Raw genomic sequence first — 57,671 nt, 5'->3', positions numbered from 1 at the left:
GGTGCCGGTGTGCCGGCCGCCGGTCGCCTCTTGGACCTCCGCCTGGTGGCGCGCGTGGCAAGGTGCGGAAACCGGGTGTCGTCATGATCGACGAGGCAGTCGCCGGTGCCGGGCTCATCGGGCCGAATCCTCGATCCGCCGCGGCGGACAACGGTGGTGCTCCGCGACCGGCGGAGCTGCGGCCCGTGCGGGCAGGCCCCGGTGCCCCCGCGCGTCCACCCGGTGCACGACGTCCCGGAAAGCGGGTGTGCCTCGCCACGCCCGCCGCGCACGACCCGGCCGGCCCGCACAGGGCCGCCTTGACACCACGAACCACGAGCACCGGTTCCCGGGCGCGCGCCGGCCTCGCCGTTGCGCCATGAGCCGGTTGCCTCCCATCTGGCATCCACCGATGGGGAGCAGTACCTGGGCCTCTGGCCGTGGAAGGCCGGTCGCAGGCCGCGGGCCCCGCGTGGCGCAACGACGAGGGAGGTCTCTCCCATGAAGACCTTCATGGGGAACGCGGCCGTGGCCATGGCCGTGGTCTCGGCGATCCTTGCCCTCGCGACGTGCGGGACGAACGGCGGGAACACCTCCGACAGCCGGAGCGCGCCGAAGATCGGGCTGTTGCTGCCGGACACCATCACCGCACGCTGGGAGACGCAGGACGGGCCCCAGCTGGAGAAGAGGATCAAGGAACTGTGCAGCGACTGCACGGTCGAGCGCACCACTGCCAAGAACGACGTGGCCTTCCAGCAGGAACAGATGGAGTCGATGATCACCGAGGGGGTCGATGCCATCGTGCTCGTGGCCGTGGACGCCAGGTCGCTCCGGCCCACGGTCCGCAAGGCGCATGAAGCAGGGATCCCTGTCATCGCCTACGACCGTCTCGCCGAGGGCCCCATCTCGGGGTATGTCTCCTTCGACGGCGAGGAGGTCGGCAAGCTGCAGGGCAGGGCGCTGTTGCGGGCCATGGGAGACAAGGCGCGCAGCGGCCAGATCGTCATGATGAACGGCGATCCCATCGACCCCAACGCGGTGTCGTTCAAGCAGGGCGCACTGTCCGTGCTCAAAGGGAAAGTGAAGATCGCCAAGTCGTACGACACGCTCCAGTGGCGGCCGGAGGCGGCGAACGCGAACATGTCCGCGGCCATCTCCGCCCTCGGCGCCGGCAACATCCAAGGGGTCTATGCCGCCAACGACGGCCTCGCCGGCGGCAGTATCACGGCCCTCAAGGCGAACAAGGTCGACCCGCTGCCCCCCGTCACCGGGCAGGACGCCGAACTTGCGGCCGTACGACGTATCGTCGCCGGCGATCAGTACATGACGGTCTACAAGCCGTTCGGGCCCGAGGCTTCCGCCGGCGCCGCCATGGCCGTGGCCGCGGCCCGCGGTGACAGCCTCAACCGGATCGCACGGGACAAGGTGACGACCCGCGACGGGACGGAGGTCCCGGCCGTGATGCTCACCCCGATCTCCGTGACCGCCGCCGACATCAAGAACACCCTGGTGAAGGACGGCATGTACACGGTCCGGCAGATCTGCACGCCCCAGCTCCGGGCCGCCTGCAAGAAGGAGGGGCTGACCTGAGGGCCCGGTTACCGAGGATGCCCGGGTCCAGGGAAGGAGATGGTTTCCGGTGCCGACTCCCCCCTTGCTGGCGCTGCACGGCGTGTGCAAGCGCTTCGGCATCGTCGACGTCCTGACGGACATCGAGCTGGAGATCCACGCCGGCCAGGTCCTCGCGCTGCTGGGCGACAACGGGGCCGGCAAGTCCACCCTGGTCAAGGTGATCTCCGGCGTGGCCCCCGCGGACAAGGGCGCCATCGAGTGGGAGGGCCGGCCCGTCCACATCAAGCGCCCTCACGACGCCCGCGACCTCGGCATCGCCACCGTCTACCAGGACCTCGCGCTGTGCGGGAATCTCGACGTCGTCGGCAATCTCTTCCTCGGTCGGGAGATCCGCAGGTTCGGGTTCCTCGACGAGGTGGAGATGGAACGTCGCAGCAGGCATCTGCTGGAACGCCTGACCAGGGGCGTCCCCGCCCTGCGCGGCCCTGTCGTCTCTCTGTCCAGCGGCCAGCGGCAGACCGTCGCCATCGCTCGCTCCCTCCTCGGTGAGCCGCGGGTGCTGCTCCTGGACGAACCGACCGCGGCTCTGGGATTCGAGCAGACCACCGAGGTCCTGGACCTCGTCGACCGGCTCCGGGATCGCGGCCTGGGCGTACTCCTCATCAGCCACAACCTGGGCGATGTGAAAGCCCTCGCGGACCGGGCCGCCGTCCTTCGGCTCGGTCGCAACAACGGCTTCTTCGACGTGAGCACCGCGTCTCAGGAACAGATCATGTCCTCCATCACCGGTGCCACGGAAAGCGCGCCCCGCCGGGTGACGCACGAGGAGTCGGGGTGGTGAAACGGATGCATGACATGGCGGACAACACGCGGGCCGAATCCGCCGGACCCACCGACGAGGCCCGTCGGCCGCGCCCGGTGCGGGCGGCCGCCGCTGCCGTGCAGGGCTGGGCAGCCCTCCTCCGGCTCAAACTGCGCGCCGGCGAACTGGGCTCGCTCCCCGTCATCCTCGTCCTCGCCGTGGTCTGGATCGTCTTCCAGTGCCTCAACGACAACTTCCTCTCGCCTCGGAACCTGTCCAATCTCAGCGTGGACATCGTGGGCACGGGTCTGATCGCGGTCGGCATCGTCTTCGTGCTGCTTCTCGGCGAGCTCGACCTGTCGGTCGGCTCGGTCAGCGGTCTCGCGGCGGCGGTCTTCGCCGTTCTGAGCGTGAACAACGGCGTGCCGGAATGGCTCGCCTTCGTCCTCGCCGTCCTCACGGGCACCATGGCGGGAACCGTCCAGGGTTTCTCCTTCGCCAAGACCCGGGTTCCGGCGTTCGTCGTCACCCTCGCCGGGCTGCTGACCTGGAACGGCGTCATGCTCGCCATCCTCGGGTCAAGCGGCACCGTCAACATCGACGAGAACGGGCTCGTCGCCAAGCTGACCAGCTACTACTTCGCCGACCAGGGCGCCGCCTACGGACTTGCGGCACTCGGCACGGGCATGTTCTTCCTGTCGTCCTACCTGGACCGACGGCGCCGCAAGGCTGTCGGCATGCCGCACCGCTCGCTCCGGGGAATCGGGGCGCGCACGGCCGTACTTGCGCTGATCACCTTCGCCGCCGCATTTCTGCTGAACAGGTTCCAGGGTCTGCCGCTCGCCCTCCTGATCTTCCTCGTCGTGGTGGCCGGTCTGGACATCCTTCTGCGGCGCACGCACTACGGACGGCAGGTCTACGCGCTCGGCGGCGGTGTCGAGGCGGCCCGTCGCGCCAGCCTCAGCGTGACGCGGGTCCGGACCGCGGTGCTCGCGGTCTCGGGCACCATGGCCGCGCTCGGCGGCCTGTTCCTGGCCTCGCGCATCACCTCGGTGAGCCAGAACTCCGGCTCGGGCGTCCTGCTGCTCAACGCGATCGCGGCGGCTCTCATCGGTGGCACCAGCCTGTTCGGAGGGCGCGGTACGACCTGGACGGCGGTCCTCGGCATTCTGGTCATCCAGTCGATCGCGTCGGGCATGGCGCTCACGGACACCCCCACTGCCGTCCAGCTCGTGATCACGGGCGGGGTGCTCTTCGCCGCGGTGGTCATCGACTCACTCGCGCGCCGCTCGCAGGAGGCCCATGGACGGGCTTGACGCGTCCGCTCCATGGCGCAGCCTTCGCAGCTCACCACGGCCGGCAAGCGGACCGGCCCTTCCGCGGGCCGTGCGCACTCCGGAGGCGTCCGGACGTACGAGGCGTCCGGACCTACGGCTGTCCCCTCGCTCCCCGGCCGGCAGTGGCAACGGCAGCCCGCGGCCGGCGCGGGCTGCCGTGATCGATCTCAGGTGCCGGCAGGCTTGCCCGGACCGGGGACGTGGCGGAACCGGAACGGCTCCGGTTCGCGGCCGGGCTGGATGAACCAGCACTCCCCGGTGCCGTCGCCGGTGACGATCCGCAGCACCGTGTCCGCCACGACCTGGGCCGGGATGACCGGGAGTCCCTGCTCGGAGAGCATGTCGCGCAGCGGATCGATGATCCGCGACTCGGCGAACCCGGGGCATACGGCGTTGAAGCGCACGTTCTCCGGCGCGAGAGCCGGCCCCAGGGAGCGCGCGAGTCCTACGACCGCGTGCTTGTTGGCCGCGTACAGGGGATCGAGCGGTACCGCCGCCAGGCCTGCCAGCGAGGCGGTCGCCACGATCGCCCCGCCGCCGCGGGCCCGCAGCGCCGGCAGCACCGCATGGGTGCCGAAGACCACGCCGTCGAGGTTGGCCCCCATGGCGCGACGGTAGCGTGCCAGGTCGAAGTCCTCGCCGAGGCCGCATCCGGTCGCCACCCCCGCGTTGAGCAACGCGATGTCGACACCGCCGTACTGCTCCTGGGTGAAGTCCACCAGTGCACGGTTGGCGTCGGGGTCGGAGACGTCGCAGGCGCGGAACTGGCCGCCGACCAGGTCGGCCACCTCATGGCCGCCCCGGGCGTCGAGGTCCGCGACGACCACGCGCGCCCCCGCCTTCCCCAGCGCCAGTGCCGTTGCCCGGCCCAGTCCGCCGGCACCGCCGGTCACGATCGCCACCTTGCCCTGGAGCGCGGCGTCGTACGTCCGTTCCGGCCCGGGGACGGCAACCCGGGGCCCGACGGCGGTCATGTCAGCTCCAGGACGAGCTTGCCGACGTTCTCGCCACGGAAGAGCATCCCGAACGTCTCGGGGAAGTCGTCCACGCTTCCCTTCACGACATGTTCCTTGACCTTGATGCGGCCGGCACCGATCCAGGCCGAGATGTCCTGCGCGGCCTGCGGGTAGCGCTTGGCGTAGTCGAAGACGACGAAGCCCTCCATGCGGGCGCGCCGCACCAGCAGCGACAGGTAGTTCGACGGGCCCTGGACCGGGGTGGCGTTGTTGTACTGACTGATCGCACCGCAGACCACGACGCGTGCGTGCATCGCCAGCCGGGTCAGGGCGGCGTCGAGGATGTCGCCTCCCACGTTGTCGAAGTAGACGTCGATGCCGTCGGGGGCATGCCGGCGCAGCGCCTTCCTGACGTCGTCGGTGCGATAGTCGATCGCCGCGTCGAATCCCAGTTCGTCGGTGAGCAGCGCGCACTTCTCCGGCCCGCCGGCGATTCCCACGACGCGGCAGCCCTTGGCCTTCGCGATCTGCCCCGCGATGGTGCCGACCGCGCCGGCCGCCCCCGACACGACGACGGTCTCGCCTTCCTTCAGCGCCCCGACGTCCAGCAGGCCGAAGTAGGCGGTCATGCCGGGCATGCCCAGCGCGCCGAGATAGGTCGAGGGCGGGGCGAGGGAGGTGTCCATCTTCATGACGCCCCGGCCGTCGGAGACCGCGTACTCCTGGACACCGAACGTGCCGACCACGTGATCACCCGGCTGGAAGTCGGGGTGCTCGGACGCGGTGACCTCGATGACCGATCCAGCACGCATCACCTCACCGATGCCCACCGGCGGCAGATAGGAAGGACGGTCGTCCAGCCAGCCCCGCATCGCCGGGTCCAGGGAGATCACGCGCGTCCGGCCCACGAACCGACCCGGCCCCGGCTCGTCGACGGGCTCTGAACAGTGCTCCCAGTCCTCGGGTTTGACGTCGCCCACGGGGCGGGCTGCCAGACGGATCTGCCGGTTGGTCGCGGTCATCGCGTCTCCTGTCGTTCGCGGCTCAGCAGCACGATACCGACCAGTAGGTATGTCGCAACGCGTGATGTTCACCACACCCTCCCCGAAACCCTGCTCTCGGCGGCCGGAGGCGCCTCCGGCACCGTATCCCCGGCTGCGTGTGTCACCCGGAGCGCTCCTGCCCCGACGGGTTCCGGCAGCGCACCGCGAGGGCCGCGATGTCGTCTTCGAGCCTTCCGCCGCTGTAGTGGAGCAGGTCCCGGTGAAGCCGGTCCAGCAGCTCACGGGGCGGCGCCGGGCCGAGCTGCCGCATCCACTCCGGCAGCGGAAAGAACGCGCCGTCACGGCTCCGGGTCTCCGTTACGCCATCTGTGTAGAGCAGCAGCTGGTCGCCCTCGCCGAAAGGCACGGTGTCGACGATGTAGTGGTCTCCGAGGAGCGTCGCGAGATTGAGGGGCGGCGAAGGCATGGTGGACTCGAGAACTCGGAGGTCGCCGTGCCGCACCAGCAGGGGCGGGGGGTGGCCGCAGTTGAGAATTCTGATCTGCCCACCGCCGCACGGGATCTCGGCGATCAGTGCGGTGGCGAAGTGCTCCGGCTGGTCCAGGGAAGGAGTCCCGACGCTGTAACGGGCGATGCTGGCCTCCAGGCGACGGATGATCCCCCTCAGGTCGGGCTGGTCGTACGCGTTCTCCCTGAAGCAGTTGATCACCGCCGACGCCGCTCCCACCGCCGGGAGCCCTTTGCCGCGCACGTCGCCGATGAGCAGCCGGACCCCGTACGGCGTGTCGGCCGCCTCATAGAAGTCGCCTCCGATCCGGGCCTGCTCCTGGGCCGCCAAGTACAGCGACTCGATTTCGACGTCCTGGATCCGGCGTGGCAGCGGGCGCAGCAACACCTTCTGGGCGGCGTCGGCGACAAGCCGGACCTGGAGGAGCATCTCCTCCCGCTGGAGTCTGAGATGGCTGGCGTATGCCGCCGCCAAGGTGACCGCGACGATCGCAGCAGCCGTGTACGGCGTCCCCAGGTCGGAGTAGACGAGGCTCAGCCCGATCATCACCAGCAGGCAGAACATCCCCAGCAGGATCGTCGGCACGACGGGCCACATCGCGGCCGCGAGGGCGGGCGCCGCGGGCAGGAGACGGCTGAAGGCGATCTCTCTCGGGGTGGCGAAGGCCAGACCGGTGATGAGGAGGGTAAGGATCACCGGTGACAGCAGTACGGCGTCCCGTAGACCACTGTATGGAGGGCGCCGGCGGCGCCGGAGCCGTCCTGACCTGATCACAAACTGCATCTTATCGGGACAAAGCAGACACCGTACGGCAGGAGCACGCGCTCAGGTGCGGCGATCGGCCCCTTGAAGGGCGACTACGGCACGGCGGTGGTCACGCGTAGTGCAGCGTGCCGGCCCGAACCGAGCGGACTCGACCGACTCGGGCCCCGCACTCGAACAGGTCACGCGGCCCGACGGGCCGCGGCGATGAAGGCCTTCATCTTCTCCCGGCTCTTGACCCCCGGAGCGGTCTCCACGCTGCTGGAGACATCCACCCCGTGGGGCGTGAAGGTGCCGATCACGCTCTTGACGTTGTGTTCGTCGAGGCCGCCGGCGATCACCACCCGGCCGGGAACGCAGCTGACCCAGGCGGGGATGTCCTCGAACACGCCGCTGCCCGCGCTGGCGTCGTAGAAGAAGTACCGCAGGGCGTCCGGCTGCTCGGGCGGTGTTCCGGACGCGAGCGCGAGGTTCGGGATGTTCGCCATCTCGTAGAGCTGGACGGTGTCGAAGTGCTCGGCGACACCGGTCGTTTCGGCGTGCGTCAGGGCGACGGCGAAGGAGGGAATCCGACCGCGGGCGTAGTGGGCGAGCGCCTCCGCCCGCTCGGGCGGGCAGTACCGCTTGCTCCTGGGCGTCACCACGATGCCGATGGCGTCGAATCCCAGCTCGACCGCCCAGTCGATCTGCTCCTCCTGCGTGAGCCCGCAGACCTTCACGAACCCGCCCCAGCTCGGCTCGGGCCGCTCACCGCTCATTCTGTCTCCCTCATCAGCACGCTACGAACACCTTCCACCGGCCCGGCCTCGGACGCGGCCCGTTCCGGAGGCCACCTTCGCATTGACGGCCCTCGGTCGCCCTGCCTCACACAGTTGTCCGCAATGTCACCGACTGGCTCGTGAAGCCGTTCCGCTCATAGAAGGGGAGCGCATCGGCGTTGCTGGAATACGCGGTCACCTCGGCCAGTTCAGCACCCGCTTCCTTCGCCCAGGCCGAGAACCCCGCGACGAGACGTGCCCCCAGACCGCCACTGCGACGGGCCGGCCGCACATACATGCTCACGAGTGTCGCGACCTTGGCCGGCCTCATCGCAGATCCCTCAGCCACGGCCCCGGTGAGGTGACCGACGACCTGTCCGTCGCACTCGGCAACGAGAAGCAGCCTGGCCGGATCGTCCATGGCGGCGGCGAAGCGCTCAGGTCCGAACTCCCGCGGCCAAGCCACGTCGACGCTCGGATCCCTGGTCCCGGCGTCCTCAGCGAACAGCGCACTACTGCACGCGACCAGTCCCTCCACATCAGAGGGCTGTGCACGGCGTATGACGATCCCGATCCGTTGACCACTCATACCGCGCGACGCTATCTCGTCCCACTGACAACCACTCATCCGCCCGGGAGGCCAGGGGGCTCCGCGTCGCGCCGGCAACTGAGGCGTCCTGGACACGTCCTTCACCCGTATGGCCGCCGACGCTCCGGCACGGTGCCCCCGGCTTCGGCTTCCGGGGCAACGCCCGGCCCGAGAACCCGGTCTGAAAGTTCGTCGCCCGGTCGGCCTCGGCACACCGGTGGAGGCGTTCACTGCGAGTGGCGGCAGCTGACGGTCTGTACGAACTGCCCATAAATATCCCGCGCTTGGCATCATATGTGGGGCAACTCTCGTCTCCCACACATAATCGCAGGTCAGCGACGTCCGGATGATCTCCCGGACACCCCCGGACGGCCGTACCGAGTGGCTCGGGCGTGGGGACGCGGATAGCGTCGTACTAATATATCCGGCTTGTTACGGAGCTGGAGCCGGACAACCCCAGGCAGACCTGCGGGCCCGCCAGCGCCCCGGAGGCTTCCGGGAACGAGACGCGAGGACCGGATGGCAGCCATACACGAGGGCAGCGCTCTCGGCCTGCTCGACGAGGAGATCCTCGAGCAGTTCGGCGATACGGCACGTTTCTCCGCGGGGCCCGCCGCCTCGCCGCGCACGCTGGTCGACATCTTCGAAGCGTCCGTGCGCTCGTACCCGGACGAGCCGGCACTGGACGACGGCAGCACACGCCTCAGCTACCGCGCGCTCGCGGTCGAGGTGGAGCGGCTGCGCCGACGGCTGGCCGAGGCCGGCGCCGAGCTCGGAGACCGGGTCGGCGTGCGGGTTCCCTCGGGGACCAATGATCTGTACGTCGCCATTCTGGCCGTGCTCGCGGCCGGTGCCGCCTATGTTCCCGTCGACGCCGAGGACCCGGACGAGCGGGCCGAGCTGGTGTTCGGAGAGGCGGACGTGCGGGCCGTCATCGGGGCGGGGCACCGGATCGACGTCAGCGCCTCGTCCGAGGTGCCCGGCTCGCCGCACGCGGCCGCCGGGCGGCCCGGTGTCGAGCACGACGCCTGGATCATCTTCACCTCCGGGTCCACCGGGAAGCCCAAGGGCGTCGCCGTCACGCACCGCAGCGCCGCCGCCTTCGTGGACGCCGAGGCCGCGCTGTTCCTGACCGAGGAGCCGATCGGGCCCGGGGACCGGGTCATGGCGGGGCTGTCCGTCGCCTTCGACGCCTCCTGCGAGGAGATGTGGCTGGCCTGGCGGTACGGTGCGTGTCTGGTGCCCGTTCCCCGGTCGCAGGTCAGGAGCGGTGCCGATCTCGGGCCCTGGCTGGTCGAGCAGGAGATCACGGTCGTGTCCACGGTGCCGACGCTGGCCGCTCTGTGGGAGCCGGACACCCTCAACGACGTACGCCTGCTGATCTTCGGCGGTGAGGCCTGCCCGCCCGAGCTGGCGCAGCGGCTGGTCACGGAGGGGCGCGAGGTGTGGAACACCTACGGGCCCACCGAGGCGACCGTCGTGGCCTGCGCCTCGCTGATGACCGGCGAGGGGCCGGTGCGGATCGGGCTGCCGCTGAACGGCTGGGAGCTGGCCGTCGTGGACGAGGGCGGGGAACCCGTGGCCATGGGGGGCAGCGGACAGCTCGTGATCGGCGGGGTCGGGCTCGCCCGGTATCTCGACGCCGAGAAGGACGCGGAGAAGTACGCGCCGCTGGAGTCGCTGGGCTGGGAGCGGGCGTACCGCAGCGGTGACCTGGTCAAGGCCGAGCCGGAAGGGCTGGTCTTCCTGGGGCGGGCCGACGAGCAGATCAAGCTCGGCGGGCGGCGGATCGAGCTGGGCGAGGTCGACGCCGCCCTGCAGGCGCTGCCCGGGGTCGCCGGTGCGGCGGCCGCCGTGCGCACCGCCCGCAGCGGCAACCAGCTGCTCGTCGGGTACGTCGTCACGCAGGAGGGCTGGGATCAGGCGGCGGCGGTGGAGAAGCTGCGCGCCGAGCTGCCGGCCGCCCTGGTGCCGCTGCTCGCCCGCGTCGAGGAGCTGCCCACGCGAACCTCCGGCAAGGTCGACCGCAACGCCCTGCCATGGCCCCTGGAGGGCCTGGAGACCGGCGGAAAGGCCGAGCAGCTCTACGGCACCGAGGCCTGGCTCGCCGAGCAGTGGGCGGAAGTCCTGGGTATCCCGGTGAAGCGCGCCTCCGACGACTTCTTCGCGATCGGCGGCGGCAGCCTCGCCGCCGCCCAGCTCACCACCCGGCTGCGCACCCGTTACCCGAGCGCGGCCGTCCTCGACATCTACCAGCAGCCGGTGCTGCGCAAGCTGGCCCGGCACCTCGAAGCCTCGAAGCAGGACGACGGCAAGACCCGCACGGTCGCGCCGGTTCCGGTCCGTGCCCAGATCGTGCAGAGCCTGCTGCTGGTGCCGCTGTTCACGCTGCTCGGGCTGCGCTGGACGGTCGCGCTGGCCGCGCTGGGCAATCTGCTGCCCGGCTACGCATGGCTGCCGACCGCGTCCTGGTGGCTGATCGCCGCCGGAGCGCTGCTGCTGTTCAGCCCGCCCGGGCGGATCGCGGTGGCGGCGGGCGGTGCCCGGCTGCTGCTGCGGGGTGTGCGGTCCGGCCGGTATCCCCGTGGCGGCAGCGTCCATCTGCGGCTGTGGACGGCGGAGCGGCTGGCCGAGTTCAGCGGGGCGACCGCGCTGACCGGTTCATGGCTGGAGCGGTACGCGCGGGCGCTGGGCGGCAAGGTCGCCACCGATGTGGACCTGCACTCGCTGCCGCCGGTCACCGGCATGCTCAAGCTGGGGCGCGGGGCCGCGGTGGAGTCCGAGGTGGACCTGTCCGGCTACTGGCTGGACGGCGACAGACTGGTGATCGGCACGGTGAAGGTCGGCGCGCACGCCGTCGTGGGAACGCGCAGCATCCTTTTCCCGGGCGCCCGCGTCGGCAAGCGGGCCGAGGTGGCACCGGGGTCGGCGGTCACCGGGCAGATCCCCACCGGGCAGCGCTGGGCCGGCGCACCCGCGGCCAAGCTCGGCAAGGCCAAGCGGAACTGGCCCAAGGAGCGGCCGCAGCGAGGCACGTACTGGCGGATCATGTACGGCGTGACCGGCGTCGCGCTGAACGCCCTGCCGCTGGTCGCCGGAGTGGCCGCGGTGCTGGTGGCCGGGCTGTTCGTGGCGCCCGGCGACGGGCTCGGCGAGGCCCTGCGCGGAGCGGCCCTGGCCCTGGTCCCGGCCACGCTGGCGTTCGGCCTTGCCTACGCGCTGCTGATCCTCGTCGCGGTGCGGCTGCTCAGCGTGAGGCTGCGCGAGGGCACCCATCCGACGCACAGCCGGATCGGCTGGCAGGCGTGGACCGTGACACAGCTGATGGATCGCTCCCGGGAGACGCTGTTCCCGCTGTACGCCGGGCTGGTCACGCCGGTGTGGCTGCGGCTGCTCGGGATGCGCATCGGGCGGGGCGCCGAGGTGTCCACCGTGCTCGCGCTGCCGAGCCTGACCACCGTCGGTGACGGCGCGTTCCTTGCGGACGACACGCTGACCGCGCCGTACGAGCTGGGCGGCGGCTGGGTACGGATCGGACGCGCGGAGATCGGCCGGCGGGCGTTCCTGGGGAACTCGGGGATGACCGCGCCGGGCCGGAGCGTGCCGGAGGGCGGTCTGGTCGGCGTGCTGTCCGCGACGCCGAAGAAGGCGAAGAAGGGCACCTCGTACCTGGGCCTGCCGCCGGTGAAACTGCCGCGCAGCGCGAGCGACGGCGACCAGAGTCGTACATACGACCCGCCCGCTCGGCTGCTGTGGGCGCGTGGTCTTGTGGAGCTGTGCCGGATCGTGCCGGTGCTGTGTTCGACGGCGCTGGCCGGGCTGGCGGTTGCCGCGCTGTGCGCGCTCGGGGTGTGGGCGCCGCTGCTGTCGGGGCTGGTGCTGCTCGCTGCGGGTGCCGTGGCAGGCGTGATGTCGATCGTCGCGAAGTGGCTGCTGGTGGGTCGGCACCACGACGGAGAACATCCGCTGTGGAGCTCCTTCGTGTGGCGCAACGAGCTGGCGGACACGTTCGTCGAGGTGCTGGCGGTGCCGTGGCTGGCCGGTTCGGTGCCGGGCACGCCGGTGATGACGGCGTGGCTGCGGGGCCTCGGCGCGCGCATCGGCAAGGGCGTCTGGGTGGAGAGCTACTGGCTTCCGGAGACGGATCTGGTGACCCTGGAGGACGCCGCGACCGTGAACCGCGGCTGTGTACTCCAGACGCACCTCTTCCACGACCGGATCTTGAGGACGGATACTGTAGTTCTCCGTGAGGGCGCCACGCTGGGTCCTGGCGGGATCGTGCTGCCCGGCAGCACGATCGGGGCCCGTACGACACTGGGTCCCGCGTCGCTCGTCATGGCCGCGGAGTCCGTCCCGGACGACACTCGCTGGCTCGGCAACCCGATCGAGGCATGGCGCCGCTGAGCAGGGGCCGCCCGGTGCCGGCGGGCGGTGCACCGGCGGCACGGAGTGGCGGCACAGCGCAGGGAGCAGACGCGGCAGTGGCAGTTCAGCAGTCAATGGGTCCGGACCCGTACTTCCCGGCCAACGGCGATCCCCGTTACCGGGTGCACCGCTACGAGCTCACGATGGACTACCGGCCCGGCCCGAACCGGTTGTCCGGCGCGGCACGGATCAATGCGATCGCGGGCCGGGCGCCGCTCACCGAATTCCAGCTGAACCTGGCCGACTTCAAGATCGGCCGGGTCCGGGTGGACGGCCGGCAGTCGCACTACACGCACCGGGGCGGCCGGCTGCGCATCCGGCCCGCGAAGCCGCTGCGGGCCGGGGCCGCCTTCACGGTCGAGGTGCACTGGTCGGGCAACCCACGGCCGGTGGCCAGCCCCTGGGGCGAGCTCGGCTGGGAGGAGCTGCACGACGGGGCGCTGGTGGCCAGCCAGCCGATCGGCGCGCCGTCCTGGTACCCGTGCAACGACCGGCCGGCCGACAAGGCGTCGTACCTGCTCTCGATCACCACGCCGTCGGCGTACTCGGTGGTCGCGGGTGGCCGCCTGCTGACCCGTACGACGAAGGCCTCGACGACCACCTGGGTCTACGAGCAGGCGGCGCCCACGTCCAGCTATCTGGTCGGGCTGGCGATCGGCAAGTACCAGACCGTGCTGCTGGGCGACCCGGGACCGGGAGGCGTGCCGCAGCACGGGCACATTCCGGCGCATCTGCTCCCGCAGTTCTCCCGGGACTTCGCCCGGCAGCCCGCGATGATGGAGCTGTTCCAGGAACTGTTCGGCCCGTATCCGTTCGACGAGTACGCCGTCGTCGTGACGGACGAGGAACTCGATGTCCCGGTCGAGGCGCAGGGGTTGTCGCTGTTCGGCGCCAACCACGTCGACGGGGCCCGGGGATCGGAGCGGCTGGTCGCGCACGAGCTGGCGCACCAGTGGTTCGGCAACAGCGTGTCCATCGCCGACTGGCGGCACATCTGGCTGAACGAGGGCCTCGCCAAGTACGCGGAGTGGCTGTGGTCGGAGCGCTCGGGCGGCCGTACCGCCCAGCAACTGGCCACCATCGCTCACCGGTTGCTCTCCACACTGCCGCAGGACCTGCGGTTGTCCGACCCGGGCCGCAAGCTGATGTTCGACGACCGGCTCTACCAGCGGGGCGGGCTCACCGTGCACGCGCTGCGTGCTGCCCTGGGCGACGAGGCGTTCTTCCGCATGCTGCACGGCTGGGCCGCGTTGCACCGGGGTGCGGCCGTGACGACCGCGTCGTTCGCCGCGCACGTGGCCCGGTACACGGACGAGCCGCTGGACGGGCTGTTCGCGGCATGGGTGGACGGGACGCGGCTGCCGCCACTGCCCGTGGACGGCTCACGGCTGGCCGTCTAGCGGAACCGTGTCCGTGAAGCCGCGCTCCCGGCCGTGCAGGGTGCCCGAGCCGTACGGGGAGTGCGGCGGCCGGGCGTTCAGGGGGTGGGGATGCCGGCCGGTGTGCGGGGTGGGCGTCCGAAGCGGACCGGGACTCCTGGGGAGTAGAGCACGCTGACGGGTGCCCCGACGGGTGCGGGCAGGCCCGCCGTGGCCACGAGGTTCTCGTCGCAGTGGAGCAGCTCGGCGCGGTGCAGCGGCCAGCGGGGGTGGGTGTTCGGGAGGTACAGGGCACGGCCGAAGAAGGCGCTGTGCATGCCCCAGCGGGCGGTCAGGAAGTGTTCGAGCTGGGTCGGTTCCTCGACGCGTTCGCCGATCTGTATCGCAAGGCTGCTGCGCGCGCTGCGGGGTCCGGGCCACCGTCGGCTGCTGGTGTACGAGACCGTGCTGCCCTCCTGGCGGATCTCCATCCGCGACCAGATGTACGGGAGGCGGAAGGCGGCCCGTCCGACGGCGACGGGGATCAGACGCGACGCGTCCAGGGAGCGGAAGACCACGCCACGCCGGCCGTGGGCATCCACGGAGTACAGGCGGACGTTGGTCTCCGGGAAGGAACCGAGGTACGGGACGCCGGGCAGACGGAACCATCCGACGCGATGCATCCGGAAAGCGACGAGACCGACGTACGTGACCCCGTCCAGCGTGTCCGGCCGGGTGCCCGCCGGCAGCAGCGTGGCGACGTCCGCGGGGTCGGCGGCCCAGTGGAGGAAGGCCAGATCCAGCCAGGACTGGGTGAGCAGCGGGCGGTCCTCGGAATGAGGCGGGTCGGCCGATATGGGCTCGGGTTCGACGACGAGCGGTGGCTGCGACATCGCGCCAGTATCCCGGAGCGTCCCGCGAGGCCGAACCTCGGCCCTGGTCTGTGCGCCCGGGGGAATCCGGGCGACTCGCCGATGACCACTCGGGGCCCCGGCCCGCGTGTGGGCCAGGGTGTCGACCAGGGTGCTCACGGACCGGAGACGGGCTGTTCGGGGCTGCCCGTCGAAGACCTGCCGACAGCGTGCGAGAGGAGCGACGGTCATGGACTACAAGCTTGAGGTCCTGGTGATCCCGGTCGGTGATGTGGACCGGGCCAAGGACTTCTACAAGGGGCTGAGCTGGCGCGAGGACGCGGACTTCGCCACGGGTGAGGAGTTCCGGGTGGTGCAGATGACGCCGCCCGGATCGCCGGCCGCCGTCATCTTCGGCAAGGGCATCACCTCGGCCGCACCGGGATCGGCGCAGGGCATGATGCTGGTCGTCGACGACATCGAGGCGGCGCGCGCCGACCTGGCCGGCCGCGGTGTGCCGGTGAGCGCGGTGTTCCACGACGCCGGCGGAATCTTCCACCATGCGGGAACGGAGGCACGGGTCGACGGGCCGGCCCCGGACCGCCAGACCTACGGCTCGTTCCTCTCCTTCGACGACCCGGACGGCAACGGCTGGTTCGTGCAGGAGGTCACCACCCGCCTGCCCGGACGCTGACGCGGACGAGAGCGCGAGACTCCCGGCCGGCCGTGCGATCGCCGGCCGGGAGTCCTGGTCCGTCGGTGTCGTTGTGCGTGGCCGCCGGGACACCGCCGACGAAGTGGCAGAAGCCGTCGCTCGGGTTGCCGAAGGTGAATGTCCCGCCGGTGCGCCCGCCGGATTCACTCAGCGGGGCGAGCGGGCGAAGTACAATTCGGTTTCCATACACGCCGGGGGCAACGCCAGGAAGCCACGCCGCCCGTGGAATCACGCTGCCGCACACCCGCTCGCGGCCTTTGCAGCTTTGCGGGTGGCGTCGGCGGTCAGGGCGAGATGGACGGCGAGGCCCTCGCTCGTGGCCTTGGCGCCGGTGGCCCGCACGCCGGAGGGGAGGGCGGTGAGGGGGACCTCGCGTGGCTTCAGGCGCTGGGCCGTGGATTTGTCCATCGCTTCGCCGGGCAGGGCGTCGACGGGAACAGTGCGGCCGAGAACGGTGACCTCGGTGGGCGTGACGATGAGTGTGTTTGCGCCGAGGGTGATGTCGGCGTGGACGGTGACCGGTATGCCCAGGGTTCCGGTGGTGCCGGTGAAGGTCAGGCCGGTCCCGTCGGTGCCGGCTGTCCACGGGGTGCCACTGCCGACGGTAGGAAGGCGCTTGACGAGCTGGGCGTACGGGATGGTCACAGTGGCGTCGCCGCCCTGGCTGGCCCCGCTGGTCGTGACCTGACGCAAGTGGGCGTCGAGGTCCATGGACGTGCCCTGGCGCTCGAGTTGGCCGGCGTGGATGTCGACGTCGCCGATGCTCCCGCCGAGCAGCTTCACCGGTGCCAGAGAGCTGTCGAGAGTGGCGCTGACGTGACCGACGGGAGCGAGGCGGCACGCCGCGACCCGGCTGATGCGCTGTTCGGCGTGGTGCGTGACCACCACGCCGGCGAAGAGCGGTGCGATGACCGCGAGGGCTGCCGTGGCGGCGAGCAGGAGGCGTCGGCGGCTCATGGAGCGGGGTGTCCGATCTGTCGCAGGAACTGGAAGGCCTGAGGGAGCAGGACAGCCGGCTCGTACGTGCCGGCGGCGCGGCGGCCGCGCTGGGTGCGCAGGATGGCGCGGACGGTTCCCAGTGCGGCGCCGGCGACCACCGCGGCGTACAGGTCGGCGTCCGGGGTCTCGGGGGGCAGGCGGTCGTGGACCAGGCGCGTGAGTCGTTCCTCGAACTCGGTGAAGGCCTGGATCATCCGCGCGGCGATCAGCTGTTCCGTGCCGTCCAGGGGGTGGGTGAGGGCGGCCAGGCTGGTGTTCCTGAACGGTGCGGCTGCGGTCAGCAGGGCGTGGTAGACGGCGTCCAGGGGCGGTTCGTCCAACGGGCGTTGTGCGAGGGCCTGTTCGACAGCGGCGAAGATCTCCATTCCGTCGGGCAGCAGCAGGTCTTCTTTGCTGTCGAAGTAGCGGAAGAACGTGCGCGTGGACACGTTCGCGCAGGCGGCGATGTCGGCGACGGTGGTGTCGGCGAAGCCCTGCTCGGCGAAGAGGCGGGCGGCACAGGCACGCAGATTCTGCCGGGTCTGGTCCTTCTTGCGCTCCCGCAGCCCTGGAGTGGGCGATGGGTCTTGAGGGGACATGCCCCCAGCATAACTTGTCACTCATGACAAATGACAGTCATGACACTTTTGGTCTACTGTCGCCTCCACCGATCCCGTCCACCGACGCTGGAGCCCGCCGTGCCCGCACGATCCACCATCGAGACACCGACATCGCCCGCTCCCCACCAACGCCTCGGCGGACTCTCCCGGTTGGGCCTGTGGTGCGCCCGCCGCCCCGTCTTGGTGATCGCCCTGTGGCTGGTGACCCTGGCAGCCGCGCTGGCCGGCCGGCACGTCGCGGCACCTGTCTTCAGCGACCAGGTGACCTTGTCGGGCACGCAGTCCAGTACCGGCGCAGATCTTCTCGCCGCCCACTCCCCCGGCGCGGGCGGCTCCAGCGGCCGGGTCGTCTTCCACACCGACAGCGGGAGCGTCACGTCCGGTCCGTCGATGAGCCGTTCGGTGACCGCACTCGGGCAGCTGCCCCACGTGACGTCCGCCTCCACCCCGGTGGTCAGCACGGACGGGCGTACCGCGTACACCACGGTGCGGTTCGACGTACAGGCCAAGACGCTCGGCCACGACTACACCGGACAGCTCGACCGTGCGACGGAGCCGGCCCGTGACGCGCACCTGGAGGTCGCCTACGGCGGTGACCTCGACCAGGTCACCCGGCAGCCCGCCAACGACCGTGCCAGCGAACTGGTCGGCATCGCCGCCGCACTTCTCGTGCTGATCATCGCCTTCGGCAGCATCCTCGCCGCGCTGCTGCCCCTGGTCTCCGCGCTGATCGCGGTGGGCACCGGTATCGGCGTCGTCGGCATCGTCGCCGGCACCGTGTCCCTCGCCACCGCCGCACCCACTCTGGCCACCATGATCGGTCTCGGTGTCGGCATCGACTACGCGCTCTTCCTGACCACCCGATACCGCCAGGACCTGATCGACGGTCAGGACCCGGTCACCGCCGCCGCCCGTACGACCGCCGGCAGCGGCCGCGCCGTCCTGGTCGCCGGTGTCACCGTCGTCGTGGCCATGCTCAGCCTCTACGCCTGCGGCCTGACCTTCATAGGCAAACTCGGCCTCGCCGCCTCCATCGCCGTCGCGATCACCGCGACCGCCGCCGTCACCCTCGTTCCGGCCGCTCTCAGCCTGACCGGCCGCCGCATCGACCGGCTGGCCCTGCGCCGGCCGATCGCCGAAACCTCCGGCGACCGCGACGGTTGGCACCGCTATGCGGCCCGGATCGCCCGCCACCCCTGGCGCTACCTCACTGCCGGCACCGCGGTTCTGGCCCTCCTCACCATCCCGGCCCTGTCCATGCGCCTGGGCCACGTCGACGCGAGCGCCGACCCCGCCGGCACCACCAGCCGCACCGCCTACGACCTGATCACCCATACGCGCGGGCCGGAGTTCGGCCCGGGCGCCAACGCCCCCCTGACCGTCGTGATCGACCTGGGCGCCGACCGGGATCGGGCAGCGAGTCTGACCCCGACCGTCCAGCACGCCCTGAACAGCACGCCGGACGTCGCCGACGTGACCACGCCCCGGCCCAGCCGGGACGGAAAGCTCCTGACAGCCACCGTCACCCCTGCCCACAGCCCTCAGGACGAGAGCACCAGCACCCTGGTGACCACCCTGGTCGACCACACCCTTCCCGACGCCCTGCACGGCACGACCGCCCATGGCTACGTGACCGGCACCACCGCAGCCCAGGTGGACTTCCGCGACACCGTCCAGCAGCGCCTGCCCGTCATCATCGCCACCGTCCTCGCCGCGGCCTTCCTGCTGCTGACGACCGTCTTCCGCAGCCTGGTCATCCCGGTCAAGGCGGTCCTGCTGAACCTGGCCACCACCGCCGCCTCCTACGGCATCCTGACCGCCGTCTTCCAGTGGGGCTGGGGCAGCAGCCTGCTCGGCCTGCACGAACCGGTGCCCATCGAGTCCTATGTCCCGATGATGATGTTCGCCATCGTCTTCGGGCTCTCCATGGACTACGAGATCTTCCTGCTCTCCCGCATCGCGGACGTCTGGCGCACCACCGCCGACAACACACGCTCCGTCGGCACCGGGCTGGCCGCCACCGGCCGCGTCATCTCCAGCGCCGCGCTCATCATGACCGCGGTCTTCCTCTCCTTCACCAGCTCGCCCACGGTCGTGGTGAAGATGCTCGCTCTCGGCCTCGCCGTCAGCGTGATCCTCGACGCCACCCTCGTCCGCCTCGTGCTTGTCCCGTCCAGCATGTTCCTCCTCGGCCGGGCCAACTGGTGGCTCCCCGCCTGGCTCGACCGCCGTCTGCCCCATCTGCACGCCTGACCCACGGGGAGGGACAGCCGGGGCTCTGGCGGAGGAAGGACCGCCCCCGGTCCACAGCCACCGTGGCCCCGGTGAACGTATCCACTCACAGCACCAGACGGCCTCGCCCGGATCTCCGGACAGTGGATCGTGACCGCGCCCTCGGTCGCCCAACTCCCCGGCTGTGCGACGCAGATCCAGTCGAGGCCGTCGTACCCAGCTGTGTCGAGATGCTGCACTCGGCTGAGTCCTGCGCGTGCCGCCACCCGCTGGGAGGCAACGTTTGCCGGTCGGACGCGCGCGATCAGCGGGAGATCGGGCACGTGCCGGGAAGCCCAGGTGGTCACGGTGGCGGCGGCTTCACCGGCGAAGCCCTGGCCCCAGGCCGAGGCGGCGAAGCGGTAGAAGAGGTTCAGGACCCGCGTCCCGTGGAGTTCCATGGGCTTGATCCCGCAGAATCCGAGCTGCTGAGCATCGCCGAGGCGCCGGACCACCCAGTACCCGTATCCGTGCCGCTGCCACTGATCGTCCCAGCGCCGGTAGAGCGCTTCCGCCTCCTCGAACCGGGTGAGCGCGTCAGAGGGGTTGTGGGAGCAGGTCTCGGGATCATGGTGGACGGCGAAGATCGCGTCGACATCTGCTTCGACTGGGCGCCGCAGCGACAGCCGGGCGGACTGCAGCTCCTCGGCTGCCGGGCTCCGGTCACTCATATCAAGATCGTAGAACGCGGTCGGGACCGGTCTGAGTGGGATGCTCGCACCGTGCGGCGAGACGATCACCCGAGGACGAGCGGGACTCTCGCCACCAGGTCGGCCAGTTCTCCCAGTTCGGCCTTCTCCATGGCGGTCGGGGCGCGTCGACCCGTGCCGACCTGCAGCGCGTCCTTGTCCGACCACGAGGCGGGGAAGGCCGCGCCGGCGATCTCCTCCAGCATCTCGCGTGACCGGGCGAGGCCCTCGGCCGGCGGTTCCGCCGCGCCCGGGAGGTGTGCGATCAGGTCGAGGTGGTGCAAGGTCCACTCCAGGACGTACGCGGAGAGGTAATCGCCCGCGGTGAGCACCTGGTCGCGGGTGCTGACCCGCAGGCCCTGGTCGGCCAGTTCGGCCGCGCGCCCGGCGGCGGAGCCGACATCGTCTAGGTGGAACTTCAGCAGCCACGGCTCCTCGTACGCGGCGGCCAGCCGAACGGTCAGGGCGTCGAGCGGGTCACCGCCGGTCGGCGGGGTTTCGGCGACCTCCCAGTAGGTCACCGCGTTCCGCGTCGGTTGTGCGTCGGCGGGCGTCACCAGGGTGATCAGGACGTCCTGGGCGTCGATGATCAGGTGGCACACCAGGTCCCGTACGAGCCAGCCGGCACAGCCGGACGGCCGTGCGAAGTCCTCGTCCGAGAGCTCGGCGACCGCGGTGCGCAATGCCGTCCATGAGCCGGAGAAGTGATCCACGGCCGCAAGCTAGCAGCACGCCGACCGCTCTGCGACCCGGATTCCGCCCCCTGCACACCTGCTGAACTCGGGCCGCCACCATGCTCGGTCGGGCATGTCGTCGGGAACGTCGTCGGGCACCCAGCGCAGCACATCGCCCGTCCCATCAGTCCGCCGCAGCCGTCGCGGCCGCCGCCTCAGGTGTCGTTCCGGATGGCGGAGAGGATGCGGGCGCATCGAGCGCTCATGTCCTGCGCGGACAGCCCGGGATGAGAGATCCACCAGCCGACCAGTGCGCTGACCGTGCCCGTCCACACCTGCTTGAGCGCGTCGGCGTCGAGGGGGTCGTGGTTTCCGTGGACCCGCAGGACAGATGCGGTGCCGTAGGCCGCCAGGTCGTCGATCGCCTCGCGGTGGCGCCGGGCCGCATGCCATGGTTCGGAGCCGGGCCGCAGGGTCCGGTCGTACAGCACGAACCAGGCGTGCCGCTGGTCCTCCAGGGTCCGGAAGACGGCGGTGAGGACCGTGTGCGGCAGCTGATCGTCCGGTGGGTTCGCCGCCATGGCGTGATCGATCGCCGCGAGCAGGCGGGGGCCGATGTGGTCGACGCAGGCTGCGTAGAGGCCGTCCTTGGAGCCGAAGTAGGTGTAGAGCATCGGCTTGGTGACGCCCACGCGTCGGGCGATCTCGGCCATCGACGCGGAGGCATGTCCGTGTCTGCCGAACTCCTCGAGAGCCGCGGCGAGGATCTGCTGCTCCCGCCGGGCACGCGGAACGCCCTTGGTTCCGGCGACGCGGTTCCCGCTGGGCGTTCCTCGCGGATCGCCGTCGGCCGGATCCGGTGCGGTCGAGGCTCTTGCGATCGTCATGGTGGAACTATACGTTGCAGTAACTTACCAAGCGGTAAATTACTGGAAGGTCAAATCTCGTGGCCGACAGCACCACGCCGTGTCCGTCTCCCTCCGGCCCCTCCGCGGGCCGCTCCTGGTGGGGCTGGGGTGCCGTGGACAAGGCGCTGTCCGAGGCCGAGTGCACCGCACTCGGGCAGCTGCTCCCCGGGGCGGCGGACACTCCGCTGCCCGTACCGGACATCTCCGCGCTCGCGTTGCCGAAGGTGCGCGTCGAGCCGCCCTCCGCACTCGCCCCTCTGATGTCGACGGCACCCGGCGACCGGGCCTCGCACACCTACGGCAAGGCCTATCGGGACGTGATCCGCGCCCTCCGCGGAGATCTCACGGCAGCGCCCGACCAAGTCGCCCGCCCTCGTAGCGAGCGGCACGTGGTCGACATCCTCGACTGGGCGGCGGACGCCGGAGTGGCCGTCGTACCGTACGGCGCGGGCAGTTCGGTCGTCGGCGGCGTCGAATACCGCGCGGACGCGCATCGCGGGGTGGTGTCGCTGGATCTCTCCGCCCTGGACCGGGTGCTGGAGATCGACCGGGTGAGCCGGGCCGCGCGGATCCAGGCGGGTGTCCTCGGCCCTGCCCTGGAGGATCAGCTGCGGCCGCACGGGCTGACCCTGCGTCACTTCCCGCAGAGCTTCGAGTTCTCCACTCTCGGCGGCTGGCTGGCCACCCGCGCCGGAGGCCACTACGCCACGCTGTACACCCATGTCGACGACCTCGTGGAGTCGTTGCGCGTGGTGACGCCCGTGGGGGTCAACGAGTCGATGCGGCTTCCCGGTTCGGGCGCCGGCCCCTCCCCCGACCGTCTGTTCCTGGGCTCCGAAGGGACGCTCGGCGTCATCACCGAGGCCTGGATGCGGCTCCAGGAACGCCCGCGTCACAAGGCATCCGCCACCGTGCTGTTCGAGGACGTCCACACCGCCATGGAAGCCGTGCGCGCCATCGCGCAGTCGGGTCTGCACCCGGCCAACTGCCGGCTTCTGGACCCCGGGGAGGCCGGTCTGGCGGGAGTCGCGCGGAACGGCGAGAGCGTGCTCGTCCTCGGCGTGGAATCGGCGCACTTCCCGGTCGACGGACGCCTGGCCGAACTCGTCGCCCTGGCCCGTGACCATGGCGGCTCCCCCGCGTCGGCGGAGCCCGGTGCCGCGGACGGCGCGGCGGACACCTGGCGCTCGGCGTTCCTGAGAATGCCGTACCTCCGTGATGCGCTGGTCCGGATGAGCGTGGTCACCGAGACGTTCGAGACAGCCTGCACCTGGGACCGTGCCCCGGAGCTGTACGAGACCGTCCGCGGACGGCTGGCCGAGGTCGTGAAGGACGTGACGGGCGCGGCGGGCACGATCAACTGCCGCTTCACCCACGTCTATCCGGACGGACCCGCGCCGTACTTCACCGTCATCGCACCGGGCCGGCGCGGCTCGGAAGTGGCGATGTGGGACGAGATCAAGTCCGCGGCGATGGACATCCTGCACGATCTCGGTGCGACCGTCACCCATCATCACGCGGTCGGTCGCGACCACCGGCCGGGCTACGACCGCCAGCGTCCGGAGCCCTTCGCCCTCGCACTGCGTGCCACGAAGCGGGCACTCGATCCGGCCGGGATCCTGAATCCCGGTGTGCTCATCGAACCGGCCACTGCAGGCTGACGTTGCGGGCCCGGAATCGGCGCCGAACCGGGGCGGCGGTCAGACGCCGGACGGGGCGGGCGGGAACGCCGGGACCCGCCGGGCACCCGGGGCGCCGACCCGGGCCATCGCGCGCGGCGCGCCGCTCCTCGGGAGCAGCGCGCCGCGGTCGGATCGACGGGTGCCACGGCAGGGGCCGTCGGCACGCCTGGGCGGTCAGCGGCGGTGATCTCCCCGGCGGTTGTGGTCATCGCCGCGAGGGTGAAGGTCGCCGCCACCACGGTGGTCACCATGGCGGTCGTCCCCACGGTGGTCACCGTGACGGTCGTCTCCACGGTGGTCACCATGGCGGTCGTCCCCACGGTGGTCACCATGGCGGTCGTCCCCACGGTGGTCACCGTGACGGTCGTCGCCCCAGGCCGCGGCGTCGATGAAGCGCCCGCGGGCGTTGCGCAGGGTCGCGGTGTCGGCGTTCCGGTCCCACACGGAGTTGCGGCGGTCCTGGTAGACGTCGGTCTTGCTGTCGCGTCCGACACCGGTGTGGACACGTACGGTTGCGCGGCCGTCAAGCCGGTAGTCGCGGAAGGTGTAGGTGTTGCCGTCCCGGTCGGAGAGCGTCCAGCCGTTCAGATTCACGTCGCGACGCCCGTTGTTGGTGATCTCCACCCATTCGCGGTTGAGGAACCGGTTGGACCGGTCGTGACGGCCTTGGGCGTCGTACTGCACTGCGCCGATGGCCACCTGGGCTCGGTCCGGGCGTGCGCTCGGACGGTCCGCGGCGGAGGCGGGCAGTGCCACCGCGCCCACCACGAAAGTCGCCACGGCAGCAGCTGCGACAAGTCGGCGCGGGGTCACGGAAAGGGAAGCGGACACAGGGTCCCCCTTGCAGGGTGCGGGCACGCCCCAGGGGTTCACGGCATCGGGCCGTGGGCCGGGGGTGCGGTGTGTGAGGAGCGGCCACGCTGGCCGCACACCCACACCCTCCAATCCGGAGAGGGAGAACTGCGCCACACACGACGCATGTTACGTATTGCGCATATATTGGTGACACTCGCATGCATAGTCCATCTATGTAACGAATATGCCGTTTTGGCGCCCTGTCAGGCCCTAACTGACGTGAACGCACATCGACCCGCCACCCGATAGTGAGCAACAATCGACGGCCACAAAGTGGCCAATTTGGGTCTTACTTCAGGTTGGACTTGCGGTGTGGGTACGATTATATGATCAAATCTATCGATGCGTACCCCCCACACACCGACGCATCATCCTGCTCAGTCCGACGGGCCTTCCACCGAAAGGGTTCCGCCCAGCCGCAATCCATACGACGAACTGGCCGCGCTGGCAGACCATCCGCTGGAGGACTTCCTCACCGCGGACAGCACACAGACCCCGCAGGACGACGACGTCGAGGCGCCCTGGACCCCGCCCAACCACAGGCGCGGCAGCCGCCGTCGCAACCGCGCCACCGGCCTGCCCACCGTGGTCAGAATCCTCGCCTGGGCGCTCACCCTCGCCTGTCTCGTCACCCTCGCCGACCGCTGGGCGCTGCTGTACGCGGAGCACAAGGCCTCCGAACGGCTCAAGGACGAGATGCATCTCGCCGCCGCCCCCGAGGTACGGATCGGCGGCTTTCCCTTCCTCACGCAGCTGGCCGAACGGCGGCTGGACTCGGTCCGGGTCACCGTTCCGGACATCCCGGCCCACCGGGTCACCCTCACCCAGGTCACCGCCACCGCTGACGACATACGCATCGACGGCGACGGACCCACCGCGGTGCGCGGGGCACTCGTTCAGCAGATGCGGGGCCGGGTCCTGCTGTCCTTCGCCGACATGAACCGCGAACTCGGCGCCTCGCAGGTGGCCTTCACCGCCCATGGCCCCGGCCGCGTCCGTGCGCACGGCGCCCTGCACCTGGCGGGCCACGACCTGCGAGTACAGGCCGACGTGGGGATCCGGCGCGACGGGGAGCGCGGCATCGCCACCTCCGTGGACGGCATACGGCTCGACATCGGCGACGTCGCGACGTACCGGCCCGGCGCCGGGCCCACCGAGGGCCTCCACCTCACCCACGCCTCGGCGCGGCGGCTCACCCGGGAGGCGGAGAAGATCAAGGCCATGCTGGCCGTCCCGGCGATCGTGCACCGCCTGGGCGTTCCCGACAGTGCGGTGCGCGCCGCGCTGCACGACGAGGACAAACTCCATCGGCTCACCGGCGCGCCGCGCTTCCTGCACGGCCTGACCCGCGTGAACCTCGTGGACGTGGCGCTCGCCCACCCGAGGCTCCTCGAACGGCTCGGCCTCGACCTGTCATTGCTCACCGCGCTGACCAGACTCACCCGCCCGCAGATCGCCGACCGCTTCTCCTTCGCCTTCCAGCTCCCGAAACCACCTGCCGGCGCACTGCAGTTGCGGCGCGTGACGGTGGCCAAGGACGGCATCCGCGCCGATGTCTCGGGGACGGGGCTGCTGCTGGGCCGGTGAACGTGCCCGGCCGAGGCGTGTGGCAGTGCGGGGCTCCCGGCGGAGCCCCGCACGATTGATCACCAGGGGTGAAATCAGCGCAGTCCGAAGGCCCGGGTGATCGTCTGGGACACCGTGTTGCCGGCGTTGTCCCGGGCGATGACCCTGAGGGTCGCGAAGTCCGCCGACTTCGGCGCACTCAGGCTGGTCCGCCATCCGTCACCTGAGCGGGTCAGGTCGCTCGGCTGCCAGCTCTTGCCGTCGTCGTAGGAGACCTCCAGCGAGGGCTTTCCGATGGCGGCGGTGGTGCCGGGCAGGTGCGAGGCCGTCACCGTCAGCCGGGCACGCCGGTCGGCCCGGCCGGCGGTGTCGGTGTCCACGCCGTAGTCGAGCTGGATCAGCGGCAGGGATTCGGCCGACTCGGCCCCGGTGGCCGCGGAGGTGAAGTTCCACTCGGTCAGGGTGTGCGTCGAGTACGGGTCGGCCCAGGTCCCCCGGTCGTTGTCCAGCACCAGGCGATAGGGCAGCCGTCCCGGGGCGAGGGCGGGGACCTGCAGCCACTCGGCGTTGCCCCAGTCGAGCTGCTGGTCGCCCTGGTAGAGCGCCATCCAGTCCTTGACGTCGAAGTTGGCGCCGGCTTCGCCCACGTGTCCGGCTCCGGAGTCACCCCAGCCGGGAGCGGTGATGTACATGGTGTCGAGGTAGCGCACGGGCTGGTAGCCCATCGGGCCCATCCGGGGCCGTTGGATCGGCCCGAACCAGCTGGCCTTGCCGGTCTTCCGCGCCGGGTAGTGGAGGACGTCGATGGCGTGCTGTCCGGTCTCGCCCTGGATGAAGGCGTCGTCCAGCCAGGTGGCGCCGGAGGTGACCCAGTCGGTCCGTTCTCCCTGGGCGGGAGCGGTGAGCTGGTTGCCGACGGCCCAGCCCCGCCAGACGTCCGGGCGGAACTCCATCGCCTTGCCTTGCCGGTAGTTGCGGAACGAGACGTCCACCTTGCCCAGGTCCTTCGGCTCCTCTCGCCAGGTCGGGTCCGCCGGGACGGCACCGGACCAGTGGTGCACCACGTCGTAGAGGTAGTCGGTGGTGGGGTGGGAGGTGACCTTCAGCTTGACGGCTCCGTGCCTGAGGGAGCCGATCAGGTCGGCGCCCTGGTCGGCGTCGAGGGTCGCCACGGTGAGCGGTGCCGGGCTCTCGGGGCTCCATGGAGTCTCGTCCCAGGGCTGCAGCCGGCCGATGCCCTTGTTGACGACCAGGAGCAGCTGGGCGCCCGCGCTCGCGGCGGCCTCCGCCTGTGCCGTGATCCCGGCCGGGTCGCCACCCCGGACCAGCACAGCCTTGCCGCGAACGTCCAGGTGGGCCAGCTCCTGCGCCGTGCCCTCGCCGGCGTCGACCGCCGTCAGCGTACGGGTGCCGGCCGGCAACGGCTTGGCCGCGCGCTTGACCAGCGGGTCGGCATAGTTCTTCGACCTCGTGCCCACGGTGAGCGCCGGCTGCTCCAGACGGAAACGGGCACCGAACTCGAACTCGCCGGAGGTGACCTTCTTGCCCGTCGGCAGCGCCCAGATGCTGTCGTAGGACTCGTTGGGCAGCATGGACGACTCGACCAGGCTGTCGGTGAACGACCGGTGGACGTCCAGGCGCGGTGCGACCGCTGTGGTCTGCTTCGGAACGCGTGCCAGGATCCGGTGGGTCCTGCGGCCGTCCAGGGTGACGGTGCGGTCCTGGTCCAGCTGCACGTCGTTGAAGGCGAGCAGTGCCATGCCCCGTGAGTGCGGCCCGTCCGCGCCCTGCACGTCGGCTATGAGCCATCCGCTGTAGGTGCCGACCGGCAGCCGCGCCGTTCCGGTTCCGGACTCGTCGAGGTCGAGAACTGTGAAGAGGTGCTCGGCGGTGAGGACGACCCGGCCGGTCAGTGGCCGGCCGGACCGGTCCTTCGCGACGACGGTCAGGTTCTGCCGCTGCCCCTCCCTTGCACCGCCGATCAGGGTTCGTGCGCGGACCGTACCGGAGCTGTCGGTACCGGTGACCATGGCGCTGACGGACTGGTCGCCCGGCAGGCGGTCCAGCTGCGCGGTCAGGTCGACCGAGGACGTGCCGTGCGCGGGAACGGTGATCCGGTCGTCGGAGAGGGTGAACAACCCGGCGGGGACGGGGCCGTCGACCGCCAGACCGAGGCTGACCGGGGTGTCACCGACGTTCGTGTACGTCACCTTCTGGACGTCTGTCTCCCCCTGCTTCGGCGGCCAGGTGTGGAAGCCGGAGTAGGCACTGGCGGTGGCGAAGACGGAAGCGTGCGTCGCCGCCAACGCGTCGAGCCGGCCGGCGCCCGCCTGGTACGGCGTGTACGAAGGCGTCGCCTTGACGCTGCTGACCAGTGCCTCCTTCAGCTGCGAGCCGGTCCAGTCGGGGTGCTCGCCGGCCAGCAGCGCGGCGGCTCCGGCGACGTGCGGCGTGGCCATCGAGGTGCCGCTCATCGTGGTGTAGTAACCGGAGCCCCGCTTGTAGTGCGAGCGTGCCGCCACGATGTCGACGCCGGGTGCGGTGAGTTCGGGCTTCAGCCCGGCGTCGCCGTCGCGCGGACCCTGGCTGGAGAAGTCGGCCAGCCGGTCCTTGGCGTCCACGGCACCGACGGTCAGCGCGGCGTCCGCGGCACCCGGGCTGCTGATGGCGTGCGGGCCTCCGTTGCCCGCCGCGACGACGAACAGTGCACCGGTGTCGTGGCTGAGCCGGTCCACGGTCAGGCTCATCGGATCGTTGGCGTCGCCGCTCCCGCCCAGGCTCATGCTGATGATCCTGGCGTGCTGGTCCCGGGCGGCCCACTCCATGCCCGCGATGATCCAGGACTCCTGGCCGCTGCCTTCGGCGTCCAGCACCTTGCCGATGGCCAGCCGGGCACCGGAGGCGACGCCTCGCTCCTTGCCGTCGGAGGCGCTGCCGGTGCCCGCGATCGTGGAGGCCACATGGGTGCCGTGGCCGTTGTAGTCGGCGACGTCCTCCTCGTGGGGGACGAAGCCGGCGCTGGTGTCGATCTGCCCGGCCAGGTCCGGGTGTTCGGCGTCCACGCCACTGTCGAGCACCGCGACCTTCACGCCCTTGCCGGTGTTCCCCTCGGCCCAGACCTGCTGCGCGCCGATCTGGGCGGTGGAGTCGGCCAGGTCGGCCTTCACCTTGGCATCGAGCCAGATCTTCGCGATGCCGCCCGCGAAGGCCGGCTTCGCCGAGCGGGCCGCCGGGCCGGAATCGCCGGTGAGCGCGGACCAGAACGTCCGGGCCTGCTTGCGGTTCTGCGCGAGGGCGGCACCCTGAATGCTGTCCAGCCTGCGGACGACGTTCGAGCCGGTGACCTTGGGCCGCGTCCGGGACTTGGCGGCAGCGTCGGTGTAGCTGACGATGAGCGGCAGCCGGGAGGCGTGCGTGTCGTCGTAGCCGTCGGCGATCAGCGCGGTCACGTTGAACAACTGCTTGTCCAGCCTGCCGGCGCCGACGTAGGGCAGGGCGGCGTCGGGATACACGTACGTCGCACCGTCGATGACGGCGCGGTGGAATCCCGCGGTGGCGCCGTTCGCGGCCTCGAAGGACCGGACGACGGTGCCGTCGGCGGTGGTTCCGATGGTGACCTTGTCACCGGTGATCAGCGTGACGGTGTGAATGTCGCCGCCGGGTGACCGCTGTGCGGCTCCGGCAGGCACGGACATGACGGGGTCTGCGGGCGCAGCGGCGGTGGCCGGTACGGCCCCCAGGCAGAGGGCGGCGGCCATGCAGAGGGCCGACAATCCCGGTCTGGAAACGGGCTTTTTGAGCAAGGAGAACCCCTAGGGGGGAGGGAAGAACAGGAGGTGGCTTGGATCATGGAGGCACCCTCCGCCGCCTGCAATGGGGTGGGCTGGCGCACCTGCGCCATGGCGCAACTGCGCTACCGCGGTGGTGCGGTTCAGCGCTACCGCGGTTCAGCGCTACTACCGGACTGGGGCACGACGGGAACTCGGCCCGCCGGTGTGACCGACCCGAAGCGCGCGTGGAGTTGGCCGCTCGCAGCCGCGCCGGGCCCTACTGCCGACCGGCGCAGGGCCAGGACCACGGGTACCGGCCGCGGCCCGCCTCGTCGGCGACGGCCACGGGGCACGGGCGACAGGCGACAGCCAGGAGAGGACGGGCACGGCAGCGGACCGAGCCGACAGCGGCAGCCTTGCGCCGTACCGCGTGCTCAGAGCCAACCGCGGCGCGCGGCCTGCCAGGCGAGTTGCATGCGGGTCGCCGCGCCGGCGTGCTCCATCATGCCCTGAATGCGGCGCTGGACGGTCCGCCGGCTCAGCCCCATCTGCGAGGCAATCGCCTTGTCGGCCACTCCGGCCACCAGCAGGGACAGCAGCTTGCGGTCGGTGAGGGAGAGCGCATCGGACGGCCCGGCTCCGTCCGTCCCCGAGATGGCGCCGGTGCCGTCGACGTTCAGGGGGACGGCGTCCTCCCAGTAGCACTCGAACAGTGCGATCAGGGCCGCGAGCAGATTGCTGTCCCTGACCAGCGCGGTGGTGGGCTCTTCCGGGCTGCCCTGCGGTCCCCCGGCCACGAGGGGGAAGACGGCGACGGAGCGGTCGGCGATCGCCAGGCGCAGCGGCAGGTGCGGCACGGCCCTGGCGACCTCCCCGGCCTGCACGCCCGCCACCACGTTGTCCACGGCTCCTTCGTCGTCGAAGAACGCCTTCTCGTACAGCACCCGGTAGCGCACGCCCCGGGCCAGCGCCTCGAACTCCTCGGCGTTGCTGCCCGACGGCATGGCCACGTACTGGGCCTTGCAGAACCAGAGCATCTCGTCCTGCACGCCGGACTGGATCTGTCTCAGGTGCTGACGCAGAGCCTCCGCCCCGGTGATGACCTCGAGGAGCTGGCCCGCGTCGTGCCTGCGCATCGTGTCCCGGTAGGACTCGACCAGACGGGCGGCCTCGACCCGGGCCAGCTCCAGTGCGTCGGCCCCGCGCTTGAGCCGGGGCAGCAGTGCCACGTCCGGGGGCGCGGCCCGGAACACCCGGGGTGGCCCGTCCGTATGACTTGCCAGGCCCTTCGCGGCCAGCGCGTCGAGAATCCGGGCGGCCTCCGCGCCGGGCAGACCGGCACGCTGGGCCAGGTCCGCCGGGGTGGCCCGGCCGGACGTGACGAGCAGCCGGTAGACGGTCTCCTCTTCGGGCGAGACGCCGGCGACCTCCAGCACCACGGACGTCCTCCCCGGATCCTCGGCTTCGACGGTTGAATACCGTACTACATGGGGGACGTGGCGCAAGAGGCACAGGCCAGGGGGCGCACGACAGGCCGTGCGCCCCCTGGGATTCCCGTGGGATTCCCCTGGGAGGTGTCCACCGCTACAGCGCGTAGGCGCGCTGCTCCGTCCGGCGGACTGTGTTCCCGGCGGCGCGAGCCGTGACGCGCAGGGGCACCCAGGCGTGGGGAGGTGTTCGTGTACCGCAGCCGGGACGGGGCAGGGGCACCGTCGCCGGTCGAGAACGGGCCGAGGGCCAGGCCGCCGGTGGCCGTGACGGACCCCAGGGCCGCGGCCCGCGTGTCGATCCGGCCGCCGCCCTGTTCCGTGACCTGCCGGCCGGGGACGGTGCGCGCGGTGCTGATCAGCGCGTCCTTCACCCGGGCGCCGGTCCCGTCGGGGTGGCGCCGGGCGAGCGGCGCGACGGCGCCCGCCACGTGCGGCGTGGCCGTGGAGGTGCCGGAGGCCGCGACGTAGTGCTCGTCCACCGGATCGCCCATGGTGGTCCCGGCGGCGCGTGCCCCACGATCCCGACACCGGGTGCGGTCACATCGGGCTTCGCCGCGTCGTCCCCGAGGCGTGGCCCGCGGCTGGAGAACGGGGCGAGCGAGTCGTCCCGGCCGACGGCCCCCACCGTGAGGGCGTCGTCGGCCGCACCAGGTGAGCCGATGGTGGTCGCCCCCTGTTGCCCGCGGCCACGACGAACTGGGTGCCGGTGCTGCCGTCGTCACCGAGGACCTCGCCGACCAGCAGCCGAAAAGCTCCTGAGGCGTGTCCCCGATCGGCAGTTCGCATCGTGGCCCCTTCACCCGCGCGGTCCCGACTCGAACCTGTTCACCGCGGGCAGACACTTCCCATGTCTGTGATCTTCTTCGACATCGGGGCAACCCTCGCGGATGCCCAGATGGAACCCGATGGCTCCCTGACACTTCTGCCCCGACCGCGTGTCATGGCAGTGCTCGACGCTCTCCGGGGGGTCCGCGAGGGCATCATCTCCAACCCCGGGCCGGGCGACCGTGCCGCCCCACGAGCGGAGGCCGCACTGCACGAAGCCTTCCCCGGCCGTTTCGCGGAAGAGGCACTCGTTCACTGGGGTGTGAAGGACAGTCGCAGGGTCTTCGACGAGGCAGTCGCGAGCACCGGGGCGGCGGCCGACGAGTGTGTCTTCGTGGGCGAGGACGCCCAGGAGCGGGCGTTCGCACGGGAGGCGGGGATGCGTACCGCGGCCGACCCGGTGTTCGTTTTCGCCGCGATGGAAAGCCGTCCCGTGCACCGGTCGCGGATCGAGCTGCCGGAGGACCTGGGCCCGGCCGAGCTGGCCACGGCCGTGGACGAGACCGAGGCCGTCGTGGTGCAGATCGTCTCCGAGCGGCTCGCGCTCGTCATGGTGACGACGCGGGGGGCCGAAGCGCTCGAGCGTGCCGGTTTCGGGGTTCAGGTGCGTGGGCGGGTGGATGACACGACAGCCGTCCCGGTTCGGGACGGCCGACCGGCCTCGGTACCCGATGCGCTCGCGGACGCCCCTCACGAAGCCCCGTAGGCAGCCGGCCGATGCCGCTTCCAATGCCGCGCCGTCAGCCCCCGGGCAGGCATCCGAACGTCATCCGAATCGAGGGCGTCATATGAGTTCACATGGTGATGAACACCAGCAGGCCACCGGCGCAGGCGGACAGGGAGACGACGCCGAGCGCCGAGCGACCGAGAAGTTCATCAGCGACCTGCTGGCGCGCGGAGAGGCGGTGTTCGAAGGCGAGGAGCCGACACCCCGTACCACGCACGTCGTCAAGCGCGGGGACGACGGACGGCTCACCGTCCGCCGTCTGCGCTTTCTCCACTGACTCAGCTCACCTGTCAGTCGAAGCACCGCCGGATCAGGGCCAGACCCTCACCCGTCTCGCTCCGGGTGATCTCGTGGGTCTTGAGCCGGGAGGGGTCGTCGTCGACGAACGCCGCGCCGGTGCGGTGCTCCTCGGGTACCTGGACACGACCGCGACGGAGGAGATCCTCGAGGTACGACGTCGCGACCCGTTCGGGGTCGGCGGGCCGCACCGAGCCGCCGGCGGGGTCGGAGCCCGCGATGCCGAACCGTCGTTCCTCCGCGGGGGCGGAGAGAGTGAGGGACTGGGTGACACCGTACGTCGACCCGTGGATCGTGACCGCCGTGAGCCCATCGTCGTCACCACCGCCCGGCGTCGCCTCAGCGATTCCGGCGCCTCGGCGTGCCACCTCTGGCTCGGTGACGGACGCGGCGGCCTCCAGGGAGAGGATGCCGTGGCGGATGAAGGCCGAGCGCAGGGACTGACTGTACTTGCCACCGTTGCGGCGCTGGTCCGCGGCGATCATGTGGCCCGCGACCTGCGCGTAGTAGGCGGACACCACGGGCGCGGCCACCACCGCATCCACCAGGAGCTGTCCCGCGATCTCCCCCGCCCTGGCAAGACCGGCGTGATCCTGCAGATCCTGCTGGCGGAAGATGCCGGCGACGACCTTCAGGAACGCGCCGCTGAACACCCGGGAGAACGAGTGCGGCTCGCTGGAGAGCATGGTCGCGGGTCCGTTCGGGGGCAGGTGCACAGGGTCGCTGTAGAAGAGGCTGTTCGACAGGTTGCGCAGGCAGTCCGGTTCGACGGCGTTCGGGTGGCCCTGACGGATCGCCCAGCCCAGCTGCTCGGCCATCCTCGACACCCGCGAAGACAGCTCGAGGTTGCCCTGTGTCTCGGCCAGTACCAGGGTCCGCAGCGATTCCAGCTGGAGTGAGCCCAGCAGCGCACTGATGTCACCGAATGCCTCGTGCAGGGCGGCAGCCTCGGCGCTGGCCGCGTTGAACAGCTGAGGGCGCAGTGCGTCAAGGATCGCGTGCCCCGTCTCGTGCTCGACGATCTCGTTGCTCTCGCAGGTGGCGACGGTGACGCCTGTCACCGTGCTGCGGAAGAACCACAGGCCTCTGCGGTCGTAGAAGGCGTTGAGGTCGTTTCCTGCGTTGAGGTGCGCGGTCAGCGCGCGTCCGACCCTGGGGTGCCATTGCGTTCCCGTCGGAACCAGCGGACCCCAGGTCTGGCTGGCCCGGCTGAGTGCATCGGCCGCCACCCAGTAGCGGAATGCCTCGGTGCCGGGACCGGCACTGTCCGGCTGCGGTGCGGTTTCCGCGATAGCGGTCGGGAACGGCTGTGTGTCGAGCTGTGGAACGGGATGCGGTACGGGCATGTTCACCCGGGGAGGAAAGCCGGGGTCGTCCTCATAGACCAGAACAGTCGGGATCATCGCTTGCTGCTGCACCGTCATGGCGGCTCCCTGAGGGGGAGAGATTACGGATGGAGGAGTTCACGAGGGGAAACTCTTGACCATGAGTCCCTCATGCTCAGTACGAGGCCCCGGTAGCCCGGCGTCAATTCGAACAGAGGCCAGCAGGGCTTCCTCGGGGCAGCGGTGGCGGCGGACGAGCGGGTGGTCGCTCTTGGTCCGTGGCTGGTGCGCACTGCCGCCAGACCTGGCGGAGCGATGGCGGCCGGACGGGTGACGCAAGCGTCGGCCCAGGAGCGGATGATGGTCAGCCACCGACATACCCGTCAGCCCCGCGACCGGCCGGGCGCACGATTCGTGCGCCCGGCTCATGCATGCACGCTCAGTCCGGCACCGCCTCGATCTCGGCCGTGCAGGAACCCGCTGCCCTGACCGATTCGGCTGGATCATCCGCTACCCGGGCGTCCGGGCGGCCCGGGAGGCACATCCGTCGACGTGCCGGCCCGTGGTACGAGGCGCACCGTGGCCGCCGGCACGGCTAGTGCCACTGGATGTCGGCGAGGCTGTCGAGGGGGGCTCGTTCGGCTGCCGATTCGGAGACGTTCAGAGTGTCGCCCTTGTGGAGAGCCGCAGGGAAGCGCAGGTGGGTGCGGTCCTCGAGCTCGCCCAGGGTGACCTGGAAGACGTGGAACTCGTCGAGTTCGAGGGCCTCGAGCTGGTTGAGGTTCTGGGTGAGCAGGAACGCCTTGCTCTTCAGCTCGCCACCCTCGGTGAAGGTGATGACCTTCCAGAACTCGCGGGGGATCCTGACATTGCGGAAGACGCGGTCGTCGTCCTGGAAGACGGGCCCGCCGAACACGCTGACCTTGAGGTCGTCGACGTCGACGTCGGCGAAGACGGCGTCCTCGAGCTCGCCCCACACACCGTTCTTGGCACTCTGGTTGAAGTCGTCCATCTGCGGGGTGATGTTGGTGTAGAAGAAGGAGTCCGTGTTGGCCTTCTTCGCCTCCGCAAGACTCCCCCACAGCAGGTCCGCACGGCGGGCTATGTGACCGCGATCCAGCCGGTTCTTCTCATACAGTTCGTTGCCCACCTGGGCTCTGGCGGGCAGGCGGCGATCCTTGACGAAGGGGATGTTGGTGCGGCTGAGCCGCTTCAGGGAGCCGCCGTCGACGTTCCAGGCCACCCAGATCGGGAACCGCCGCGTCTTGCTGAGCGTGAGCGAGAAGTGGGTGTAAGGGATGACCTCGGAGCCGTCCAGAAGGACCGCGTCCCGGGCGAGGCCGGCACCGAGCTGTGGCGCCTCGATGCGCTCGCCGAGGAATTCGGGGTCGTACCCCTCCACGGTCTCGGTGACTTCGGGGCGCGGCGGAGTCAGAGTGATCTCGAGCTTTTTGAACACCGGGGCAGGCAGGCAGGCCAGCGCATGCTCGTCGGTTTCGCCCTGCGCCTCGCCGCCGAAATGCAGCCCCGCCATGACCGTGCTCGGACGGCCACCCGCCTGCTTGAACAACCACAGCGCGCCGGAGTCGCCGCCCATGCTGATCTCGTTGTCCTCTGCCGGAGCGTCGGGGTCAGGGCCGATCTCGAAGCAGCCGATGGTCTTGACACCGACGTCACCGCCGTAGTTGATCTTGGCCATGGTGTCGATACGGCGGACGATGCCGTGGGTGACCCCGGTGGTCCGTCCGCTCTTGACGACCTTGTCGTCGAGCTCCGGCTCCCCCAGCTCGCTGGGTGCCGCTCCAAGCTCGAAGATCTCCTGCACGAACGTACGGTCCTCGATGGTGGCGACCGCACAGTCGCCGGCCACCCCGAGGTGGGAACGCTTGAGTACCCCCAGGCGGTTGCGGGCGATGCGGTTGTCGTCGTGCGGACCAGGCTGGACGACCTCTGCCCCCAGCCTCCCGTCCGGGCCGTGCAGAACATGCCAGTTGCTCAGCACGTAGGGGGAGCCGTCGGCCTTGTCGAAGACGATGCAGCCGATCGTGCCCGCCGTCACCGTGACCGCTCCGACGCTCACGCCGGGCGCGATCGGGTCCTGGCGGACCTTGCGCGCCGGGGACTCCCCCTCGGCCACCGTGCGGAAGTGCGCGTCGTAGCTGCGTTCGATGACATCGGTGGGTATCTCCGCCCCGTCCACCGTGACGGTCGGGGGGATCATGGTCGTGCCCAGAGTCTCCAGTTGCTCCGGCGCAGACTTGCTCTGCACCGTGAACTGCAGCACGACCTGCTTGCCGTGCTCGCCATCGGTGACCTTGCGGCCGATGCCGACCGAGGTGACGTTCGGATCCTTCAGCAGTTCCGGCCCGCGGGCGCGGACGTACTGGCGGAGGGACGCAATCAGCTTGTCCTCGGTGGGACCCGCGTTCTTCCGTGCCGACGCGGACTTCTTGTTGTTGGTGGCCATGACAGGGAATTCCTTTCGCCGGACGAGACGGAGCGCAGGCATCCGCCGGGCGCGCCCGAAGAAGGGCGCGCCCGATGCCCGAGCAACCGCTCGGTCGTTACGTTGGGTAGTTGTGCAGTGACAGAATTTGTGTTGTGGGCCGCCAGGCGGACGATGGCGCGAGCGCTGCCTCCTTGGGGCGCGTCTCACGGCAGGCCGCTCGGAGACCGACCGACGAGGCGACGGGCGGGCTGCCCGGGTTCTGCCTGCGTCGATGACTCCATTGCGCCCGAGCGGCAGCGGTGGGTCACGACACGGGATGTCGTGGCTTGACACCCTGCGGGTGCAGACCGGCCGGATTTCGCACCGTGCACGGCTGCCGCGGACGTGGCCACGCCGTCGTCGAAGACCCTGGACGCGCCGGGGCGGGACGAGGGCCCGGTGGTGGGCAGGCCGTGCCCGCGGTCAGCCGGCGTCGGCCGGGCGAACAGCCACCGCTTCAGGAGTGAGGCGATGCGGGATCGGCCGTACTTGTGGCGCATCGTGATCGACACGCGGATGGCCCACCCGCACGTCGTCCTTGGCCGACTCGAGTGTGCGACCGACTCGTCACTGCCGCGCGGGCTGGTCTACGCGCTCGATGTGTGTCGCGTCGGCATCGCGTCCGACATCCCGTCGTCCATCCCGTCGTCATTGAACGCCGAAGGCACCGCCGCCCAAATGGGGCAGAAGGGGTCGGAGGCCGGCCGTGAAAGAGGAAGCTCGCCCCGACCGGCAGGGGTCGGGACGAGCTCGCCGAGCGGCTTCAGCTGATCGGTCAGAAGGTCAGGTTCCAGCTGTCGATGTAGCCGGTGTCCTGCGAGGCGACGTCCTGCACTCGCAATCGCCAGGTTCCGTTCGCTGTTTCGCTGGATGCGTCGACCGTGTAGGTGGTGATGACGTTGTCCGCGGAGTCCGAACTGCTGGAGTTCTTCAGCCGGTAGGCCGTACCGTCCGGCGCCAGCAGGTCGACGACGAGGTCACCGCGCCAGGTGTGCTTGATGTCCACCCCGACCCGGAGTGACGCCGGCGCGTTTCCCGTGCGGCCCGAGACGGCGAGGGCCGAGGTCACCGCGGCCCCGTTGTCCGGAACAGCCACGTCTGTGGTGTTCTCATAGGCGTCACCGGGCGGCGACGGCTCCGCCGTTCCCAACGTCCAGATCGCGTGTGCCAGAGCATCGCTGTTGTGGTCCAGCGCGACGTCGTTGATGTTGGTGCTGGTGTCGCATGAGGAGTGGTAGCACCGGTCGAACGCCTGGCCGGAGGTGCCGCCCCATTTTGCGGCCTGAGCCGCCGTCTTCGTACGACTGGCGCCGGTGAACAGGCCGCCGACCGGTATGCCGACGTTCTTGAAGGACGCGTGATCGGAGCGGCCGTCGCCCTCCGTCTCTATCTCGGTGGGTACGCCGATGCCCGCGTACCAGTCCTTGAAGACCTTCTCGATCGCCGGATCGTCGTCGTACACGAAGTAACCCGGGTTCGGGGAGCCGACCATGTCGAGGTTGATGTAGCCGGAGACTCGGGCGCGGTCGGCGGCCGGCAGGTTGTTCACGTAGTACTTACTGCCGACCAGTCCCAGTTCCTCGGCGCCCCACCAGGCGAACCGCAGGTGCTTCGTGGGCTGGAGCTGCGCGCGGGAGACGGCGAGCGCTGTCTCGAGCACGGCCGCGGAGCCGGATCCGTTGTCGTTGATCCCGGCGCCGGAGGAGACCGAGTCGAGGTGTGCGCCGGCCATGAGTACCTGGTTCGGATCCCCGCCGGGCCAGTCGGCGACGAGGTTGTACCCGGTGCTGCCGGAGCTGGTGAACTGCTGGAGGGTGGTGGTGAATCCGGCTGCGTCGAGTTTGCCCTTCACGTAGTCGATCGAGGCCCTGTAGCCAGTACGGCCGTGAGCCCGGTTGCCGCCGTTGGCGGTGGCGATCGACTGCAACTGCGCGAGGTGTGCCTTGACGTTGTTGATCGGGATGTCGGGTGCCGCCAGGCTCTCGGTGTCTACGGCAGCGGGCTCGGTCGGGTCGGGCGTCGCGGAGGATGCGGGCGAGGCTACGAGCAGACCCGCTGCGGTCACCAGGGCCACGGCCATATGTCTGGAGATGGCCCTGGGCAGGCTGGACCTTGGATGCGTCATGTGGGGAGCCGCACTTTCTCGTCGATGTGGGGAGTCGATCGGTGTCTGGATCAGTGGTGCCAGAGCTGTGCGGGTGCTGTGTGCGCATGATGCTCAGTCAGATGCTGACACTCCGTCAAGACAGAATCCGGTCACGCCCGTCCGCTGAGCGGACACCCGCACAACGGCGATGAGGACCAGCACCCAGCTTCAGCAGCCGCCCACACGGCCTCGCATGGTCCGCTCAACCCACGTCACGGCCTACGGCTCGCCCAGTCGCCACGGCATGACCTGCCCACCTCGGGGGAACGCCTGCGCGATTCGGGTCAACTCGCTGTGTACGATCTCCTCTCACATTCAGGGGAGGGATCATGCACAACAGAACAGCCAGAACGGTCAGAGCCGCATGGGCTCTGGCCGGCGGGGCCGCGGCTCTGACGCTGCTGACGGCTACCGGCGCCCACGCGGAGGGGAAGGGAGACATCCGGGTCACGGCCGCCGCCGTCAACGGCGGGAAGAGCGTCGTCATCGGCACGACCCAGCGCGTCACCTACCCGATCGCCATCACCATCCGGGACAACTCGGGTGTGAAGGGCCTGTTGCACGTCAGCGTCTTCAACAAGACCAATGGCTGGGGGTTCAGCGACTGGACCGGCACCAAGTGCGTGAAGAAGAGCTCCACCACCTCGGTCTGCACCGCCACGATGACGGTCGCCCCGCAGTGGCTTCCGGGCAGCCTGCCCGAGGACGTCAACCACACCGCGGGCGTGTGGCAGGTCAATGCCACCGTCAAAGCGAACGACGGTGACTACTGGATCGCGGACCAGATCGCTGAGTTCAGGATGAAGCGCGCCTCCAAGCTCACCACGGACGCCTCACCCGAGCCCGTTGCCAAGGGTTCCGAGCTGACCGTCTCCGGCAAGCTGACCCGGGCGCACTGGGAGGACCTGAAGTACTACGGTTTCACCGGGCAGAACGTGAAGCTCCAGTTCAAAGCGGCCGGTGCAGCCCATTACCGCACGGTGACGACGGTGCGGACGGGCACCTCCGGGAAGCTCAGCACCAAGGTCACTGTCACCTCGGCCGGCAGCTGGCGCTGGTACTTCCCCGGCACGACGACGACCGCGCGGGTCCTGTCAGCCGGTGACGCGGTGAAACTGAAGTAGAGGCGCGCCGACGGCAGTCGGCGTCGGCCCGCGTTCAGTCCGTCGACGAACGGAAGAAGTGAGTCGTGGGACGCTCCAGACGCCTCGAATCAAGGAAGGTGTCGACCTTTTCGTTGTAGAAGGCGACCAGCCCGGCGATCGGCAGCAGCTGCCGCGTGGGGAAGTCATAGGACCAGGCCAAGTCGGGACGGACCTGGTCGCCCGTGCGGACGGACCAGTAGCCGCTGGTGACGCCTTTGTACGGACAGGCAGTCACAGTGTCGGACTCGACCAGCTGCCGGAAGTCGATCTGCCCGCGCTCCAGGTAGTACCGCGTCGGGAGGCCCGTCTCGAAGACCATCACCGATGAGGGGGCCTCGGCGAGGACGACTCCGTCGAGCTCGACGCGGATGGGCCGCGTCGAACGCAGTGCGTCGACGCGCACGTACGGGTTGCGGGGATGGACGAAGACCTGTTCGTCCTCCTCGTACCACGCGTCCAGCGAGTCCCACTCGAAGCGGACGGTCCCCGTCAGCCCGTCGATGGAGGAGTCACGCAGCACCTTGGCCGCGCGGGGACGGTGGATGTCACCGAGCCGAAGAGCGTGCATCTCGACGGTGCCCCGGCCGCTGTGCTGGGTGCGGCCCTCGCTCACGAGCAGGTCGGGATGGATGTCGTCGAGGGGGATGTAGTACTGCGGGTAGTAGCTCCACTCCCACACGTACCGCGCGCGGGAGGTGTCGATGACGGTCTCTGAGCCCAGTACCGCGCGGATTCTGCGTGGTACCGGCTCCACGTGATCGACCGGAGCGATCATCGCCGGGTAGTCGGTCATGGGTGTTTCCTCTCGTTCACCCGGCACCGCGCGAGCGGTGGCGGCCCGGCCTTTCTCGTACGTACGGTCGGACTCTCGCCCTCGCTGGGGCCCAAGGGCATCCGATGACGATGTCCGGCGCTCATAGTCGACGCTAATGCGTGGTGGGTGTCATGGATGCCGCCGACCGGCTGAGGTCGGTGGTCGGTAAGAATCCTGGCAATGCGGTGTGGGTGCCGGGGCCGGGACGCGCCTGTCAGTCTTTCGCCGGCCTGCCCGCCATGGACAGCCCGGCCCCGGTGCGGTCGGCCGCCGAAGTCCGGCACGCCGGACCACCGCAGGCGCCACGCGGTCGATGCGGAATCCACCGACAGTCTTCGACGCGTTGCGGTCGAGCGACCGATGATCGGAACACGCCGCCTAGCGCCGCCCGGTCTCCGCGGCAAGGGCGTCGAGCAGGGCGAAGGTTCGTTCCGGCTGTTCGAGGTGGGGCAAGTGGCCTGCCTCCGGCACCATTTCGAAGCGGGCGTTCCCCATGGACGCGGCGTACTCCTTGCCATACGTCGGGGTCGCGATGCGGTCGCTCTCGCCCCACAGGACGAGGGTCTGGACGGCGACGTCCGCGAGGCGGGACCGCAGGGTGGGGTCGGCCATGGCGGGACCGCCGGAGAAGAGGCGCAGGGCTGCCATGTTGGCCTGGACGGTGGCGCGCCGCTCGGCCGGGACGGTCGCCGGGTCGACGTAGAAGCGCTCGGAGTCGTGGTACGCGTACTCGGCCACGCCCCGTGCGTCGAGGGCGAAGAAGTCGCGGACCGGTTCGCCGTCGACCTCGATGCCGACCGCGTTCATCAGGACGAGCCCGCTGATCAGGCCCTCCGTGTCGGCCGTGGCCATGTCCGCGGCGATCCAGCCGCCCAGCGAGGAGCCCACGACCAGTACATCGGACAGCCGTCGGTCGCGCAGGAGGCGGAGGTAGACGGCGGCGATGTCGGCCACGCGGGTGAAGTCGTCGGGGCGCGGGGTGCCGTTCCAGCCCGGGTGGGTGGGCAGCAGGGTGGGGGCCGTCGCGGCGAAATGGTCGGCGATCGGGGCGACGGTGAGGGGACCGCCTCCGCCGTGCAGGACGAGAACGGGGCGACCGGCAGCCGGGCCGGATTCGGTGAGCGTCAGTTCCTGAGTCATGCCGCCAACCTAACTAAGCATATTTATATAAGCAAGCTTAGTTATGGTGCTAGTCTGGCCGCATGGCCGTTGAACTGCAGATCCTCGGAAGGGCCGTGAAGGCCGCCCAGTACCGGCAGCACCGGGCACTCGACAGTCGCCTCGCGTCCGTCGGCAGCACGCTCGCCCAGTGGGACGCGCTCCGGGCGATCAGCCGTGCGCCGGGCGCGAGCGCGAGGGAGCTGGCGGCGGCGACCTTCCAGAGCGAGCAGGCGTTCGGCACGCTCGCCGGGCGCCTGGTGACGCAGGGGCTGGTGGACCGGCGCCCGGGCCACGGCCGGCGTATCGAGCACCACCTCACTCCCGACGGGGTGCGGGTACTGAGAGCGGGGCACGAGGTGGCCGACTCCGTGCTCGCGGAGTGTTTCCAGGGGCTGGCGGAGAGGGAGCGAGAGGCGCTGCTGGGCCTGCTCAGGAAGATCGAGGGCCGGTCCGGGGGCGAAGACAGCCTGTAGGAGGGGTGCCTGTCGGGGGGACACCGGACGACGTCTTCGAATGGTCTCGGCCGGCCCGGGACGGCCGCGGGTGCGGCCGCCCCATGTCCTGGGCAACGAGAGCCACAGCCCCAGGGCGATCCACACCTGGCCGTGCCGGATGACGGAGACCGTGACGTCCGGCGGCGGGACTCGACCCTTGCGGTCAGCCGATGTTGACCATCCACGTGATGCCGAATCGGTCGGTGCACATGCCGAACACGTCACCCCAGGACTGCTTCTCCAGGGGAACGATGACGGTGGCGCCGTCAGTGAGCTTGTCCCAGTAGCCGCGGAGTTCGTCCGCGTCGTCACCGCTCAGGCTCACCGCGAAGTTGTTCCCCGGCTTGTGCTCCGCGCCCGGCGGATTGTCGGCACCCATCAGTGTGAGGCCGCCGCTCGTCTGGAGCATGGCGTGCATGATCGCGTCGTCCTGACCGGTGCCGCCGCCGAACTCACCGTAGGTGTGCACCGCCAGTTCGCCACCGAGGACGCTCTTGTAGAACTCCATGGCCTGTCCTGCGGTGCCTGGGAAACTGATGTACGGGTTGAGACGAGAAGTCACTGGATGATCCTTTCGTCATGAATGATCGGTGCGGGCAGCTTACGCAGGGCAGAGCAGCGGTTCGACGTCTGGCACGCACGTGCCGCCCATGAGGGGTTCATGGGTCGGTGGAGCAATCACCGAGGCGTCCACCCGATGGCCCACCGGTACCAACGCGATGAGGGGGGCTTGAAGAGAGGGCCGACTCGACGGGCCCCAGGCCAATGCCGACCGCGATACCTGTACGGCCCGTAATCTGACGTTCGCTGTCGATTGTCACGGACGGGACGGAGCGGGGGCGTCGGAGTGTCGGAATCGGCCGGTGGTGAGCCGGGGGCTCGTTCCGGGGCTGGTCGGCGGGCCGGCGTCGGGTCGTTGGTACCGCTGCTCGCGGTGTGCGCCGGATACTTCATGGTGATCCTGGATGTGACGGTCATCAACGTCGCGGTGCCGGTGATCGGCCGGGATCTGTCGGCCTCACTGACCGCGATCCAATGGATCACCGACGGGTACACCCTGGTCTTCGCCGGGTTCCTGCTCACCGCGGGGGCGTTGGGCGACCGGGCGGGGAACCGCCGGATCTTCTGCGCCGGTGTGGCCGTGTTCACCGTGTCCTCCGTGGCGTGCGCGTTCGCGCCCGGCGCCCCCTTCCTGACCGCCGCCCGGCTGGTGGAGGGTCTGGGCGCGGCGTTGATCGTGCCCGGTTCCCTGGCACTGCTCCAACAGGCCTATCCGGAACCGGCCGCGCTCGCGGGCCTTCGGCCTGTGGGGTTCCATGGCGGGGATCGCGGCCTCGGCCGGGCCGCTGCTGGGCGGGCTGCTGGTCTCCACGGTGGGCTGGCGATGGATCTTCCTCATCAATGTGCCCATCGGAGCCGCCTGCCTGCTGCTGACGCTGCGCCACGTGGCTTCCTCGCCCCGGCCTGCCACCCGAGCCCTGGACTGGCCGGCGCAGCTCGCCGTCGTGTGCGCCGTGGCCCTGCTGACGGCCGCGCTCAACGAAGCCGGACGCCGGGGCTGGTCCGACAGGGCGGTGATCGCAGGGCTCATTCTCTCCGCGCTGGCCGTCCTGGCGTTCCTGGTCCGCGAACGGCTCACGCGCTCCCCCGCGGTCCCGCCGGACCTGCTGCGCTCGCCCGCACTCAGCGGCGCGGCGGTGATCGGGCTGCTGTTCAACTTCGGCTTCTACGGCATGGTGTTCACCGCCAGCCTGGACTTCCAGCACCAACGCGGCTTCGGCGCACTGGCCACAGGGGCGGCGCTGCGTGCTCCCCGCGGTGGCGATGACCATGTTCGCCTCCGTCCTGTCCGGTCGGCTGGCCCGCACGACGGGTGACCGCCCGCTGGTGGTCAGCGGCATGCTCCTCGCCGCCCTGGGACTTGCGGGCTGGGCCGCGGCCGGATCCGCCCCCGCCTATCCCCTGCTCGTGCTCCCGATGATGGCCGCGGGGTTCGGCACCTCCTTCGCCCTGACCGGCACCACCACGACCGTCATGGGCTCCGCGCCTTCGGCCTACTCGGGAACCGCTTCGGCGGTGTTCAACACCACCCGCCAGATCGGCAGCGCGACCGGGGTCGCCCTGGGCGGCACCCTGCTCGCCACCGCGACGGACTACAATGCCGGACTTCGCACCAGCATGACCATCGGCGCACTGGCCTATCTGACCGCGGCGGTCCTCGCCTGGCTGTGCGTGCCACCCAGGTCCCACGGCAGGTCGTCCACGGCGGAGACCCACACCGCCTGAGAGCCGTCCCGCACATGATCTCGGCCGCTTGCCGTCCGTGCCCTGGTCGTCCGGCGACGGTGACATCGTGCGGGCACCCGATCCCACGCGGCCGAAAGGCGACCGCGGGCTGCTGACACGGTCGGCGACGGTACGTCAGCATGGCGAACATGTCCGAGAAGCCGAGCACCCCGCGCCGGATCGCCGACGACCACGTCGCGCAGGTCACCGCCCTCGACCCCATGACCTCGACCCGACTCGGTCTGCACCCCGAGGACGACCGGCAGCCGGATCTCTCGCCGGAGGGCTTCGAGGCGCTCGCCGAGCTGGCCCGGCGGACACTCTCCGCTCTCGACGCCACCGAGCGGGACGTGGAGAAGCATGGCCTGGTGCTGGAGGACGCCGAGCGGAACTGCGCCCGGCTGCTGCGGGAACGGCTGACCTCCCAACTCACCCTTCACGAGGCGGGGGACCACTTTCGCGAGCTGCGCAACGTCGGCTCGCCCCTGCACAAGGTGCGGAGCATCTTCACCCTGATGCCCACCGACACCGAGGAGAACTGGGCGGCCGTCGCCGGGCGGCTGCGCAACCTGCCCGGCGCGCTGGACGGCTACCGGGCGACGCTGACCGAGGGCATCGCAAGCAAGCTGCTGTGCGCGCCCCGCCAGGCCCGGGCCGTCATCGGGCAGCTGGCCGCCTGGACCGGCCAGGAGTCCGACGGCGCGAGCTGGTTCGCCGAGTTCGTGGCTGCCGGCCCGGATCGGCTCGGGCCCGAGCTGGAAGCCGCCGCCGACCGGGCGACGACCGCGGTGGCCGCCTTCCGCGACTGGTTGCGCGACACCTATCTGCCCGCCGCGGACGGCACCCCGGACGCCGTCGGCCGCGAGCGCTACCTGCGCTCGGCCCGCTGGGCCAACGGCACCGGCCTGGACCCGGCCGAGGCCTACGCCTGGGCCTGGGAGGAATTCCACCGTACGGTCGCCGAGATGCAGGCCGAGGCCGGCCGGATCCTCCCGGGCGCCACCGTCCGGGAGACCATGGACCATCTGAACCGGCACGGCCACACCGTCGTGGGCGAGGAGAACATCCGCGCCTGGCTCCAGGACATCATGGACGAGGCGATCGACGCCCTCGACGGCATCCACTTCGACATCTCCGGCCCGATCCGCCGGGTCGAGACGAGGATCGCGCCCCCGGGCAGCTCGGGTGCTCCCTACTACAACGGACCCAGCCTCGACTTCAGCCGGCCCGGACGCACCTACCTGCCCACCTTGGGCCAACAGACCTTCCCCACCTGGGAGATCGTCAGCACCTGGTATCACGAGGGCGTACCCGGGCACCACCTGCAGACCGCCCGATGGACCACTGCCGCGGACCGCCTCAGCAGCTACCAGATCACCCTCGGTGCGGTCAGCGCCAACAAGGAAGGCTGGGCCCTGTACGCCGAGCGCCTGATGGACGAGCTGGGCTTCCTCACCGACCCCGCGCGCCGCCTCGGCTATCTGGACAAGCAGATGCTCCGGATCATCCGCGTGATCATCGACATCGGCATGCACCTGGAGTTCACCATCCCCGTCGACTCCGGATTCCGTCCCGGCGAGCGCTGGACCCCGGACCTCGCCACCGCGTTCATGGCCGCCCACCACGGCAGTGACACCGTCCGCCGTACCAGCGAGATCGACCGTTACCTCGGCTGGCCCGGCCAGGCCATCGGCTACAAGCTGGGAGAGCGCGCCTGGCTTCAGGGTCGCGATGCCTCCCGTCGCCGCCTCGGTACCGGCTTCGACCTGCGGACCTGGCACATGAACGCCCTGACCCAGGGCTCTCTCGGCCTCGCCGACCTGGCCGACAACCTCGCGTCGCTGTAAGAGCCGGGGAGGGAGCCGGTCCCGGTGTGCACCCGGTCCAGACCGGCGTTTGGACCGGCCGGTCGATCTCTCGTAGGTTGACTTGATGGGACTCTTCGACAGACTGACCGGAACCCGGCACCCCTCGGAGGGGGTTGCTCCAGCCTCGGCCGAGGAGGTGCGGTCCGCCCTGCTCGGCCTCAACGGGCCGGACGTTCCGTACGTCGTCCGCCACGGCGCCGGGGATCAGGCCGACCTGGTGGCGGAGTGGCGGATCGCCGAGCCCTCCTGGCAGACCATCTTCGTCGAGTCCCGGCTCACTCACACCGTCCGGATCCGGATGCGGCTGGTCCGGAAGGACCACGAGGTGCGCGCCCTCGAGGAGCAGTGGGAGGTCACCCGGGTCGGGAATCCGCCGAGGCTGAGGATTTCGTCCTCGTACTCGCGCGGACCGGAGAGGAGCATCACCCGCGAGTGGACCATCGGACGTGGGGACAGCGGCCGCCTCGAAGCGACGGAGACGTTCCGCTTCGACGGCTCGGGGCTGCGCAACCCCCTCCGGGACGCGGTGGTCCAGTCGGGCTGGACCTGGCGTGGCGTGGTCTTCGGCAAGCTGTGAGCCCGGGCGGGGCTCCTGACTCACCCCCTGTCGAAAAGGTGAGTGAGGACCCTTGGCCCCCCGACCGGGCCCGCGCAACCTCGTCGGGGCGCCGGAAGGCCGTAACCCTGGCGGAATGCTTGATTGCTGTTTGGATTCTGATGGGGGGCGTTGTCAGCCAATGTGACGCGCCCGCGCGGGCCGTCACCGAACGAGGGCGTACACGGATCGGTCGTGCGACGGAGGCGGACACCGGGGCATGTGCCCCGGGCAGGGAACGCCTCCCTTTCGCGGCGCAACGCTCGTGAGGACACCGGAACCCAGGAGAGCCGTGGCTGTCCGTCCGGCCCGGTGGCGGCGTACGGCCTTCGCCGGTGCGGTCCGTGACCGAGGGGCCGCGGGTGGAGCCGCTGCCACCTCCCAGGTACACGATCGCGAAGCAGCGGGACGGCCTCTCGGGGCCCAGGCGCGGGTCGGCCGAGATGTCGGACAGTCGCCTCGGCTCCCGCGTCCGGCCAGTCGACTGTCAGCCAAATCGCGGGCGCCGAGCGGGCGTTGAGGAACTCCAGGCCTCTTGTTCCGGTACTGCCGGGGTGATTAGGCTCCGGCTCGCTTTCGCACCTCGTACACATTTTCCACACATGGCGACCGAATCTTCGGTTCGTCACTCGCTGCCGTACGCACACACCGGTGACCTCCCACAGAGGGACCGTCAGCACATCCAGGGGGGTGGGGGACGTCGACGCGTCTCGATCGGCGCAGCGCGCGGACGGCGAGTCGTCCGAGCCCGTCGCCGCTCGCGTGCCACAGGCTGTCGGGTCCCGGGCGGGCAGCCGGCGTGACGTCGCCGTCCTGTGGTGCGTCAACGCCGTCGACGGACTCGGCAGCCAGGCCTCGGGGCTGGTCTTCCCGCTCCTGCTCCTGGACCTGGGCCACGGCCCGGGAACCGCGGGCGTGTTCGCCAGCACCGCGGCCCTCGCCGGTGTGCTTCTGGGACCACTCGTCGCCGTACCGGCCGACCGCGGGCACCGCCGGCGCCTCATGACCGGCGCGGCGGCGCTGGCAGCCCTGGCGATGGCCGGGCTGGCCGTGTCCTGCCTCCGGCAGCCGCCCCTGTGGGTCCTGCTGGGCCTGGCCTTCACCGAGCGCCTGTGCGCGACGGCGTACGAGGCGGCGGCGCGCGGTGCGCTGTACCGGCTGGCGGCCGCCGACGACGTGCCGCGCGCCGTCGCCGGCGTCCAGGCGGGCGATCAGACGGCGTTGGTGGTGGGACCGGCGCTGGGCGGCATGCTGTTCGGGTTGAGCCGATTCCTGCCGTTCGCCGTCGACGCGGTCTCCTACGCGGTGGCGGCCGTCGGCGTGCGGGCCATCCGTACGCCTCTGGACTCGCCCGTCGTTCCCGTCTCCTCTCCGTCCGACGTCCCCGCCGGACGGGCTCGTACCCTGCGGCAGGCGTCCTCGGGCGCCCGTGGCCTGTGGGCCGGCCTCGCCACGGTCGTCCACTCCCCCGTGCTACGGCTGGTGTTGCTGTGGTCGTCCGTGGCAAGCGGAATGCTGGCCCTGCTCTTCTACACCGCGGTGTTCGTTCTGGGCGCAGGCTCGGGCGGCGCCGCCACCGGAGGGGTGCTCGCGGCTTCCGGGGCGGCGGGCCTGATCGGTTCGCTGGTGGCGGCGCGGGTGGTCGGACGGCTCGGCGCCTCTCGGTCGCTGACGGCGGTCACCTGGCTGCTCCTCCTGCCGTGTGCCGCGCTGTCGGTGGCCGGCGGTCCGTGGCTGTGGGGGCTGTGCTTCTCCGCGTTGTGCCTGGTGCTGCCGGTGGTCACCGTCGTCCTGGGCGGGGCGGCCGTCCTCGCGGTACCTGAGGAACTGCAGTCCCGGACCGGGGCAGTACTCGGGTCCGCCACCGCCGTGACGGCCGCGGGGGCACCCGCCGCCGCGGCCGCCCTGGTGACCTGGGGCGGCCCCCGGGCTCCTGCCCTGGCCTGCGGCGCTGTCCTGACCCTGCTGGCCCTGCACACGCAGCGCACGGCCCGCACCGCGCTGCGGCCGGCCGTAGCTGCGGACGGCCACGAACACAGCAGCCCGGCCGGGTCGCCCCCAGGGGGCCGGCCATGACCAGTCCCTACCAGGTGTTCGTCGCCGCGCTCCCCGACGTGTGCCCGGCGGATCCGCGCCGCATGGTGTTCACCGCGGACTCCGGCGGCCGTTGTGAGATCTTCGCCTGGGACGCCGAGGCCCGCCGTGCCCGGCAGGTCACCGACAGCTCCGGCGGCACGGTTCATCGGGCGATCGACGCCGGCGGCTACGTGTGGTGGTTCGAGGAGGACGCGGCGGAGAGCGGCCGCTGGTGGTTTCAGCACTTCGACGGCGGTCCTCGACTGCCTGGTCTGCCCGGTGCGCCTGCCGGGCAGCCGCGCGGACTGGCCGTGACCGCGGACGGGGCGGTCTCCGCGGCTGTCGCCCAAGGGCGGCAGACCGTGGTGCTGATGGGCCGTCGCGGCCGGGCCCCGCGCGAGGTGCTGCGCACCTCCGGGCCGTGCCGACTGGGCGGGATCGCTCCGGACGGCACTCTGATCGCCCTGGCGTCGTCGGCCGACGACACGGCCGCGGTCACGGTCGTCACGCGGGACGGCCGCGCCGTCGCCACCCTGCCCGGCCCCGGCCGGCCCGGCACCGGGCTGTGGTGCCAGGGGTTCTCGCCCCGGGCCGGGCACCGCGAGCTGCTGCTGGTGCAGGACCTCGGGGACTGCTACGTCCCGGCCACCTGGACTCCGCAGGAGGGGCTGAACACCCACCACTGGTGCACCTTCGACACGGAGATCAACGCCCGCTGGTACCCGGGCACCCGGGAGGTGCTGGTGCGTCAGGACCGTCACGGGCGCTCCCTGCTGCACCGGGTGAACCTCGACACCCGGCGGCGGAAGATCGTGCCCACGCCGCCCGGCAGCCTGCTGGACGCCGCGCCCCGAAGCGGCGGAGCGGTCGACTGTCTGTGGACCGACACCGCGCACCCGCCCGTCCCGCACGCCGTGGACGGGGACGGCACCACCCTGCCGCCGCGAGGGCCCTCGACCGTCGTACCCGGCCGGCACACCGACCTGTGGACGCCCTCGGATGCGGGACGTGTGCACACCCTGCTCAGCCTTCCGGAGCCGGCGGGCAGCGCGCCGCCGCCCGCCGTCTTCCTGATCCACGGCGGACCGGCCGACCACGACCGCGACGCCTACGACGCCACCGTGCACTCGCTGGTGGCCTCCGGCTACGCGGTCGTCCGCGTCAACTACCGCGGTTCCACTGGCTACGGGCCGCACTGGCGGCGCGCGTTCCCCGCCGGGGTCGGCCACACCCAGGTGGCGGACCTGGCCGCGGTCCGTGCCGACCTCGTCTCCCGGGATCTGATCGCCGCTGACGCGGCCGCCCTGTGGGGGGTGTCCTGGGGCGCCTATCTGGTACTGCTCGCTCTCGGCTCCCGCCCCGGGCTCTGGCAGGCCGGCATCGCCGTCAAACCGGTCGCCGACTGGGTCGCCGCCCACCGCGCCACCACCCCGGCACTGCGCGGCCTTGACATCCGGCTGTTCGGCGGCACTCCGGACGAGGTGCCGGAACGTTACGCCAGCAGCTCGCCCCTCACCTACGCGGCGTCGGTCGCCGCACCGCTGCTGGTCGTCGGCGCGACCCACGACGCCAAATGCCCACCCGGACAGATCCGTTCCTACCTCGCCGCGCTGGCCGCCGCGGACGTACCGCACGAGGCCATGTGGCTCGACACCGGTCACGACGGCTACGACGGCGCGACGCATGTCGCCGTCCTGCGCAGGTCCCTCGGCTTCCTGCGTGCCCGACTGCCCGACCCGGCGCCCCGCGCCCCCGATCGTCCCCCGGCACCTGCGGGAGGACCCCGGTCCCGCTGAGGCAACAGCGGGACCGGGTGTGCACAGCACCACCCCACTCACAGAAGGAGGAACACCGTGCAGAAGGACATCATCCACAACGACCCGCTCGCGGGCGACGAGGAGAACCGCAAGCCGGGCATCGGCATCACCATCACCATCCCGTTCCGCAACGCCGACGAGGGCGGCGACGACGAGGAGTGAACAACAGCCCGGCCGGTCCGCTGAGCACGCGGGCCGGCCGGGCCCCCGTTCCTCCCGCCCGTCACCTCACGCCGTCCCTCAAGGAGCCGACCGTGCGCGTTCTCCTGCTCAATATGCCCTGGTCGCCCATCGACCTGCCCTCCCTGGCCCTGGGCATCCTCAAACGCAGCGTCGACGAGCGCGTCCCGGGCGCGACGTGCGAGGTGCTGCACGCCAACCTGGAGTTCACCGACTGGATCACCCGGCGCACCGAGTTCTCGGCGGAGGACTACGAGTACTACGCCCTGTCGTCCTACTTCCTCGGCTGCGGCGACTGGGTCTTCTCCAGTGCCCTGTACGACGATCCGGCCTGGAAGGACGCCGAGTTCACCGAGGTGATGACCGGCAAGCTCCGCTCCGCACGTATGCGCCTGACACGCCGACTGCACGAGGTCGTGCCGGAGTTCGTGGAAGAGATCGCACAGCGGGTGGCCGACCTCGCGCCCGACGTCGTGGGGCTGACGTCCACCTTCCAGCAGAACACCGCCGCCCTGGCCGCGGCCCGGCACATCAAGCGACTCGCCCCGCACATCGTGACGGTCATGGGAGGTGCCAACTGCGACGCCGAACAGGGGGCGGCCCTCCACCGCAACTTCCCGTTCGTCGACTTCGTGGTGCGCGGTGAGGGGGAGGACGCCTTCCCGCGCCTGCTCTCGGCGCTGCGGGACGGTTCGGAGGGCACCGCGTTCACCGGCATCCCGGGGCTGTGCCACCGCGCCGACGGCACCTCTTCCACCGCCAACCCGATGCCCACCGGCCCACTGCCCCCGGCGGCGATCCTGCCCCCGGACTACAGTGGCTACTTCGAACGCCTCGCCGGGTCCGTGGCGCGCAACTGGGTGGAGCCGAAACTGGTGGTCGAGGGGGCCCGCGGCTGCTGGTGGGGCGAGAAGCACCACTGCACGTTCTGCGGTCTGAACGGATCGTTCATGCAGTTCCGCAGCAAGAGTCCCGACACCTTCTACCAGGAGATCATGGACCTGGCGGAGCGCCACAAGGTCCTCGACATGTACGTCGTCGACAACATCCTCGACATGCGGTACCTGTCCACCGTGCTGCCCCGGATCATCGACAGCGGCTATGACCTGCGCATGCACATCGAGATCAAGGCGAACATGCGCCGCCCGCAGCTGCAGGTCCTCGCCGACGCCGGACTCATCTACGTGCAGCCGGGCATCGAGAGCCTCAACAGCCGGGTGCTCGACCTCATGGACAAGGGAGTCAGCGGCTGCCAGAACGTGCGCATGCTCCGGGACGCGGCCGAGACGGGACTCTCCGTGTCCTGGAACTACCTGCACGGCTTCCCCGGTGAGACCGCTGAGGACTACGACCCCGTGATCGGTCAGCTGCCGGCGCTGGAGCACCTCAACCCGCCGGTCGACCTGTCCGCCCGGATCGCCATCGAGCGCTTCAGTCCCTACTTCAAGCAGCCGGAACTGGGCTTCACCGGACTCCGGCCGGAGGAGCACTACCTGTTCACCTACGACCTGCCCGAGCGGGAACTGCACGACCTCGCCTACGTCTTCCAGGCGCCCGAGCGCGGCATCGGCAAGGAGACGGTGACCCGGCTGAACGACGGCATCGCCGCCTGGAAGAAGCACCACACCGACGCCAGGCTCACCCACACCGACCTGGGGGACGAGATCGTCCTGGTCAGCCGGCGGCACTCCTTCGACTGGCAGACCATGCGCCTGACCGACCCGTTCGCCGTCGCCGTCTTCCGTCTTCTGGACCAGCCGCACTCGCCTGCCGCCCTGCACCGCAAGGCCGCCGCCGTCCCCGACTTCGCCGACCGCACCCCCGAGGACGTGCAGGCCCTGCTGGACCGATGGACGGCGGCGGGAGTGACCTTCACCGACGCGGGCCACTACGTCCACATCGCGCCCGCCTCCGTCAACCAGGACCTCCTGCGCCTCGACTACATGAGCCACATACACGCCCGCCCCACGGCCGAACCGGCCGGGGAGCCCGTGCCGGCGGGCCGGGCCGAGCCGGCTCCCGCACTGCCCTGACCCCGCCCGAACCGCCGCCCCGACTCCGGCCACCGACAAGGACCGACCATGCCACCCAGCGCACCCAGCCCGGCCGTCCAGGCCTGGCGCGATCACGACACACAGGCCCGCACGCTGCCGGGCATGTCCCTGGGCCGCGTCCCGCTCAGCGCGGATCCCGGCGACGCCGAGCGGCTGTGGGCCATGGGCGCGCGACGCGCCGAACTGGACACCCCCGTGGACCTCGCCACGCCCGGACAGGCCGCCGCCCGGGCGGCGATCGACCGGCTCTGTCTGATCCGCGACCTGACGGCACGCGCCGTCCAGGTCGACTGGGATCTGCGCCTGCCCCCGGACCAGGCCGACCATCTGTGGAAGGTGCTGTCCCACCTGCACCCGCCGCGCACGCTGGCCGGCCTCGCCGACGCGGACACCGCCCTGCACGCCTGGCGAACCCGTCACTACCTCTGCAAACTGGTCTGGCGTCGCGGGCCGGGCTTCCTGCAGATCCGCGACCGACGCTGGGGCGATCTGCGCCGCTTCACCGCCGACGACGCCCGCTACCCGGAGGCCATCGCGCGACTCGACCGGGGCGCCCAGGCCGCGGACATCCCCGCCGACATCCTGGAGGAACTCACCACCGAGCACCTCGTCCTGCGCGCGGACGAACTGGCCTGGTGGCTGCCCTACCGCGTCTCCCGCTGGCTCCAGGAAGCCATGGCTGTCTAGGCGGTGTCCGGCCCGGACCCCCTGAGCAGGAAGAGCCGGAAGCAGCGGAGGACCATGCGGTGGCGGGCGTGATCACGACGCAGGTGCCTTCCGATCACCACCGTTCGCTGCGCGTGTGCGTGCAGGCGCGCGGCGTCAGTGGACCGAGGTGAAGTACGCCTTCGGGGTGATGGTGCGATCGGGCCGAGGTTATATGGGGTTATGGATCGGCTGCCCAGGGGTCTGCGGTCCTGGCACGGGCTGCGCACGGTCGCGGGCCAGGTCTTCATCCTGCAGGTTTTCGTCATCCTGGTCCTTGTGGCGGCGGCGGTCGCTGCCCTGCTGCTGCAGTCCCGGGCCGACGCCGAGCGCGAGGCCCGCAACCGCTCGCTGGCCGTGGCGTCGGCCGTCGCCTCGTCGCCCGCGGTGCGGCAGGGGCTGGCCGGACCGAACCCCCGCGCCGCGCTGCAGGGGCAGGCCGAGGAGACCCGCAGACGCTCCGGTGTGGACTTCGTCGTGGTGATGAGCCCCGACGGCATCCGCTACACCCATCCGAACCCCACACAGATCGGCCGGCACTACATCGGTGACATCGCGGCGGCCCAGCGCGGCGGAATCGTCACCGAGACGACGGCGGGGACGCTGGGTCGCTCGGTACGGACCGTCGTCCCCGTCACCGACCCCGGCGGAAAGGTCATCGGGCTTGTCTCGGCGGGCATCAGGGTGGATCGGGTGAGTGTGGCAGCCGATCGGCAGGTACCGCTCGTCCTGGTGGCGACCGGGCTGGTGCTCTCGGCCGCCACCGGGGGAACCGCACTGATCAGCCGGCGCCTGCGCCGTCAGACACACGGTCTCGGACCGGCGCAGATGACGCGTATGTACGAGCACCACGACGCCGTTCTGCACACGGTGAAGGAGGGCGTTCTCATCATCGACGCCCAGAGCCGTCTGCTCCTGGTCAATGACGAGGCACGCCGCCTGCTCCAGCTCGGCACCGCAGCAGAGGGCCGGCCTGTCGTAAGTCTTGAGCTCGAGCCGAGGGCGAAGGAGCTTCTCCTGTCCGGGAGGGCGACCACGGACCAGGTGATCAAGGTCGGCGACCGGCTGCTGGCCATCAGCCAACGCCCCATGGCGCAGCAGCCGGGACCGGGCGGCTCGGTCGCCACGCTGCGTGACACGACGGAACTCAGCGCGCTGATGGGTCGCGTGGAGGTCGTACAGGAACGGCTCAAGCTGCTGTACGACGCCGGAATACGCATCGGCACCACGCTTGATGTGACCCGCACGGCTGAGGAACTGGCCGAGTTCGCCGTGCCCAGGTTCGCCGACTACGTCACCGTCGACCTGGCCGACGCCGTACTGCGTGGTGACGAAGCGAACCTGCAGAGCGTGGCGGAACTGCGTCGTGTCGCCCTGCACGGCATCCGGGAGGGCACACCGCTGTATCCGGCCGGTGAGCTGATCCGTTTTGACCCCACCACACCGCAGGGATCCGGCTTCGGTTCCGGACAGCTGGTGCTGGAGGCCGAGATGGCGGCCTTCTCCGGCTGGCAGACGCAAGCCCCCGACCGAGCGCGGAGACTGGTCGCGTACGGCATCCATTCCATGATCGCTGCGCCGCTGCGGGCGCGCGGGGTGAGTCTCGGCGTGGCGACCTTCTGGCGCTCGAAGGAGCCCACGCCCTTCACTCAGGAAGATCTCGCGGTGGCGGAGGAGGTCGTGGCCCGCGCCGCGGTGAGTATCGACAACGCCCGTCGTTTCACCCGGGAGCACACGATGGCGGTCGCGCTGCAGCGCAGTCTGCTGCCCCACGCGCTCCCCGACCAGAGCGCGGTCGACGTGGCCCACCGCTATCTGCCGGCGGAGGCGGGGCTCGGTGGTGTCGGCGGTGACTGGTTCGACGTCATACCGCTGCCGGGAGCCCGCGTGGCCATCGTGGTGGGCGACGTGGTGGGCCATGGTCTGCACGCTGCCGCCACCATGGGGCAACTGCGCACCGCGGTCCACAACTTCTCCACGCTGGACCTGCCGCCCGACGAGCTGCTGTGGTGCCTGGACGAGCTGGTCAGCCGCATCGACCAGGACGTGGACGGCAGCAGCGAGACCCCGACCATCACGGGTGCCACCTGTGCGTACGCGATCTACGACCCGGTCTCCGGGCTGTGCACCATGGCCAGAGCCGGCCACCTGGACCCTCTCGTCGTGTACCCGGACGGGCATGCGGAGCCGGCCGGCGTACCGGCCGGTCCTCCGCTGGGGCTGGGCGGACTGCCTTATGAGAAGGCCGAGATACGGCTGCCCGAGAACAGCAGCATCGTGCTGTACACCGACGGCCTGATAGAGGACCGAGAGCGTGACATCGACGAGGGGATCGAGAGGTTGCGCCGCGCCGTCGCGCACTCCGGACAGACTCCGGAGGGGATGTGCCGTGCCGTGATGGAGGCCTTGCTGCCGGCGCCGGCGGCACCGCGCGACGATGTGGCTCTGCTGGTCGCTCGTACCCGGCTGCTCGACGGCGACCGCACCGCGTCCTGGGACGTGCCGTCCGACCCCTCGGCCGTCGCCGGTGTACGGGCGTGTGCCGGCAGGCTGCTGCACGACTGGGGCATGGACGAGGAGGCGTTCACTCTGGAACTGATTCTCAGCGAGCTGGTCACCAACGCCATCCGGTACGCGACCGGCCCCATCTGTGTGCGCCTGATCCGCGACCGCAGCCTCATCTGCGAAGTGTCCGACGGCAGCAGCGTGTCCCCGCACCTGCGCAGGGCCGCCACCATGGACGAGGGTGGCCGCGGACTCTTCCTGGTGGCCCAGTTCGCCGACCGGTGGGGCACTCGGTACACGTCCGAAGGAAAGGTCATCTGGACCGAACAACAGCTCCCCGCGCGGCCGTGACGACCGGTCAGGCAGTCTCGGTCAACCCGGCCGACTCCTGTCGTACCCTGCCCGCGCCTCGACGATCGCCGGAGCCATCCGTTCCGCCCACCGCCGTATCTCCTGCACGACCGGGCACATGGTCCCGCCCAGTGCCGTGAGTTCGTACTCCACGCGGACCGGCACCTCGGGGTAGACCCGGCGGGCGACGAGCCCGTCCCGCTCGAGGTCGCGGAGTGCTCTGGCCAGCACCTGCCCACTCACCCCGAGCCGGTTCTTCAAGTCGTTGAACCTGGTGGGGCCGCTTTCGAGTACGTGCGTGATGAGCACGGTCCACCGGCCGGCCAACCGCTCGACCGCCTCTCGCGTCGGGGTACCGATGCCGTAGGGCTCGTTCTCACGCCCAGATGCACTGCTCATTCCAACAACCCATTCCCGTCGATGATCCATGACGGTCACTCAATTGACTCCAAGTGACTTGGAAGTGACCTGGTGACAGTAAAGTTACTTACCCGATTAACTTGATGAAACTTCAAGTAACTCGTAGCGTTGATCTCGGCCGGCCCAATGACCCCCTCATCGGAAAAAGAGGACAGCCATGATCAATCGTCGTTCCATAATCCGCGGTGGCAGCGCAGCCGCGGTCGTCGGTGCCGGGGCTCTCGCTTTCAGTTCGGGCGGTGCCATGGCCGATACGGTCGGCGCGGCGAACCA

At 70.5% G+C, this 57,671-nt stretch carries 45 protein-coding genes and 3 pseudogenes (1 of these 48 cut by a window edge); 25 read left to right on the top strand and 23 right to left on the bottom strand.

All coding sequences use genetic code 11. The features are described 5' to 3' along the window. Nucleotides 1–480 precede the first annotated feature (480 nt). The 3 genes from ACIRU3_RS25435 to ACIRU3_RS25425 are packed head-to-tail and all read left to right on the top strand — an operon-like array spanning nt 481 to nt 3,669. A complete protein-coding gene (locus tag ACIRU3_RS25435; protein ID WP_404060316.1) occupies nt 481–1,569 on the top strand; it encodes a substrate-binding domain-containing protein in 1,089 nt (362 codons plus the stop codon). Nucleotides 1,570–1,618: 49 nt separating this feature from the next. After that, the gene (locus ACIRU3_RS25430) at nt 1,619–2,392 is read left to right on the top strand and encodes an ATP-binding cassette domain-containing protein (RefSeq protein WP_404060313.1); all 774 of its coding nucleotides are present in this window, start codon (nt 1,619–1,621) and stop codon (nt 2,390–2,392) included. A 5-nt stretch (nt 2,393–2,397) separates the two neighbouring features. Continuing rightward, nucleotides 2,398–3,669, top strand: a complete 1,272-nt coding sequence (locus ACIRU3_RS25425; RefSeq protein ID WP_404060426.1) for a sugar ABC transporter permease — start codon at nt 2,398–2,400, stop codon at nt 3,667–3,669. 188 nt (nt 3,670–3,857) lie between these two features. Here ACIRU3_RS25425 and ACIRU3_RS25420 read toward each other — a convergent pair whose 3' ends face one another. From ACIRU3_RS25420 to ACIRU3_RS25400, 5 genes are all read right to left on the bottom strand, one after another. Next, on the bottom strand, nt 3,858–4,664 hold the full coding sequence (locus tag ACIRU3_RS25420; RefSeq protein ID WP_404060310.1) for an SDR family NAD(P)-dependent oxidoreductase: 807 nt from the start codon (nt 4,662–4,664) through the stop codon (nt 3,858–3,860). Next, nucleotides 4,661–5,668, bottom strand: a complete 1,008-nt coding sequence (locus tag ACIRU3_RS25415) for an NADP-dependent oxidoreductase (RefSeq protein ID WP_404060308.1) — start codon at nt 5,666–5,668, stop codon at nt 4,661–4,663. Before ACIRU3_RS25415 ends, ACIRU3_RS25420 begins: the two co-directional genes overlap by 4 nt. Nucleotides 5,669–5,810: 142 nt before the next feature. Next, on the bottom strand, nt 5,811–6,854 hold the full coding sequence (locus tag ACIRU3_RS25410; protein ID WP_404060306.1) for a PP2C family protein-serine/threonine phosphatase: 1,044 nt from the start codon (nt 6,852–6,854) through the stop codon (nt 5,811–5,813). 248 nt (nt 6,855–7,102) lie between these two features. Beyond that, nucleotides 7,103–7,678: a hypothetical protein gene (locus ACIRU3_RS25405; protein WP_404060303.1), complete on the bottom strand. Its 576-nt coding sequence runs from the start codon at nt 7,676–7,678 to the stop codon at nt 7,103–7,105. Nucleotides 7,679–7,784: 106 nt separating this feature from the next. Continuing rightward, nucleotides 7,785–8,267, bottom strand: coding sequence for a GNAT family N-acetyltransferase (locus ACIRU3_RS25400; RefSeq protein ID WP_404060301.1), 483 nt, complete (start codon nt 8,265–8,267; stop codon nt 7,785–7,787). Nucleotides 8,268–8,786: 519 nt separating this feature from the next. On the opposite strand from ACIRU3_RS25400, the gene ACIRU3_RS25395 reads away from it, so the two are divergent. Both ACIRU3_RS25395 and ACIRU3_RS25390 read left to right on the top strand, forming a co-directional pair. Then, on the top strand, nt 8,787–12,671 hold the full coding sequence (locus ACIRU3_RS25395) for a Pls/PosA family non-ribosomal peptide synthetase (RefSeq protein WP_404060298.1): 3,885 nt from the start codon (nt 8,787–8,789) through the stop codon (nt 12,669–12,671). A gap of 77 nt (nt 12,672–12,748) precedes the next feature. After that, on the top strand, nt 12,749–14,092 hold the full coding sequence (locus ACIRU3_RS25390) for a M1 family metallopeptidase (protein ID WP_404060296.1): 1,344 nt from the start codon (nt 12,749–12,751) through the stop codon (nt 14,090–14,092). 77 nt (nt 14,093–14,169) lie between these two features. Here the strand turns inward: ACIRU3_RS25390 and ACIRU3_RS25385 are convergent, their stop codons facing one another. Beyond that, nucleotides 14,170–14,943: a YqjF family protein gene (locus ACIRU3_RS25385; protein ID WP_404060293.1), complete on the bottom strand. Its 774-nt coding sequence runs from the start codon at nt 14,941–14,943 to the stop codon at nt 14,170–14,172. 208 nt (nt 14,944–15,151) lie between these two features. On the opposite strand from ACIRU3_RS25385, the gene ACIRU3_RS25380 reads away from it, so the two are divergent. Next, nucleotides 15,152–15,595: a VOC family protein gene (locus tag ACIRU3_RS25380; RefSeq protein WP_404060290.1), complete on the top strand. Its 444-nt coding sequence runs from the start codon at nt 15,152–15,154 to the stop codon at nt 15,593–15,595. A gap of 249 nt (nt 15,596–15,844) precedes the next feature. Here the strand turns inward: ACIRU3_RS25380 and ACIRU3_RS25375 are convergent, their stop codons facing one another. Together ACIRU3_RS25375 and ACIRU3_RS25370 are read right to left on the bottom strand one after the other, a co-directional pair. Next, nucleotides 15,845–16,573, bottom strand: a complete 729-nt coding sequence (locus ACIRU3_RS25375) for an LmeA family phospholipid-binding protein (RefSeq protein ID WP_404060288.1) — start codon at nt 16,571–16,573, stop codon at nt 15,845–15,847. Further along, nucleotides 16,570–17,193, bottom strand: coding sequence for a TetR/AcrR family transcriptional regulator (locus ACIRU3_RS25370; protein WP_404060285.1), 624 nt, complete (start codon nt 17,191–17,193; stop codon nt 16,570–16,572). The genes ACIRU3_RS25375 and ACIRU3_RS25370 overlap by 4 nt, the downstream gene beginning before the upstream one ends. Nucleotides 17,194–17,292: 99 nt before the next feature. Between ACIRU3_RS25370 and ACIRU3_RS25365 the strand changes: the two genes are divergently transcribed. After that, entirely contained in the window at nt 17,293–19,467 is a 2,175-nt protein-coding gene (locus ACIRU3_RS25365; RefSeq protein ID WP_404060282.1) for an MMPL family transporter, read from the top strand. Between the two features lie 236 nt (nt 19,468–19,703). Here ACIRU3_RS25365 and ACIRU3_RS25360 read toward each other — a convergent pair. From ACIRU3_RS25360 to ACIRU3_RS25350, 3 genes and pseudogenes are all read right to left on the bottom strand, one after another. Beyond that, nucleotides 19,704–20,156: pseudogene (locus ACIRU3_RS25360) on the bottom strand (GNAT family N-acetyltransferase); the annotation flags it as partial. A gap of 65 nt (nt 20,157–20,221) precedes the next feature. Continuing rightward, nucleotides 20,222–20,887, bottom strand: coding sequence for a maleylpyruvate isomerase N-terminal domain-containing protein (locus tag ACIRU3_RS25355; protein ID WP_404060279.1), 666 nt, complete (start codon nt 20,885–20,887; stop codon nt 20,222–20,224). 176 nt (nt 20,888–21,063) lie between these two features. Then, nucleotides 21,064–21,735, bottom strand: coding sequence for a TetR/AcrR family transcriptional regulator (locus tag ACIRU3_RS25350; protein ID WP_404060277.1), 672 nt, complete (start codon nt 21,733–21,735; stop codon nt 21,064–21,066). 59 nt (nt 21,736–21,794) lie between these two features. Here ACIRU3_RS25350 and ACIRU3_RS25345 point away from each other — a divergent pair, with 59 nt between their 5' ends. Continuing rightward, nucleotides 21,795–23,417, top strand: a complete 1,623-nt coding sequence (locus ACIRU3_RS25345; protein WP_404060275.1) for an FAD-binding oxidoreductase — start codon at nt 21,795–21,797, stop codon at nt 23,415–23,417. Nucleotides 23,418–23,612: 195 nt separating this feature from the next. Here the strand turns inward: ACIRU3_RS25345 and ACIRU3_RS25340 are convergent, their stop codons facing one another. Further along, nucleotides 23,613–24,269: a lamin tail domain-containing protein gene (locus ACIRU3_RS25340; protein ID WP_404060272.1), complete on the bottom strand. Its 657-nt coding sequence runs from the start codon at nt 24,267–24,269 to the stop codon at nt 23,613–23,615. A 366-nt stretch (nt 24,270–24,635) separates the two neighbouring features. Here ACIRU3_RS25340 and ACIRU3_RS25335 point away from each other — a divergent pair, with 366 nt between their 5' ends. Next, the gene (locus tag ACIRU3_RS25335; protein WP_404060270.1) at nt 24,636–25,880 is read left to right on the top strand and encodes a DUF2993 domain-containing protein; all 1,245 of its coding nucleotides are present in this window, start codon (nt 24,636–24,638) and stop codon (nt 25,878–25,880) included. A 74-nt stretch (nt 25,881–25,954) separates the two neighbouring features. Here ACIRU3_RS25335 and ACIRU3_RS25330 read toward each other — a convergent pair whose 3' ends face one another. The 4 genes and pseudogenes from ACIRU3_RS25330 to ACIRU3_RS25315 all read right to left on the bottom strand — a co-directional run. Next, on the bottom strand, nt 25,955–29,617 hold the full coding sequence (locus ACIRU3_RS25330; RefSeq protein ID WP_404060268.1) for a S8 family serine peptidase: 3,663 nt from the start codon (nt 29,615–29,617) through the stop codon (nt 25,955–25,957). Nucleotides 29,618–30,063: 446 nt separating this feature from the next. Continuing rightward, nucleotides 30,064–31,068, bottom strand: coding sequence for a helix-turn-helix domain-containing protein (locus ACIRU3_RS25325; RefSeq protein ID WP_404060265.1), 1,005 nt, complete (start codon nt 31,066–31,068; stop codon nt 30,064–30,066). A gap of 44 nt (nt 31,069–31,112) precedes the next feature. Further along, nucleotides 31,113–31,610 carry a S8 family serine peptidase gene (locus ACIRU3_RS25320; RefSeq protein WP_404060262.1) on the bottom strand — a complete coding sequence of 166 codons (498 nt, stop codon included), beginning with the start codon at nt 31,608–31,610 and terminating at the stop codon, nt 31,113–31,115. An 89-nt stretch (nt 31,611–31,699) separates the two neighbouring features. Continuing rightward, nucleotides 31,700–31,744: pseudogene (locus tag ACIRU3_RS25315) on the bottom strand (hypothetical protein); the annotation flags it as partial. A gap of 222 nt (nt 31,745–31,966) precedes the next feature. On the opposite strand from ACIRU3_RS25315, the gene ACIRU3_RS25310 reads away from it, so the two are divergent. Further along, a complete protein-coding gene (locus tag ACIRU3_RS25310; RefSeq protein WP_404060259.1) occupies nt 31,967–32,650 on the top strand; it encodes an HAD family hydrolase in 684 nt (227 codons plus the stop codon). Nucleotides 32,651–32,732: 82 nt separating this feature from the next. Next, nucleotides 32,733–32,948 (top strand): hypothetical protein, encoded by a 216-nt coding sequence (locus ACIRU3_RS25305; RefSeq protein ID WP_404060257.1) that lies wholly within the window; start codon nt 32,733–32,735, stop codon nt 32,946–32,948. Nucleotides 32,949–32,961: 13 nt separating this feature from the next. On the opposite strand, the gene ACIRU3_RS25300 is transcribed toward ACIRU3_RS25305, so the two are convergent. The 3 genes from ACIRU3_RS25300 to ACIRU3_RS25290 all read right to left on the bottom strand — a co-directional run bounded on the left by ACIRU3_RS25300 (nt 32,962) and on the right by ACIRU3_RS25290 (nt 38,906). After that, nucleotides 32,962–34,392, bottom strand: a complete 1,431-nt coding sequence (locus ACIRU3_RS25300; RefSeq protein WP_404060255.1) for a hypothetical protein — start codon at nt 34,390–34,392, stop codon at nt 32,962–32,964. Between the two features lie 496 nt (nt 34,393–34,888). Next, nucleotides 34,889–36,760, bottom strand: coding sequence for a DNA/RNA non-specific endonuclease (locus ACIRU3_RS25295; RefSeq protein ID WP_404060252.1), 1,872 nt, complete (start codon nt 36,758–36,760; stop codon nt 34,889–34,891). A 796-nt stretch (nt 36,761–37,556) separates the two neighbouring features. Continuing rightward, the gene (locus ACIRU3_RS25290; protein ID WP_404060250.1) at nt 37,557–38,906 is read right to left on the bottom strand and encodes a M28 family metallopeptidase; all 1,350 of its coding nucleotides are present in this window, start codon (nt 38,904–38,906) and stop codon (nt 37,557–37,559) included. Between the two features lie 350 nt (nt 38,907–39,256). Here ACIRU3_RS25290 and ACIRU3_RS25285 point away from each other — a divergent pair, with 350 nt between their 5' ends. After that, complete coding sequence (locus ACIRU3_RS25285; RefSeq protein ID WP_404060248.1) at nt 39,257–40,051, top strand: hypothetical protein; 795 nt, start codon at nt 39,257–39,259, stop codon at nt 40,049–40,051. Nucleotides 40,052–40,085: 34 nt separating this feature from the next. Here the strand turns inward: ACIRU3_RS25285 and ACIRU3_RS25280 are convergent, their stop codons facing one another. Next, the gene (locus ACIRU3_RS25280) at nt 40,086–40,865 is read right to left on the bottom strand and encodes a DUF427 domain-containing protein (protein WP_404060246.1); all 780 of its coding nucleotides are present in this window, start codon (nt 40,863–40,865) and stop codon (nt 40,086–40,088) included. A 399-nt stretch (nt 40,866–41,264) separates the two neighbouring features. Then, nucleotides 41,265–42,026, bottom strand: a complete 762-nt coding sequence (locus ACIRU3_RS25275) for an alpha/beta fold hydrolase (protein ID WP_404060244.1) — start codon at nt 42,024–42,026, stop codon at nt 41,265–41,267. 62 nt (nt 42,027–42,088) lie between these two features. Between ACIRU3_RS25275 and ACIRU3_RS25270 the strand changes: the two genes are divergently transcribed. After that, on the top strand, nt 42,089–42,520 hold the full coding sequence (locus tag ACIRU3_RS25270) for a MarR family winged helix-turn-helix transcriptional regulator (protein WP_404060241.1): 432 nt from the start codon (nt 42,089–42,091) through the stop codon (nt 42,518–42,520). A gap of 184 nt (nt 42,521–42,704) precedes the next feature. Here the strand turns inward: ACIRU3_RS25270 and ACIRU3_RS25265 are convergent, their stop codons facing one another. Beyond that, nucleotides 42,705–43,103 (bottom strand): VOC family protein, encoded by a 399-nt coding sequence (locus ACIRU3_RS25265; protein WP_404060239.1) that lies wholly within the window; start codon nt 43,101–43,103, stop codon nt 42,705–42,707. 390 nt (nt 43,104–43,493) lie between these two features. Here ACIRU3_RS25265 and ACIRU3_RS25260 point away from each other — a divergent pair. From ACIRU3_RS25260 to ACIRU3_RS25210, 11 genes and pseudogenes are all read left to right on the top strand, one after another. After that, a pseudogene (locus tag ACIRU3_RS25260) lies at nt 43,494–43,760 on the top strand (MFS transporter); the annotation flags it as partial. A gap of 97 nt (nt 43,761–43,857) precedes the next feature. After that, nucleotides 43,858–44,418 (top strand): MFS transporter, encoded by a 561-nt coding sequence (locus tag ACIRU3_RS25255; RefSeq protein WP_404060237.1) that lies wholly within the window; start codon nt 43,858–43,860, stop codon nt 44,416–44,418. Beyond that, on the top strand, nt 44,372–44,827 hold the full coding sequence (locus tag ACIRU3_RS25250) for an MFS transporter (RefSeq protein WP_404060235.1): 456 nt from the start codon (nt 44,372–44,374) through the stop codon (nt 44,825–44,827). The genes ACIRU3_RS25255 and ACIRU3_RS25250 overlap by 47 nt, the downstream gene beginning before the upstream one ends. Nucleotides 44,828–44,976: 149 nt before the next feature. Beyond that, on the top strand, nt 44,977–46,674 hold the full coding sequence (locus tag ACIRU3_RS25245; RefSeq protein ID WP_404060232.1) for a DUF885 domain-containing protein: 1,698 nt from the start codon (nt 44,977–44,979) through the stop codon (nt 46,672–46,674). 85 nt (nt 46,675–46,759) lie between these two features. Further along, nucleotides 46,760–47,272, top strand: a complete 513-nt coding sequence (locus ACIRU3_RS25240; protein WP_404060230.1) for a hypothetical protein — start codon at nt 46,760–46,762, stop codon at nt 47,270–47,272. A 708-nt stretch (nt 47,273–47,980) separates the two neighbouring features. Then, the gene (locus ACIRU3_RS25235) at nt 47,981–49,366 is read left to right on the top strand and encodes an MFS transporter (protein ID WP_404060228.1); all 1,386 of its coding nucleotides are present in this window, start codon (nt 47,981–47,983) and stop codon (nt 49,364–49,366) included. Further along, complete coding sequence (locus ACIRU3_RS25230; protein WP_404060226.1) at nt 49,363–51,162, top strand: S9 family peptidase; 1,800 nt, start codon at nt 49,363–49,365, stop codon at nt 51,160–51,162. The genes ACIRU3_RS25235 and ACIRU3_RS25230 overlap by 4 nt, the downstream gene beginning before the upstream one ends. Before the next feature lie 57 nt (nt 51,163–51,219). Continuing rightward, a complete protein-coding gene (locus tag ACIRU3_RS25225; protein WP_257785090.1) occupies nt 51,220–51,345 on the top strand; it encodes a hypothetical protein in 126 nt (41 codons plus the stop codon). 92 nt (nt 51,346–51,437) lie between these two features. Beyond that, the gene (locus ACIRU3_RS25220; RefSeq protein ID WP_404060222.1) at nt 51,438–53,396 is read left to right on the top strand and encodes a RiPP maturation radical SAM C-methyltransferase; all 1,959 of its coding nucleotides are present in this window, start codon (nt 51,438–51,440) and stop codon (nt 53,394–53,396) included. A gap of 48 nt (nt 53,397–53,444) precedes the next feature. Then, nucleotides 53,445–54,104, top strand: coding sequence for a DUF5825 family protein (locus ACIRU3_RS25215; RefSeq protein ID WP_404060220.1), 660 nt, complete (start codon nt 53,445–53,447; stop codon nt 54,102–54,104). Between the two features lie 201 nt (nt 54,105–54,305). Next, nucleotides 54,306–56,978 carry a SpoIIE family protein phosphatase gene (locus ACIRU3_RS25210; RefSeq protein ID WP_404060218.1) on the top strand — a complete coding sequence of 891 codons (2,673 nt, stop codon included), beginning with the start codon at nt 54,306–54,308 and terminating at the stop codon, nt 56,976–56,978. Between the two features lie 21 nt (nt 56,979–56,999). Here the strand turns inward: ACIRU3_RS25210 and ACIRU3_RS25205 are convergent, their stop codons facing one another. Next, nucleotides 57,000–57,377: a winged helix-turn-helix transcriptional regulator gene (locus ACIRU3_RS25205; protein WP_404060216.1), complete on the bottom strand. Its 378-nt coding sequence runs from the start codon at nt 57,375–57,377 to the stop codon at nt 57,000–57,002. 265 nt (nt 57,378–57,642) lie between these two features. On the opposite strand from ACIRU3_RS25205, the gene ACIRU3_RS25200 reads away from it, so the two are divergent. Next, nucleotides 57,643–57,671: the beginning of an MBL fold metallo-hydrolase gene (locus ACIRU3_RS25200; protein WP_404060214.1), read on the top strand. The gene runs 958 nt beyond the window's last position; 29 of the gene's 987 nt are visible here — the first part of the coding sequence; its start codon is at nt 57,643–57,645; the stop codon falls past the right edge of the window.

The organism is Streptomyces sp. NPDC101151 (genome assembly GCF_044768335.1).
Taxonomy (GTDB): Bacteria; Actinomycetota; Actinomycetes; order Streptomycetales; family Streptomycetaceae; genus Streptomyces.
The sequence above is the reverse complement of the archived record's forward strand: the minus strand, read 5'-3'. Positions and strand labels throughout refer to the sequence as shown.

What these genes read in the sequence shown, in the direction of transcription:
- ACIRU3_RS25275 (WP_404060244.1), bottom strand. Translation starts at nt 42,026, where the DNA reads ATGACTCAGGAACTGACGCTCACCGAATCCGGCCCGGCTGCCGGTCGC.
- ACIRU3_RS25310 (WP_404060259.1), top strand. Translation starts at nt 31,967, where the DNA reads ATGTCTGTGATCTTCTTCGACATCGGGGCAACCCTCGCGGATGCCCAG.
- ACIRU3_RS25335 (WP_404060270.1), top strand. Translation starts at nt 24,636, where the DNA reads ATGCGTACCCCCCACACACCGACGCATCATCCTGCTCAGTCCGACGGG.
- ACIRU3_RS25205 (WP_404060216.1), bottom strand. Translation starts at nt 57,377, where the DNA reads ATGAGCAGTGCATCTGGGCGTGAGAACGAGCCCTACGGCATCGGTACC.
- ACIRU3_RS25350 (WP_404060277.1), bottom strand. Translation starts at nt 21,735, where the DNA reads ATGACGATCGCAAGAGCCTCGACCGCACCGGATCCGGCCGACGGCGAT.
- ACIRU3_RS25395 (WP_404060298.1), top strand. Translation starts at nt 8,787, where the DNA reads ATGGCAGCCATACACGAGGGCAGCGCTCTCGGCCTGCTCGACGAGGAG.
- ACIRU3_RS25215 (WP_404060220.1), top strand. Translation starts at nt 53,445, where the DNA reads ATGCCACCCAGCGCACCCAGCCCGGCCGTCCAGGCCTGGCGCGATCAC.
- ACIRU3_RS25375 (WP_404060288.1), bottom strand. Translation starts at nt 16,573, where the DNA reads ATGAGCCGCCGACGCCTCCTGCTCGCCGCCACGGCAGCCCTCGCGGTC.
- ACIRU3_RS25290 (WP_404060250.1), bottom strand. Translation starts at nt 38,906, where the DNA reads ATGACGCATCCAAGGTCCAGCCTGCCCAGGGCCATCTCCAGACATATG.
- ACIRU3_RS25240 (WP_404060230.1), top strand. Translation starts at nt 46,760, where the DNA reads ATGGGACTCTTCGACAGACTGACCGGAACCCGGCACCCCTCGGAGGGG.
- ACIRU3_RS25255 (WP_404060237.1), top strand. Translation starts at nt 43,858, where the DNA reads ATGGCGGGGATCGCGGCCTCGGCCGGGCCGCTGCTGGGCGGGCTGCTG.
- ACIRU3_RS25420 (WP_404060310.1), bottom strand. Translation starts at nt 4,664, where the DNA reads ATGACCGCCGTCGGGCCCCGGGTTGCCGTCCCCGGGCCGGAACGGACG.
- ACIRU3_RS25270 (WP_404060241.1), top strand. Translation starts at nt 42,089, where the DNA reads ATGGCCGTTGAACTGCAGATCCTCGGAAGGGCCGTGAAGGCCGCCCAG.
- ACIRU3_RS25230 (WP_404060226.1), top strand. Translation starts at nt 49,363, where the DNA reads ATGACCAGTCCCTACCAGGTGTTCGTCGCCGCGCTCCCCGACGTGTGC.
- ACIRU3_RS25285 (WP_404060248.1), top strand. Translation starts at nt 39,257, where the DNA reads ATGCACAACAGAACAGCCAGAACGGTCAGAGCCGCATGGGCTCTGGCC.
- ACIRU3_RS25330 (WP_404060268.1), bottom strand. Translation starts at nt 29,617, where the DNA reads ATGGCCGCCGCCCTCTGCCTGGGGGCCGTACCGGCCACCGCCGCTGCG.
- ACIRU3_RS25320 (WP_404060262.1), bottom strand. Translation starts at nt 31,610, where the DNA reads ATGGGCGATCCGGTGGACGAGCACTACGTCGCGGCCTCCGGCACCTCC.
- ACIRU3_RS25405 (WP_404060303.1), bottom strand. Translation starts at nt 7,678, where the DNA reads ATGAGCGGTGAGCGGCCCGAGCCGAGCTGGGGCGGGTTCGTGAAGGTC.
- ACIRU3_RS25245 (WP_404060232.1), top strand. Translation starts at nt 44,977, where the DNA reads ATGTCCGAGAAGCCGAGCACCCCGCGCCGGATCGCCGACGACCACGTC.
- ACIRU3_RS25425 (WP_404060426.1), top strand. Translation starts at nt 2,398, where the DNA reads ATGCATGACATGGCGGACAACACGCGGGCCGAATCCGCCGGACCCACC.
- ACIRU3_RS25210 (WP_404060218.1), top strand. Translation starts at nt 54,306, where the DNA reads ATGGATCGGCTGCCCAGGGGTCTGCGGTCCTGGCACGGGCTGCGCACG.
- ACIRU3_RS25300 (WP_404060255.1), bottom strand. Translation starts at nt 34,392, where the DNA reads ATGACGGTGCAGCAGCAAGCGATGATCCCGACTGTTCTGGTCTATGAG.
- ACIRU3_RS25280 (WP_404060246.1), bottom strand. Translation starts at nt 40,865, where the DNA reads ATGACCGACTACCCGGCGATGATCGCTCCGGTCGATCACGTGGAGCCG.
- ACIRU3_RS25380 (WP_404060290.1), top strand. Translation starts at nt 15,152, where the DNA reads ATGGACTACAAGCTTGAGGTCCTGGTGATCCCGGTCGGTGATGTGGAC.
- ACIRU3_RS25385 (WP_404060293.1), bottom strand. Translation starts at nt 14,943, where the DNA reads ATGTCGCAGCCACCGCTCGTCGTCGAACCCGAGCCCATATCGGCCGAC.
- ACIRU3_RS25415 (WP_404060308.1), bottom strand. Translation starts at nt 5,668, where the DNA reads ATGACCGCGACCAACCGGCAGATCCGTCTGGCAGCCCGCCCCGTGGGC.
- ACIRU3_RS25305 (WP_404060257.1), top strand. Translation starts at nt 32,733, where the DNA reads ATGAGTTCACATGGTGATGAACACCAGCAGGCCACCGGCGCAGGCGGA.
- ACIRU3_RS25250 (WP_404060235.1), top strand. Translation starts at nt 44,372, where the DNA reads ATGTTCGCCTCCGTCCTGTCCGGTCGGCTGGCCCGCACGACGGGTGAC.
- ACIRU3_RS25370 (WP_404060285.1), bottom strand. Translation starts at nt 17,193, where the DNA reads ATGTCCCCTCAAGACCCATCGCCCACTCCAGGGCTGCGGGAGCGCAAG.
- ACIRU3_RS25295 (WP_404060252.1), bottom strand. Translation starts at nt 36,760, where the DNA reads ATGGCCACCAACAACAAGAAGTCCGCGTCGGCACGGAAGAACGCGGGT.
- ACIRU3_RS25400 (WP_404060301.1), bottom strand. Translation starts at nt 8,267, where the DNA reads ATGAGTGGTCAACGGATCGGGATCGTCATACGCCGTGCACAGCCCTCT.
- ACIRU3_RS25435 (WP_404060316.1), top strand. Translation starts at nt 481, where the DNA reads ATGAAGACCTTCATGGGGAACGCGGCCGTGGCCATGGCCGTGGTCTCG.